This window comes from Xanthomonas dyei (assembly GCF_002939865.1).
Taxonomy (GTDB): Bacteria; Pseudomonadota; Gammaproteobacteria; order Xanthomonadales; family Xanthomonadaceae; genus Xanthomonas; species Xanthomonas dyei.
Window position 1 is genome coordinate 1 of record NZ_MDEE01000003.1, and the last position, 56884, is coordinate 56884.

Here is a 56884-nt window from a genome sequence, read left to right on the forward strand (position 1 = left end):
GATCCAGGCTCTGACGGCAGCCCACGCCGGCTCTCGACACCTAAACTGCCAGATTCCGAACAGATAAGGCTCGGTGGCGGCATCCATGCCGCGTAAGGTCCCGCGACGGTAGGCGGGCAAGGACCAGTCGAGTTGGTCGGGGTGCATGGCTTGAAAAAAGCCACCGATTCACTCTCTGCTGTGGTGTCCTTGCCGATCGCGGGACCGGGTGGCGGCATGGATGCCGCCACCGAGCCTTACACGGACGTACTCGCAGCCTGTCCCGCGAGCGGTGACGGGGCCGCGCCCTCGACCGACTCGGCGTTTGACCTGGGCTTTTGACTGCATCCAACAAGATGCGGCCAACACACGATTCTTGTCGGCCGACCGTTCAAGACGTCAGCCGCATTGATTCAACGGCACCATTGCTGTTCGCAGGGCACGCCATCGTTGTCGTCGTCCATTACGGTATTTGGGCAGTGCTGCAGTACGTAAGTGGCGTCTTCGCAGGAGTTCATCTGCGAGCAATGCGTGCGTCCTCCACAGCTGTAGTGCGGTGTGTGGACGGGCGTGGCGGACGTTCTGCTTGCAGATGCGGGTGCCGTTACCACAGGCGAGCTCTGAGCCGAGGTACGGGCTGGCAGCGTCCTGCCTGCCGGTGTTCGTGCTCGTGCAGATGTCGGTGCCGTTGACGCTGACGAAGTCTTGGGGAGCTCAGGGTCTGGCATCCGCGTTTTCCCATTGAGATACGCATAGCCTCCAGCGCCTGCCACAAGCAAGAGCAACATGACTTTGCCAAGCCGGACGGGGCTATGAGCCGATGTTGATTGCGCCGCTACATGCTGCCGGCGCCGGCTGCGCTTGGCTGCCTGTGTGCCGGCACGCATGACGCGCACGGCACGTGGGCGGCCGTCCGGGCCCGGCTCGGTCTCGAAGGAAATCAACTCGCCGATGCGCGGTGCCATCGGGCTGCGTGGAAACGCAGAAATGTGGACGAACAAGTCGTCCCCGGGCTGTGTCGGGCTGATGAAGCCGAAGCCACGATCGGCAGTCCAGCGGGTCAACGTCCCCTGTGTGCGCATTGGCGGCGTCCCTGAGTGGACGCCAAGTCTAGCTGTCGTGCGGTGTCATCCGGCCGCCGAGCATAAAAAAAGCGGCGGACCCGACGAGGTAGTCCGCCGCTCAGTGGCCGCGTCCGGTTGCGGCCTGTGGCCTTACTTCGCCTTCAACACGACCTTGGTGCTGATCGCGGTTTCGTTGGGGATGGTCTTGGTGTCGGCCCAGTCGCCGCCGCCCACACCGAAGTCCAGCCGCTTGACCACCGCCTTGCCCGCCAGCACCGGCTGCGCGCCCGGTGTCCAGGTAAAGGTCAGCGTGACCGGCTTGCTGACGCCGCGCAGTTCCAGTGTGCCGTCGGCCGCGTACTGGCTGCCGCCGAGCGCACGGAACTTGTCGGCGCGATAGCGCGCGGTGGCGAACTTGGCGACGTTGAAAAAGTCCGGGCCTTGCAGGGTCGAATCGCGATCGTTGTTGCCGCTGATCGCGCTGGCCAGCGGAATGCGCACATCGAGCTTGGCTGCGGCCAGATTGGCCGGATCGAAACTCAGCGTGGTGTCGAAACCGGGGAATTTGCCGGTGAACACTTCGCCGTCGTACTTGCTGGCGAACACCAGCGAGGAGCCGGGCGCCTGGACGTAGTCGGCGGCCAGCACCGGCGCGGTGGCGAAAGTGGCGACCAGCGACGCGGCGACCAGCAGGGGAGAGGCGAACAACTTGGACGACATGGGAAATCCTTAGGGTTTGGAGGACAGCCAGCCGCGCGGCAACATCCGCGCCAGGGTGGCATCACGCTGGAAAATATGGTGGTACAGCGCAGCGCCGGCGTGCGCCAGCACCACAGCGATCAACAGCCAGAAGCCCCACTCGTGGACGACATGAGAGGCGGCGCGTAGCTGCTCGTCCGGGCCGCTGAGCTTGGGCACCGCGAACAGGCCGAACCAGCGGAACGGGCGCAAGCCACTGCTGGAGTCGTACAGCCAGCCCGACAGCGGCATGGCGAAAATCATGGCGTAGAGCAGCCAGTGGGTCAGCCCGGCGATCCGTTCCTGCCAGCGCGGGGTGCCCGCCACCGGCGGCGGCGCGCCTGCGTACAGACGCCAACCCAGGCGCGCGATCACCAGCGCCAGCACGGTCAGCCCCACCGATTTGTGCGCGGTATAGACCCAGAAGTATTTCGGTGTCTTGGGCAGTTCGCCCATGGTCAGGCCGACGATGCCCAGCACCAGAATCAGCAAGGCGATCAGCCAATGCAGGGTCTGGCTGACACCGCCCCAGCGCTCGCTGTTTTTCAGGCTCATGTTCCCGATTCCTGGGCGGCAGGCGCGTCAGTGGTGGCAGGTTCGGCTTGCGCCGGCGCTGCGTCGTCGTCGGCGCGGCCTTCGCGCACGGCTTCGGCTTCGATGCGCAACTCCACGGTGTCGCCGATCATCGACTTCCATGCATCGACCCCGAACTCCGCCCGGCTCAGCGTGGCGGTTGCCGAGAAGCCGGCAGTGCGGCGAAACGGCGGCAGCGGGTGGCGCTTGAGCGCGTTGAGGGTGACGTCCAGGGTCACCGGGCGGGTGACGCCGTGCAGGGTCAGGTTGCCGGTGACCTTGGCTTGGTTCTCGCCGCTGGCCTCCACGCGCGTGGAGACGAAATGCGCGTCGGGAAAGCGCTCGGCGTCGAGTAGGTTACGTGCCAGGGTGGCCTGGTTCCACTTGGCATCGCCCAGGTCGGCACGGTGCAGCGGCACGGTCACATCCAGCCGCGCGGCGGCCCAGTCGTCCGGGTCGAACACCAGCGTTCCGCTACTGCCCGACACGGTGCCCAATGCCTTGGAAAAGCCGGCATGGTCGACCGCGAACAGCACACGGGTGTGCACCGGGTCCAGCGCATAGCGCACCGGTGCGGCGGAGGCGGCCAGGCTGGTCAGTGCCAGGGCGGGAAGGAGCAGCAGGCGGGCGATGGGCGTCATGGGCGGATTCTAGACACATCCCGGCGCTGCGCGCGCGGCTTGCGCTTGCAACGATCCATTGCGAGCATGCCGGCTGGACGTGGAAAGGATTCCCGCATGCGCGGTCTGTTACTGGGGTTGCTCGTTGCGTTGATGGCGTTGCCGGCCCTGGCCGAGGTGCCTGCCATCCCGCGCTTTCGCATTGTGGGTGCCGCCGAAGGGCTGCCCTCGACCATGATTACCGCAATCGCACAGGATCGTGCGGGCTATCTGTGGATGACCACCACCGATGGCCTGGTTCGGTATGACGGCGCCGAGTTCAAGGTATGGCGTAACGATCCGACCGATCGCTACTCGCTGCGCAGCAATGCCCTGCAGGCGATGTATATCGACGACCAGGATCGCATCTGGCTGGCACTGGCGGGTGCCGGGCTGGCAATGCTGAGCGCCGATCGCAGCAAATTTACCGCCTATCTTCCCGACGACGTTGCTGCGCTGGCGTTGGGAGATATCTATGCCATTGCCGGCCGCGGCGATGAGATCTGGCTCGGCATGTCGACCGGGAATGTCTTGCGCCTGGATGCCAAGGGGCATTTCAGCTCACTCGATCTGTCCAAGATGGAAGATCCGCTAGACCCCAATCCGGTCTACGCCCTGGCCCTGGACGACCGTGAGCGCATGTGGATCGGGACGCTCGGCGGTTTGGCGTACTACGACGGGCTGGCCTTGCACCGCGTGCGACCGGATGGCGACGCCAGCGGCATCAATGCGCTGCAGTGGGTAGGCCAGCGGCTGTGGAGCTCCTCGGACACCGGGTTGCGCTATATGGATTCCTCCGGTGGGTGGCATACGCCCACCTGGGCCTCGATGTTTGCGGCAGGCAATCGGGTCTGGACGGTGGCCGATGCCGGAGATGGCGAATTCTGGCTCGGCACCGAGCAGGGGCTATGGCACACCCGTGCCGATCATCCACCGACGCCGGTCAACAACGGGGATGAACCGTTGGTTTCCAATCGTCATGTCACCACCATCTGGCGAAGTCCGCATGGGGGGATCTGGGTACCCCTGCATGGCCGCGGGCTTGCCTACCTGCGCGAGGACTGGCGTCGGACGGCAGCCTTCAAGCAGGTCAACGATCAGGGCAAAGGCATCTCTTGCAGCCTTGCACCGGCCAATCGCTCTGGCGGCCTGTGGCAGTTCGATAGCAGTGGCAGGTTGCTGCGCTACGACACATCGTCTGGCGCCTTGGTGCAGACCGTAATCCAGCATCCGGATCTGCGTGAGATGGAAGTCACCTCCGCGCTGGAAGACGGTCGCGGGCAGCTCTGGCTCGGTAACGCGCGGCATGCACTGTCGCGTCTGGACCTGACCACTGGAGAGCTGACCCATTTCACCGGGGATGGGCCCGCCGAGGCGGTGCTCTGGATCGGGGAGCCCGGCGATGGCACCGTGTGGACAGCGTTCGAGCAAGTGATCCAGCGACGCGACCTCGTCAGCGGGCGCATCCTGGAGACGATCTCCCCAAACGATCTGCATGGCCTGAAGGAGTTGCCGTACTACCAGATCAGCATGGGGCCGGATGGGCGCGTGTGGATCAGCGGTACTGGCGGAGTGTATGCCTGGCATGCCGACACGCATCGATTCATGCTGGTGCCGGGGCTGGATGTCGACTTTATCCAGCGCTTTGTCGTCAAGGATCGCAATCGCATATGGCTTTACATCGCCGGTAGCATCGAGCGCTGGGAGCAAGGCAATGGCGTCTGGAAACGGGTAAGCCGCATTCGCGCTGCCGAAGGATTTCCCGCCATGGATGCCTACGGTCTTGAGCTGGATGCGCTTGGGCGCGTGTGGATGTCCGGCCCGCGTGGCCTATGGCGTATCGACCCCCGCACAACGCCTGCCAAAATCCGCAGTTTCAGTGCGCGTGACGGGTTGACCAGCCAGGAGTTCAGTCGCCGCTGCCTGCTGATGTCCAACAACGGTGTGTTGGTGGGCGGGACCGCCGACGGATTCACGCTGCTGATCGATACCAACGCGCCGGACGTTCCCTCGTTTACCCCGCAGATGCGACTGGAAGCGGTGAGCGTCCAGCAGGGCGATCGACGTCGCGCATTGCCGATCGGTGGTGGTTTTTCGCTGGTGCCGAGCGATCGACAGTTGCGCATCAATATGCGGCTGCTATCTTTCATCGATCCGATGGCGAACCATTACCGCACGCGATTGAACGGTTTCGACACCGATTGGGTCGAGCATGGGGCTGCGGGCATGCGCGAGTTTTCATCGTTGCCGCCGGGCAATTATGTGCTTGAGATGCAGGGTGTGGATCCGCTTGGCAATGCATCGCAGGTGCAATCGCTGCAGTTCTCGGTGCTGCCGCCCTGGTGGCGCAGCGACGTCGGCATTGCGTTGATCTGCATGGTCGGCCTGCTGCTCAGTGCACTGCTTGCCGCGGCCTACCGGCATCGTGTGCGCATGCGGGCGCAGTGGCAGCTGGCCCAGCACAAGCGCGAGCTGGCCGAGCAGGCGTCGTTGGCCAAGACCCGCTTTCTGGCGACCTTGGGGCATGAGGTGCGCACGCCGATGACCGGTGTGCTGGGGATGAGCGAGCTGTTGTTGCAGACACCGCTGGATGCGCGCCAGCAGGGCTACGCCGGCGCGATCCAGTCGGCCGGCAAGCACTTGCTGCGACTGGTCAACGATGCCCTGGATCTGGCGCGGATCGAAGCCGGCAAGCTGCCGCTGGACAATCGCGATTTCGATCTACGTCTGCTGATCGGGCAAGTGGTCGAACTGGTTCGTCCCAGTGCCGAGCAGAAGCAGCTGGCGTTCGCGTGCGAACTGGATGACGCGCTGCCGCCGGCACTGCATGGCGATGCCAGCCGCGTGCAGCAGATTCTGCTCAATCTGCTGTTCAATGCGGTCAAGTTCACCGAGCGCGGCGGCGTGCAATTGCGCGTCTCGGCGTTGCCGCAGAGCCCGACACAAGGCATCCGGGTGGAGGTGCGCGACACCGGGCCCGGCATGAGCGTCGAGCAGCGTGGGCGCCTGTTCCAGCGCTTTGAACAGGCCGAAGGCGCACTGACCCTGGCCCGGCATGGCGGCAGTGGGCTGGGCCTGGCGATCTGCCGTGAGCTTGCTGCGGCGATGGGCGGCGTGGTGAGCGTGGACAGCGAATTGGGCCAGGGCGCGTGCTTCGTGGTGGAGCTGCCGCTGCGTTGGGTGGCGACGTTGCCTGCGGCGGCCCCGGCTCCAGCACGCGCGGTCGTTGCCAGGGATCAGGCACCGCTGCAGTTGCTGCTGGTGGAAGACGACCCGACCGTGGCGCAGGTGATCGTGGGGTTGCTGCAGACGCGCGGGCACCAGGTCACCCATGTCTTGCATGGGTTGGCCGCCTTGGCCGAGGTGAGTACGCGTAGCTTCGACGCCGGGTTATGCGATCTGGATCTGCCCGGCCTGGACGGTGCCGCGCTGGTGGCGCAACTGCGCGCGCGCGGGGTGCGCTTCCCGATCGTGGCGGTGACCGCGCGGGCCGACGCCGATGCCGAGCCGCAGGCGATGGCGGCTGGCTGCAATGGTTTCCTGCGCAAGCCGGTCACCGGTGAGCTGCTGGCGAACGCCCTGGCACGGGCGCTTGCCGAGGCTGCCGACTCGCCGGACGACAGCGCCGCCGACTAGGGGCAAGTGCGCCGGAGCGGGTACAGTGCAGTCCGGCCGGGGAGTGCGCGCGATCGCGCAGGTGGCTGGGACAAGGATGACGATGAAACAGGTAGTGCTGTCCGTGCTTGCTGTCGTGGCGCTGTTGATCGGCGTGGAGGCAGCGGCGGTGAACCAGATCGAGACGCCGCGGATGCGCCGGTTCGGCCCGAGCGAAGGCCTGCCTTCGCGCATGGTGCTGGCACTGGCGCAGGATCGGCAGGGCTATGTCTGGGCGGCCACCAGCGACGGCCTGGCGCGTCATGACGGTATCGGCCTGCAGGTATGGCAACACGACCCGCACAATGCCCGCTCGATTCCCGGCAACGAGGTGGAAACGCTCCTGGTCGACGATCGCGACCGGGTGTGGTTGGGCGTCAACGACTCGCCACTGAGCATGCTGGATGCGGACCGTGCGGCATTCACGACCTTTCCGGACGTTGCGCAAGCCTGTGGCGGGCAGGTCTGGGCGCTGGCGCAGGCGCAGGGTGCGCTGTGGATCGGAAGCAGCAGCGGTGGCTTGTGCCGCCGCGAGGAAAATGGCCGCATCACGGTCTTCCGTGCCACCCCCGACGCAGCGGACGGGCTGCCCAGCGACACCATCATGAGCATGCTCACCGATGCGCGCGGCCGGTTGTGGATCGGGACCGCTGGCGGGCTGGTGATGCGCGACGGCGAGCGCTTCGTGCGCGTCGCGCCGGACCGCCTGAGCGCGATGGTGTTAAAGCTCAGCAAGGATCCCGATGGCACGCTGTGGGTGGGAAGCGGCAAAGGCCTGTATCGGGTGACCCCGGCCGGCGTGCTTGAACCTGCGCCCTGGAAAGGAGCTTCCAGCGTGCGTGCCGGCAGCGTGGTGCACGACGTGCATGGCGGTTACTGGGTGGGTGCGGCCGATGGGTTTTTCCGCGTTGCGCCGGGCGAAACCAAACTACGCGTCATGGAGGGCGATCGGGGCAGCGGCTTTCTCACCGCGCACAGTGGCGTGCTCGATGTGATGCAGGACCGTCAGGGCGGTGTGTGGCTGGGGCTGATTTCGCAGGGCCTGGCCTATCTGCCGCCGGATTGGCGGCGCTTCTCCACGATCCTGCAGGCGCAAGGAAAGCCGCTGGAAAGCCTGTACCTGATGAACGCAGCCGCCGACGGCGACAGCTTCCTGGTGACGACCGGCGAAGGGGTGTATCGCGTCGGCGATCAAGGCGAGATCGTCCCCGTGCTGCACAGCGATGTGCTGGGAGGCGGCAGCGTGCAGTCGGTGCTACCGGCCGGCGATGGCAGCCTGTGGGTGGCGCTGCAGAAGGGGGTGACGCGCTATCAGCCCAAGACCGGAGAAAAACATGCGCTGGCGATGCAGATCGACACCTCCGATGCGCGTCGCGTGGAACTGATGACGCCGGGCATCGATGGCGAGTTCTGGTTGTCGATCGTCGAAGGCGGCGTGCAGCGGCGTGCGGCGGATGGCCGCCTGCTGGCCACCTTTCGCTTCGGTACCGACCTCAGCGAAGTGGGCGGCATGGTGCAGCAACTGCTCGTGCGCCCGGATGGCTCGGCATGGGTGGCCGCCGGCGACGGGCTGTGGGTCTGGCAGGGCGAGCGCTTTCGCAAGGTGATCGGCGGCGCCGACGCTGCGCCTGAAGTCTATGCGTTGGCGTTCGTGTCGCCGCGCGAGTTCTGGGCCGGGCGGCCTGGGGCGATCGAGCGCTACCGCTGGGATGGTACCAATGCGCAGTTGCTTGAGCGGGTGGGCCACGCGCAGGGTATGCCCTCCACCGAGATTCGCGGACTGGCGCTTGGCGGCACGGACACTGTCTGGGCGACCACCTCGCGCGGCCTGTACGCCTACCGGCGCGGGCAACCGCAGGTGCGCATGTTCGGGCAGCGCGACGGCCTGCCGGACAGCGAATTTTCGATGCGCCCACCGGTGGTCGGCCCCAGCGGGCAGGTGCTGGCACTGACCACCAGCGGCATCGTGTTGTTCGATCCCGCGCAGCCCTTTGCACCGGCACCGGTGGCGCGGTTGGTGATCGAATCGGTGCAGGTCCGCCGCAACGATGCCGAGCGTCTGCAGCTACTGCCGCACAAAGAGACGATCGTGCTGCAGGCACGCGATCGCGATCTACGCATCAGCGCGCGGTTGCTGTCGTTCGTCGATCCTGCCTCGGCACGCTATCGCTACCGTGTGGAGGGTTACGACGCGGGGTGGGTGGAGCAGGGCGCCACCGGCGAACGTGTGATGTCGCGGCTGCCGCCGGGCGACTACCGCATCGACGTGCAGGCGCGTGCCGGCGACGGCAACTGGATCGCCGCACCCTCGCTGCACCTGCAGGTGCGTCCGCCGTGGTGGCTGAGTACGCCGGCGCAGTTGGTTGCGGTGCTGTTGGGCGTGCTGCTGCTTTGCCTGGGCGTGTGGGGCTGGCGGCGACGCGTGCGTCGTCAGCAGGAGTGGGTGCTGGCGCAGCAGCGCCAGCAACTTGCCGAGCAGGCTTCGATCGCCAAGTCGCACTTTCTGGCCACCCTGGGGCATGAGGTGCGCACGCCGATGACCGGTGTGCTGGGCATGAGCGAGCTGCTGCTGGCTACGCCGCTGGATGCGAAACAGCGCAGCCACGTCGATGCGATCCGCAAGGCCGGTGCGCATCTGCTGCGGCTGGTCAACGATGCGCTGGATCTGGCACGGATCGAAGCGGGCAAGCTGGAATTGGTGCAGCAGCCGTTCGATCCATCGCAGCTGACCCAGGAACTGGCCGACTTCATGCACCCCATCGTCGAGGCGCGTGGGCTGCGGTTTCATTACCGCAATCAGTTGCCCGCCGATCTGTCGGTGATGGGCGACGCCACGCGGGTGCGGCAGATTCTGATCAACCTGCTTGGCAATGCGATCAAGTTCGCCGAACGCGGTGAAGTAGGGCTTTCCGTCAGCCTGCACGGCGACTGCCTGCGCTTCAAGGTGCGCGACTCCGGTCCCGGCATCGGGCCCGAGCAGCAGAAGCGTCTGTTTCAACGCTTCGAACAGGGCGAAGGCGCGCGTACCAGCGCGCGCTATGGCGGCAGCGGCTTGGGGCTGGCGATCTGCCAGGAACTGACGGTGGCGATGAAGGGCCAGATCCGTGTCCGCAGCCGACTCGGCGTTGGCACCCAGTTCACCGTGGATCTGCCGTTGCCGATCGATCGGTCGGCCCCGCGCAGTGCTGCGGGCGAACCACGCACGCTGGCCGGCGCGCCGCTGCGCATCTTGCTGGTGGAAGACGATCCGACCGTGGCCGACGTGATCAGCGGGCTGTTGATCGGGCGCGGCCATCGCGTGGTGCATGCCGCACACGGTCTGGCGGCATTGTCCGAAGCGGTCGATGGCGGCTTCGATGTCGCGTTGCTGGATCTGGATCTGCCGGGCCTGGACGGCTTCGCGCTGGCCTCGCAACTGCGCCGGCTCGGTCACGGCTTCCCGTTGCTGGCCGTCACCGCACGTGCCGATGGCGATGCCGAACGCCAGGCGCAGATCGCCGGTTTCGACGGATTCCTGCGCAAACCGGTGACGGCCGACATGTTGATCGATGCGATTGCGGCGGCATGCGCAACGGCGCGCGCGCGCGACCAGTCCATGCCTATGCCAGGCTGAGCTGGCGCACAGCGCACAGCGCACAGCGCACAGCGCACAGCGCTCACCGCGCACGGCCTGCTTCAGTGCCATGACGTAGATGGCAACGATGCACTGGAGGTGGCCCGCATCGGGATGGGCATGCGGGCAGTGGGCCGCACATCGACGCTGCCTGGCAGCGCGCGCCACGGGTATGCCAACCCGGCCACGCAAGCCTTGTGATCTGCCGGGCAACGGCAATTCGCCGAAGCTTGAGCCCATGGCCTTGCGGTGCGGGTGCCGCTGGCGATGCTGCATTCTGGCCAAATGACCATGGTGCCCATCCTGCGTGGGCTAGACACCCTGGTGCCGGTAGCCGGTAGCCACGGCGTTGCGATCGATTTGCTGGCGCTGCCGGAGCGATCGCTTGAGGTCGCTTGGGCTTGCCCGCGCAGCGCGCGGCCCGCACTATGCGGCGACTTGTCGTGAAACGTGTCCAGTGCGCCTTTTTTTATCTGTTCTCCATTGGTTGATGGTCTTGCTGTCGCTTGGCTTATGCACGACAGTGTCACCCGCACTGGCAGCACGTGCACCGGTCACTCCGGTGCCCACCCAGATCACGCTTGCGGATGGGCTACCGTCGGAGACCATCAGCGAACTCGCCGAAGACAAGCAGGGCTATCTCTGGCTTGCCAGCGATGATGGTCTGGCCCGATTCGACGGGCGCAACTTCCGCATCTGGCGCATGGAAGAAGGGCTGCCCAGCAATGCGGTCTGGACGGTCTGTGTCAGCGACGACAATCGGGTATGGATGGGCTTCGAGAACGGCGGTGCCGGTTTCCTGGAGAACAAGACGCGCATCTTCACGCCGTTGGAGAGCCCGCAGTTTCCGGAATTGCGCGAAATCACGGTGTGGGCGTTGGCGCAGACCCCGAACGGCGACATCTGGCTGGGTACCGCAACCCATGGTCTGTATCGGCGGCGCCCCGATGGCAGCGTGCAGCGATTCACCTCTGTGCCGGGCGACGACACGAGCCTGCCGGCTGACAGCGTCACGGGGTTCGAGGTGGCACCGGACGGGACGTTTTGGATGGGCACTCCCGGCGGGCTCGCACGCTGGAACGGCACGCGTCTAGAACGTGTGGCGCTTCCCGGCAGCTCCCAGGCCGTCAATCGGCTGTACCTGGAGCGTAGCGGCGACACACTGTGGGTGTCGGATCTTACCGGCGACTTTTTCGGGATGAAGGCCGATGGTCAGGCCCGTCCCCAGCCATGGCGCGACATCTCGCACAAGCAACGCATCCTGGGCGTGCTGCTGCACGATCGTGGTGGGCGGTACTGGCTGGACGCCAACGGTGGCATCGGCTTGGCGTTTTCAGGGAAAGACATTCGTAACGTGCCGATCTACAGCTTTTCGGCACACGGCCTGGTCAAGCGGAACTGGATCGCCGCATACGAAGACCGCGAAGGTGGATTGTGGTTTGCCGCGCTTGAAGGAGGCTTGTGGCACCTGCCTCCCCACTGGGACATGTTTGCCGTGCTGTCGCACCATAGCAACGCGCTGCAGTCGCCGGCCAATCCCTCCATCACGGCAACGACGCCGGCGGCTTCTGGCGGCATCTGGTTGACGGGCACAAAAGGCGTGCTGGAATACCTCGACCCGGCGACCGGGAACTTGCGGCAAGAGCGGCCCAAGATCGGCAAATACGTTGCCGCGGACTACATGCTCGAAAGCCGGGCCGGCTACGTCTGGATTGGGGTCCACGCCGAATTGGTGCGCTATGACCCGCGCTCGCGCCAGGTCAAACGCTGGCAGTTGGGCAGCAATGTCGATGCCGATGCATCCCTGGAGCGGGCAGGTCGCATGGCCGAGGATGCGCAGGGGCGACTGTGGGTCACCGTTGTGCAGCAGGGGCTGCAGATCAGAAGCGAGGAAGGGCAATTGCTTCGGACCATCGTCGAAGGCAGTCATGGGCTGGAAGCGTTGACCATTCTCGACATCCGCGCGGGTCCGGATGGACAGATCTGGCTTGCCAACAATGCCGGGTTGCGGCGCTGGGATCCGGCGGCCGACCGGTTTGTGCCGGTGCGCGGCGCGCCAACGCTGCCAACGCAGGTCTTTCGTCTTGCTGAAGGCAACATCGTCTGGATCGGCTTGACGGGGCAGATACGGCGCTACCTCTGGGATGGTCGGCAGCTCAAGCATCTGGACACGGTGGGGAAAGATCAGGAATTCCCGATGGTGGCGCCGAACGGGTTGGTGGTCGATGCCAAGGGCGTGGCCTGGGTGTCGAGCCAGCGCGGCTTGATCCGTATCGATCCCGGCAGCAAGCTGGTGCGGGTGTATGGGGTGCACGACGGGCTTCCCAGCCCGCAATTGCAGCCCAATACCCTGGTGCAGGCAACGGGCGGGCAGATCGTTGCAGGGTCGCCCGACGGCGTTGTGGTGTTCGATCCCACTGCCATGCGCCCCAACACCCGCAGGCCGCCCTTGCTGATCGAACGCGTCGGCTTGCGGCGAGGCGAACGTGGGCTGGATATCACCGGCCAAGAGCCGTTGAGGATGCAGGACGACGACCGCGACCTGCACATCGTGGCGCGCATGCCCACCTTTACCCACCCGGAGTCGTCCAGCTACCGCTTCCGGCTGAGCGGCTACGACCCGGACTGGATCGATGTCGGCCCCAGCGGTGAGCGTCTGTTCTCGCGGCTGCCGCCGGGGGACTACACGCTGGAAGTGCAGGGGCGTACCGCCGACGGCATCTGGTCGGCGAGCCAGACACTCAAATTTCAGGTCCTGCCGCCGTGGTGGCGTAGTCCGTGGGGGCTGGTGTTGCTGGTCACCTTGGCGGTGTGCGTGGTTGTGGCGGTGGTGTTGTTGTATCGCCGACGATTGCGCCGCTTGAATGCCTGGCAGTTGGCGGTGCACAAGCAGGAGTTGGCCGAGCAGGCGTCGCTGGCAAAGACCCGCTTTCTGGCCACGCTGGGGCATGAAGTCCGCACACCGATGACCGGCGTGATGGGCATGAGCGAGCTGCTGCTCAAGACCCAGCTCGATCACACGCAACGCAGCTATACCGAATCGATCCGGCGCGCGGGTGCGCATCTGCTGCGATTGGTCAACGATGCGCTGGATCTGGCGCGCATCGAATCCGGGCGCCTTGAGCTGGATCTGCAGCCGTTCTCGGTGCGTCAGTTGGTGGCCGAGGTGGAGGCGCTGATGGCGCCGCTGGCGCAGGAACGCGGCCTGCGTTTCAGCCTGGACGTCGGCCTGTTGGGCGATATCACCGCCAGCGGCGATCCCACCCGCATCCGCCAGATTCTGCTCAATCTGCTCAGCAACGCGATCAAGTTCACCGAGCGCGGTGTGGTCGGTTTGAAGCTGACCACGCTGGGGTCTTATCAGGGCCTGCGCTTTGAAGTCGCCGATACCGGCCCGGGCATCAATGCCGATCAGAAGGCACGGCTGTTCCAGCGGTTCGAGCAGGGCGATGGCGCCAAGACCACCTCGCGCTACGGCGGCAGCGGTCTGGGTCTTGCGATCTGCCAGGAACTGGCGCTGGCGATGGGCGGGCATATCGAAGTGATCAGCCGTCTCGGCGCCGGGACGCGATTTGTCGTGGACCTGCCGCTGCGCTGGGTGACCTCCAACGCTGCGCTGAGTGGTGAAGTGACGCGTGCCAGCGCGACCATTGCGCCGCAGCGCGTCCTGCTGGTGGAGGACGACCCGACCATCGCCGAGGTCATCGTCGGCCTGCTGCGCTCGCAGGGCCACTCGGTGGTGCATGCGCCGCACGGTCTGGCCGCATTGACCGAAGCTGCCGACAATACGTTCGACCTGGCACTGCTGGACCTGGATCTGCCCGGGCTGGACGGGTTCGCGCTGGCGCGGCAATTGCGCGTGTTCGGCTACGAGATGCCGCTGATTGCGGTGACCGCGCGCTCCGATGAAGCCGCCGAACCCACCGCCAAGGAGGCCGGCTTCGACAGCTTCCTGCGCAAGCCGCTGACCGGTGACATGTTGGCCGACACCATTGCCGATGCATTGCGACGGGGCCGCACGCGCCAGGACATCTAGAGCAGCTAAAAAACCTAGCTAGCAGTCGCCAGCTGGGTGCGACGGCGCGCAGGAACCGGAACGCACGCATGGTCCATGCCGCACCGAGCACCGGCCGCGCCCGCCTGGCGGGAAGCACAGTCGTCTTGGTGGCTGCCCTTGGCGCTGCCGACCACTGAGGGCGCCGGTGCCACGCACGGCTCGCACGCCAGGCGCGGCATAGCGCCTGATCGAAGCGTGCGACGCGTTACTCAGCCACCGCTTCCACGTCCCTGGGATGCGGACGTGTGTCGGCCAGCTGCCAGAAGATCAACGTCGACGTCAGCGTGATGCCACCCACGCACAGGAAGGTGGCATGCAGTGCCGCAGTGGCGCCGTGCGTATCGCCCAGATGGGTGTTGAAGGCGGCCAGCAGGCTGCCCGCCGCCGCCGCGCCAAAACCGGTCGCCAACATCATCACCATCGACAACAGACTATTGCCCGGGCTGGCCTGATCGCGATCCAGGTCGCGCAGGGTGACGGTATTCATGACGGTAAATTGCAGCGAATTGACGCCGCCGAAGCAGGCCAGCTGCAGCAGCCGCAGCCACAGCAGCTGACCCACATCGATCAGTGCGAAGCTTGCCATCGCCAGCCCCACCAGCACGGTATTGATCATCAAGGTGGTGCGGTAGCCGAAGCGCCCGACCAGCTTTACCGCCGCGCGTTTTGCGGCCATGCCGGCCAGCGCCACCGGCACCATCATCAGCCCGGCATTCATCGGGCTCATCTCCAGGCCCACCTGCAGCAACAACGGAATCAAGAACGGCATCGAGCCACTGCCGACGCGCGCGAACAGGTTGCCCAGGATGCCGATGCGATAACTGGCCACCTTGAACAGCGCCAACGGAAACAGCGCGTTGCCGGTATTGCCGGCATGCAACCAGTAACCGGCCAGCGCAGCCAGCCCGCCGATCGCCAGCAACATCACAAACGCATGCTGCAGGCCGAGTTCGGAAATGCCATCCAGCGCCAGCGACAACGCCACCATGCCGACCGCGAGCATCAGATAGCCGACCAGATCGAAGCGCCTGCGCGCATCGCCGTAGTGGTCCGGCATGATCTTCAACGCAGCGATGAAGCCGATGATGCCGATCGGCAGGTTGATCAAGAACACCCAGTGCCAGGACGCCACTTCCACCAGCCAACCGCCCAGCGTCGGGCCGATCAGCGGGCCGATCAGCGCGGGGATCGCGATAAAACTCATGGCGCGCAGGAAGTCCTCGCGCGCCACCGTCTTGAGCACCGCCAGCCGGCCCACTGGCAACAACATCGCACCACCGATGCCTTGCACGATGCGCGCGCCCACCAGCTGCGGCAGCTGTTGCGCTGCTGCGCACAGCAACGAGCCCAGCGTGAACACGACGATCGCGGCCAGAAAGGTACGCCGTGTCCCGACGCGATCTGCGATCCAGCCCGATGCCGGGATGAACATCGCCACCGCCAGCGCGTAGCTGAAAACCACCGACTGCATCTGTAGCGGACTCTCGTGCAGGCTGCGCGCCATCGACGGCAATGCCGTATTGACGATGGTCGCATCCAGCATCTGCATGAAGATCGCCAGCGACACCAGCCACAACAGCGGTTTGATGCTGGCGTAGGCGCGCGGGACGGGGACCGGAGGGGGCATTGGAATCGCCATCGGGATGTCCATCGGAAAGACAGCGAATTGTCTCAGCGTCGCTGTGCAGAAACGCGCAACGGCGTGCGCATGTGATCCGAATGTGGACGGCTGGTTGATCAAACGTGTTCGGCGCGCCGACCATCGAAAGATCGGCAGAAGCGTTACCGCGGTGCTGACACGGCCGCGCCAGACGCATGTCCCTGCACGGTGCCGGGGCGGACGCCTTGCGGTACGGCGCTGCATCGCTGCGTCTGAAAGAGTGCATGAGGTCACGCTCCGACGCCTGGGCCGGCATCGTCCGGTCGCCGGGGAGAGCCTGCTCGCTTGCAAGGATGTCTGCTTGAGCCCGTCGCCGCAGGCCATCCGTGGTCGCTGCAGCGGTAATGAATGAGACCCACCTCACCCAATGGACGACGGAGTCGGCCACCAATCACCAATCGCCGGGACAGCCGTCAGGCGGCGTGTTAATGCCGCAGGTGGCTTGCAACAAACGTCTGATTCGCCGGCGACTGCTCGGTGCCTCCAACGGGTCTGGTAAGCGCAAGCGAGGTTCATCCCACTGTGCGATGGATCGATCGAGCGGGAAGCCAGGGACGTGTTGGATTTCCCCGAAGAGCGGAATCATTGCTTGGAGTATTGCCGACGGTCTGGTCAGGGATGGCGCGACTTGGGTATGGCCGCCTTCTGAGCGCGCCAGTCATCAGGTCGGACTATCAATGCAAAAGCAGGTCTTCGATGTAGTACAGAACGCCTATCTTCCGGGCGATTCCATCGCAACGATGCTCGAAAAGATTGCCGCGGAACTGGCCCAGAGCGGGCTCTTGAACGGTGCGGCATGCGCGTTTGTCGGCGCGCAGGACAGCGATGCGCATTCGCCAGATCTGGCAAGCGAGCAGATGGCGATCGCGCGCTGCTTTCCGGTCCAGTATGCCCATCGCGTTCTCGGCACCCTGAAAGTGACGCCGGCCCAAGGCGGGATGAGCACGCAGGCGGTGACGCTGTGTCAACGGATCGCAAAGTGCTGTGCCTATCTGATGCAGCGCGATGCCGCGCGTGCCTGGGCGGAAAATCGACTCGATCGACCATCGCTTGTAGTGGGCGTGTGCGAGCAGGTGTGGATGGTCGACGCGTTCGTCGAGCGTGCTGCAGACAGTCGCTTGCCGGCGATCGTGAGGGGGGACTTCGGCACCGAGAATGATGAGGTGGCCATCTTGCTGCATGCAAACGGGCCTTGGCAGAACGGGCCGTTCGTTGTGGTGGATTGCGACGATCCTGATGGCGACCCGTTGGCATGGTTCGAGCGCGCGGCCGGCGGAACGCTGTTCCTGCAAGGGGTGGACGCGCTCGATGCAGCGCTGCAGCGTCAGTTGGCTCGGTGTCTTCGGGACCGGCACGGCCACTGGCGCGCCTCGGGTGCCGATGTCTTCACCCGGGTGATCGCCTCCACCACTGCCGATCTGTCAGAGTGCGTGCGCGCGGGGCGTTTCTCGCGTGCGCTGTTGTCGCAACTCGATGTGCTGTCGATCGAGCTTGCCGCGTTGTGCGAGCGGTTGCCGGACATCGCGTTTCATCTCGAACGCATGCTGGCACGGCACGGCCTCGATTCCCGGCGCTGGGTGACTGACACGCTGATGGATGCCCTGACGAATTATTCGTGGCCCGAAAACCTGCAGGAGCTGGAGCGGGTGGTGCTGCGCCTGGCGGTCATGACCGCAGGCAGGCCGGTCCAGATCGTCGATCTTCAGCGGCATGCGCCTGTCCTTGCCGCAAGCCTGCTGCAAGCACAGCAGCGTGTCGCGAGCTCAGTGCCATCGCAGCCGGACGATCGCCCGGATGCGTCCACGCTACCGGCATCCCCTGTCGATTGGATTGACGGCCTTCCGCATCGCCCAGGCCAACGCCTTGCCACCTTGCACGACGCGCTGCGGCGCGCCCTGGTGCATCTTGGCGAACACTATGCAGAGCCGCTGACCCTGGGCGATCTGGCCCGGCAGGCGCACGTCAGTCAGTCGCATCTGGGCTTTCTGTTCCGCGAGGAGCTGGGCACCACGTTCAAGCCGCTGCTGCAGCAGCTCCGTATCGAGAAGGCCAAGGATCTGCTGCAGCGCGAGCAAAAACTGCGTGTGACCGAAGTGGCGCTGAAGGTCGGCTTCGGGGACTTGAGTCATTTCGAAAAGAGCTTTCGACGGTTGGTGGGGGTGAGTCCGCGCGCGTTTCGCAACGCGCGCGGACAAGGAGATGTGTCTCCGGTTTAAGCCTGAGGCAACAGGGTTTTGATGGCATCGTGCTGTTTGGACAGCCGTTCACGCAGCACGAACTCTTCGACCAGCGCCGCAGCCGCCTTGCGCTGGCCGTCGATATCCAGCAGCGCTGCGTAAGCGCTGCCTTGACCGGCCGGGCCGGAGTGGAACGGCGCCTGCGCGTCCGTGGCAGTGGTGAGGGTCAAAAACGCCAGGGCGGTTTTTTCGAACGGTGGCTGTTTGGCATTGACGAACACCACCAGTGTGCATTCGTAGCTGATGCCTCCCACGCGCGGCGTGTTGTGCGGTTGGGCCAGAACCTGGACGTCCTCGCCAAGCCAACCTCCCACAGAGTGCGCGAATGCGGCAATGTCCAGTGCCTGCAGCTGTTTGTAGCTGACCCGTGCAACCGCTGCCATGTCCACGCCGGAAAAGTGCAGCTGATCGACGGCCAGAGACGGGCTTTGTGCGAGGGTGTTCATCAACAGCAGGTCGTCGCTGAAGGCGGCCGAGAGCAGCACCGGCGCGGTGAACGCACCGGACAGCAACGTGAGCAGGGTGCCGGTGCCGTGGCGTGCGGCAAGAATGCGCGCGCGCGTGGCGTCGGTCGGCTGTCCATTGGCATAGTCCGGCGCCGCCTGCGTGGTGCGTGTGCGCACCGACGCCATCAACGCGTTGACCAGCGTGGCGGCATCGTCGCCCAACGCGCCTACGTGTCTGCCGGCCATCCCGGCGAGCACGCTCTGAAAATGCGCCAGCTGAGCGGTGGATGCGTACCAGGCGTAAATTGCAGCGACGCGCTCGCGGCGCTTTGCTTCCTTGTGCGCACCGAGTGCCAACGGATCGCTGGCGATCTCGCACAACATCATCAGATTCTCGCGCAGATGGTAGTCCAGATCCGGCAGCGGCAATTGCCAGCGTTCCTGCTGGCCGGCGGCGGTGGCGATGGTCAGGTGCCCGTTGCCTATTTCCGACCAGATCGCGATTGCCTCGATCGTATCGCGGCGTGGCACGCTGACATCGATCAGTTCCATCAGGATGCCGCGTGGACTGGCCGGCTGCGAAACGATGTGGTCGGGGTAGCCTTCGATCAGGGTGGCGTGCCAGGTGTAGCCCAGTCGATAGAGAATAAAGGGCTTGATCCCATCGTTCAGCACGATACCCGGTGGGGAGGGCATACCGCGCTCGCCGGGTTTGGCGATTTCCACACCGCTGTAGGCAGACAAGCCGGTGCGGTCGCGGTCGAAGACACGGCGAAAGGTTTGCGGTTCGTCGCACTTGAGCAAACACCCCACGTCGGTGGTGTGCGGGGGCCATTGGGCACGTGGAATGGGGTAGACCTGCTGTGCCAACGGCGACGCGTTAGGCGCAAGCAGGCTGAGCTCGAACGCGATGAGCACGCCGGCCTTTCTCATTTCATCGACGACGATGTCTTCGATCTCTGCATGCAGCGCATCCTGCACGGCGCCGGGAAGCCAGGGGTCGATCGCCACCTGCGTGTCCCAGTCCGAGCTTCCCGAGTCGAACAGATGCTGGTCGTGTCCCTGCAGCAGATCCATGCAGGCGGTGAACGCATTGCCACCCTTGATGTAGAAACGGGCCAGCGGTTGGTCGGCGCGCAGCATGAAACGTTCGCGTAACTCGATGCACAGAAGCGCGATCCGATCCTGGATGCTGCCCAACGCCTGGATCACTGCCGAGCGCACGTTGGGATAGCGCGCAGCGTCGTTGATCCGCTTGGTCAGCTCGCCGCTGATTGCACGGCGCAGGTCTTCTTGTTCGGGAGATTCCTTCATGGCTTGGCCTTGTCTGCAAACCTGTGGAAAAAATCTGTGCTCACGGCGCGCTCGGATCCGCGACGGCCGCATGATTCAGGTCGACTTCCAGACCATCGCAGGGCGTTCCGGGCAGCGACAGCACTGCGTCCTGCTCGAACTGCCAGAGTGCCGCGTGCGCATCGCCGCAGCCGGCCGGATCTGATGCCGTCAGCGTGCGAATGTCGCCGGTATAGGGGTGCCTGCCGACGGTCGCGACACGCCAGGCCCAGATCTGCGGACTCGGCCCAGGCATCAGATCGGCCACCAGATCCGCTGCCAGCGCATGCGAGCAATACAGCCCTGGGGAATAACCGGCGTCAGCCAGTGCGGCGATCCAGGCGCGGATGTAGGCGATCGCAGCGGCGCCGGGGCGGCTGCCGTCCTCCCAGTCCAGGTAGACGGTGGCGCCAGTTGGAAATCCTTCGCTGCCGGCCAACGCGGCGGCCTGCGCGCCGTCGATGCCGCCCTGCTCGGCGGTGACGACGTGCGCGCCTGGGCCCGTGGTCTGCTGGCCCAGATAGACCGGTGCCAATCCCCAGCCATTGGCGACCAGCGTCGGTCGCCACCCCATCCAGCCGGTGTCGGCATGGCTGGGCGCGGGTGCGAGGTAATAGCCGCACCAGGCAAGGCTGGTATTTGTCTTCAGCCAGGCCAGTGCGGGCAGGCCCGGAAAGCGGTCGGTGTCGAAGCCGGTGTGGAAGGTCATGGTGAAACTCCGCGTCGAGGGGGAGGAAGCATCGAGATCGGAATCAGGGAGATGTCTGCAGATGCGTGGCCATTTGTGCGTACCAACCAATTGCCTGGCTTTCTCTTCGCGGCCAAGTGTCGTCACGAGTGGTTGGATAAGGCGGGCCTGGCTTGGGTGGATAAGCGAGTTTTGCGCTGACGTAGGCGCCTTCCTCGATGGTCTGCGGTGCCAACGGCTGGTGGACGCCGAGGTAGTGGGTCAGTTGCGATCGATCGATGCGCTGCACCGACGCGATCTCCCAATCGCACACCGCACTTGCGTTCGGTCGATTGGCGCCGACTCGCGACCTGATCGCCCGATTGATGACATCCACGATGCCGTCGAGCGCCGCCGTGCTCTTGAAACGCACCAGTTGGAACGCGTTCCCGCCGGGATCTTTCAGTTCGATGTCGAGATCCCGCGAAAAGTCGGCGGGATTTTCAAGAGCGAAGCCGGTTTCCTCGCTAAATTCGCGCCGTGCCGCCTGCTCGGCAGATTCCCCGGGATTGATACGGCCGCCAGGCAGTGACCACTGGCCAGCCTGGTTCACGATTGCCAACGGTTTTTGCCGGGCCCATTCCCGCATGTCGCGTGCCAGCGTGTCGGCATCCACACATGCAGCGTTCCATTGCAGAGGATCGCTGCCGGCGCCTTTGATTTTCGATTCCAGCGATTCGCCTACCCTTGCACGAGATGAGCTCGGCCCGAATTTCACCCTGAGCAGGTGGCCGGCGCCCTCCATGGCCTTGTCGGTGACCACATCGCAACTTGGACTGTCGGTGCAGGCATTCTGGTATGCGAGACCGAGTGCCTGCGCTGCGCCGATGTAGGCTGGATCTTTCTCCCGTAGGCCGTTGGCGGCTAGCCACGCCCCTCGCAGGCAGTTTCGAGCACTGTCCCAGTCGGCCTCTGCAAAGGGTGGGCTGGCACCGGCTGCATTCGCAGTGATCTTGCACAACAGGGCAACCACTTCCGCCGCCAACACCGGTGCGGAGTGATCCCCCCACCAGTTGTTGAAACAGCGTTTGCGTGCGATCAGATAGGTGCCCGCTTCATCCCATAACGCGGCATAGACCTGCATGGCCTCAGCCTCCGTTCGATGGCGATCCTGCGGCCGTCTGCGTTGCCGCCACTGTCGCCGCCATCGCCTGCTCGGCCTGTTGCTGCGCGGCGGCAACGGCAGCGGTTGCGGCTTCATCGGCCTGCTGCAATGCCTGACGGGATGCATAAGCCGCCTGCTCGTTGTCGGCGACGGCGGCGTTTGCGGCCTGCATCGCGGCCTGTACGGCCTTGTCGCTGGCGGCTATTGCCTGTTCGACCTGAGCTTGCGCTGCCTGCAGCGCGGCCTCGATTGCCGACGGCGCGGACGGTTGCGCAGTGCTTGTGGTCGGCGCTGCAGCGGTCGTGGCTGATGGGGTCGGAAGGGTGTCGTCGGACATGTCGGTGTCTCCTGAAGTGGAAGCGCAGTGGAGCGGGGCAACGTCATTGATTCGCTGCTGCCGTATCGGTGCCGGCAGCGATGCGGTATCGGGCGGGCGCTGCGCTGCAAGCGCGCGCAGCATCTCGCCCAGTGCGTGTTCGGCCTGCGTCCTGCCCTGGCGTGCGGCCGCCAGGGCCGCTGCGCGACCTGCGTGTACCGCATCGCGGGCCGCGTCGGCGGCGCTGGTCGTCGGCGCGGCCTCGTCAGTTGCATCGAGGCGCGGGGCCGTTGTGCTCACTGATTAGCCTCCGCATCCGCCTCGTACGACCCATTGCTGGACGCGGGTGCGGTACCGAAATCGCGGAGCGAAATAACGCCGTTGTTGACCTGCAGCAACGCAGCCAGGCTGTCGTTGTGGATGGCGAACACGCAGCTGTTGCCATCCTGGCCCAGCACGCCATGGCTGGGCCGGTTGGCCGCCAGGAATGCCTGTGCAGACTGCAGGTAGAGGCGGATTGCATCGCTCGCTGCCTGGTTGTCGCCGTCGCCCTGGTAGCGGGTGTGTTGGACGATCTGTTGGGCGGCCAGCGATAACCGCGCGAAACCGATCTGGCGACCGCGCGCCAGCCATTCGGCAACGCTCATTGCGACCTCGTTGGGCGAGGGCAGCCCCTGCACTTGTGGGCAATCCAGGGCAGTGAACAGCAGCGGCAGCAGTGTCTGCAGTGCCGAGGACGCGGCAAGCGCGCGCTCGTCCTCAGTGGCGAGCGTGGCGGTGCAGGCCAGATAGAAGCGGTAGTAATCGCAAAATTCCAGCGGTGTGCGCGCCTGCTCGATGGCGAATGCGGCGGCTTCCTGCTGCAGCGCAGGCGTCACGTTGGCTGGCGGCGCTTCGGCGGCCAGTTGGCGCAGCGCCAGGCTTTCCTCCAGGTCCAGCGACTGGAACACCCCGGCGCCATCGACCTTCAACTGCGTCAGAAGACTACGGCCTGCGGCCAGGTCGCTTGCAGTAAACAAGGCGTTGTCGTGAAAAATGCGCTGCAGCTGCGCTTTGGCCACCGACCCGGTATCGCCGGATTCTGCCTGCGCGAGCGTGCCCAGGTCGGCCGGGCTCAAGGTCATCAGCTTGACCGGGCTGACCTTCAGCGCCAGCTGCGGGAGCAAGGTCAGGCGCGAGCCATGCAGACCTTGCTGCACCTCGTCGAGCAAGCTGGTCTCGTCGGGGAAGTCATAGCGCGCGCCGGGCGACTGGATCGCCCAGTCCAGCCATTGCGTGCCTCCATCAATAAACGCCATGGCCTGCCTGCCCAGTGACGACAACATCCTTGGCATCGAGATCAGGCGGCCTGCGATCGAAACGGACATTGCATGACTCCTTGTGGATTCAACCAGCGGGGAAATTCTTCAGCACCAGCCCTGCCGCCGAACCGATCCTGGCGAAGTCGTCGGTGGCGCCCTGCATCAGTGCCTGCGCCTGGACGAGCGCGACAACATATTTTTCGTCGCCGGTGGCCAGGTATTGCGCCATCGCCACGCCGACCGCGGTGGTCGCGATGGTCGAGACATTGCGCAGTGCGTCGGTGGCGTCCTGTACTGCGATGGCAGTCGATTGCGCCACCGATTGATAGGCCTTACCGGCCCCGCTGGTCAGTACGACCTGCGGGCTCATGGTCGCAAGCTGCACCTGGTTGATGACGTCGATGACCTGCGCATTGACCTTTGTCGGTTCCATCTTGGTTCCCATGGAAGGATCTGCGGCCTTTCAATCAGGCCTGGTGATAGAGGAGAAGCACGCCATCTGCGCAGACGGTCTATGACTGCACAGATGGCGTAGATGTAGATGGAGATGCAGCGCTAGATGGAGATGCATCAGAAGCAGCAGGTGCAGATGCAGGAGCACCAGAGGCTGCGCCAGTGGCTGGAGTTGCTGGTGCAGCTGTGGGTGCAGAAGCAGAAGCATCAGAAGTGGCAGCATGATCTGGGCCGGCGCCGGGGGCGGGAGGACTGATGGGCAGAGGGGGCGGCACGCTCAGCGCATGCACTTGCATCAGGTCGGCGGTTGCGGTCGCCGCGTTTGCCGACGCGCCCTGCGCCTGCGTTTTCAGCACATCGACGGCCACCTTGGCTTCCGCAGCGGCGGCCGCGATCAGCGCTGCCGGCGCAGGCGGTGAGGGAGGCGGGCCTGGCAATGGCGCAACCGTCGGCGCAGGACCAGGTGGTGCCGGTGGCAGCGGCGCCGGAACCGGGAACGGTGCGGAAATCATCTTGGCGCAAGCCGCGGTGATCGCTGCGGCATTGATCATGCCGGCGCCCTGCTGCCGGTTGACCGCGTTGTGCATCGCCATGCCCAGCGTCTCCAGCATCACGGCATCGAGCATGCCGAGCGCCTGCGCAGGTGCCTGACCGGTGGTCAGCGTCACGATGCTGCTGACGGCGTCGACGATCTGGCTGTTCACGGTACTGTCGTCGATCATGACGAAGTCGCTCCCTTCTGGATGATTAAGGCAAGAATCTGGGTGAGGGCGGCATCGGCAAGCACCTGTCCGCGTTGCTGGTTGGCGACGGCGTTTTCCATCGCCAGTGCGATCGAATCCGCTAGCGCCAGATACGTCGCGCCCATTGCAAAAGCCGGGGCCTGCCCGATGGTCAGCGCCGCGCCCGTGGCGGCAGTGCCGACCAGGCTGGCCACGCTTGCGGCACCTGCACTGGGCTGCATGACCGTGCGCTGGCGTTTGCGTGCTAGGCCAACAACGGCCTGCGCTGGGCAACGCTGACCGATGCCGCGAACAGGACGCTGGTCTGTGGCTCGTGTTTGCACGCGTACTGCAAGGCCACGCCGTTGTGTACGCGTTCGAGGAGTGCGACATTGCCGTACGGCACGTCGATCACGCTGTCCGACTGCTGGCGGTAGACCAAGGGCTCAACGCCGGGAATCACCGGCAGGATGCCGTCGAACTCGATGTTCATCACCGCTTTCTGGTGCGGCGCGAACGTCGCCACGATGGTGCGGCCTCTGATCAGTCTCACAACCACATCCAGTGTGTTGGACGTGGGGACATGATGTAGTTGCAACATGATGCGTCCTTTCTCGATGCGTCCAAGGGTTAGGTCAGAGCGGCAATGGCAGTGCAGACCGGGCGCCGCTCTTGTGGCGGCAGCGGCGCCCGGTTGCCGCTTACCGAAGCCCGGCGCTCAGGATTTCCCGGGTGGCGACGCCATCGGACGCGGTGTCGATCGCATACAAGGTGGACACACCCTGGGTCGTCGACGCCTGCATCGTCACGTAGGACTGCTGCTGGTTGTTGGTGGCGTTGTGGGCGGCGTTGGACAGCGCCTGGCTTGTGGCAACGAACAGGTTGCCCATTGCGATCGCCGGCGCATCGCCGAGGACCTTGGTGTTGACCTGGGAAACCGAATCGGTGATCTGGCTGTTGACGGCAGTCGGAAAGGCCATGGTGATAGCTCCTTGAGGTAGTGAAAGAAGGAAGACGCTGCGGCGTTAGCGGTTAGCCGAGCATCTTCTTGGTGGCGGCGCCCGTGGCGCCGGTATCGAGCGAATACAGCAGCGAAACACCCATCGTGGTCGCCGCTTGTGCGGTGATGTACATCTGCTGTTGCGCGAGCGTTGCGTTGTGGGCTGCGTTTGCCAACGCCTGCGCGGTGGCCTGGTACAGATTGCCCATGGCTGCGGCAGGGGAGCTTCCCAGTACCTGCAGGTTGGCCTGGGTGACCGAGTCGGTAATCTGGTCGTTGACGGCGGTGGGAAATGCCATGCGCGAATGTCCTTGGCGTCAGCCTGGCGATTAAACGCTCAGGATCTGCTTGGTGGTCACACCGGTGGTGGCGGTGTCGATGGAGTACAGCATCGCCACGCCCATGGTGGTGGCCGACTGCGCGGTGACATAGCTCTGCTGCTGCGCGTTGGTCGCGTTGTGGGCAGCGTTTGCGAGCGCTTGCGCGGTTGCCTGATACAAATTGCCCATGGCGATCGCGGGCGCGTCGCCCAGCACCTTGGTATTGACCTGGGTAACGGAATCGGTGATTTGGCTATTGACTGCGGTCGGGAATGCCATTTCTTGCTCCTTATGGTTCAGGGGTCGATGCGATTAACTCAGCCCAGGCCTTTGACGCCGGTGCTCAGGATCTCCTTGGTCGCCACTCCGGTAGTGGCGGTATCGATGGAGTAGAGCGTGGCGACCCCCATCGTGGTGGCTGACTGTGCGGTGACGTAACTTTGCTGCTGCGCATTGGTCGCGTTGTGCGCGGCATTCGCCAACGCTTGTGCGGTGGCCTGGTACAGATTGCCCATGGCAATGGCCGGTGCATCGCCCAATACCTTGGTATTGGCTTGTGTGACGGAGTCGGTGATCTGGTCGTTGACGGCGGTGGGAAATGCCATGTTTTTCTCCTTGGAATTGAATGACGGTTGGAGTGCTTGAAAAACGCGACGGTGTCGAGGTTTGGCAGATCGTTGGCCTGTCGAGAGAATGCTGCGGTGCCACCGCATCACCGTGTCGCCACAATAGAGCGCCATCGGTTTGGGGAATTGGGGTTAACGATGGCAATCACGGGGTTAACGACGTGAATGCCGCGCTGCTTTAGCGCTGCACCCGACTTAATACCGGTTTTATCGAATCTTGCCGCGCGTTCAGCGGTAAATCGCGATGCGGTTTGCATTAAATCCATGCAGAAACGATGAGGGCGCGGTAGTTGGCAGTCGCGATGATCTTCGAACGTTTTTCGCTTGATGGCTCTGGCTGCGCCAAGCGCTGCATGTTGTGCGCGCGATCGCGTTTCCGATGTGTGCCGGACGATCAGATGCGTGTCGATGGCTGGCTGCGGCTGAGTCTGCTAATACGCGCGTGTTGGCTTGCCATCGACGCAGGATTCGGCTTTATGCGTGAGACGCATCCATGGTTGGTGGTGTGCTGCCAGTGACGTGCAGGGTTTGAACCCGTGGCTTTGCCAGTGCGAGCGCTGCGAGCCTGTGATTGACCAATACCTCATTGGGTGCGAGTGCAGATGCCGGGTCGTGTCTGCGCGCTCTGGCCCGGTATGCGCAGTCATGCGCGATGCGCTGGGTTTACGTCAATCCACACGGTATGTGTGGGCACAGAGTGGTGCCTCAAATCGACGATGGAAGAGATGGATGACAGTGGGGTGTGCACGCAGCAGCTGCGACGTTCCACCCGCTTGTCTCACCGCTGGCTCAGCGCGCGGATACCACGCTTGCGCCAGCATCTTGCTGGGTGCCAAACCTGTGTTTTTCGCTTCCCCGACCAGCTATTTGCTCGCGCGGGCAAGACACATCAAGCGCTACGCGAACCAACCGCGTGCGCGCACCGTCAAGCGGTGATCGACAGCAGATGACGGCGCTGTCGATCACCCCTAGCATCAGCGCTTGCTCAGGCTCTGCACCGCTTCCACCAGCACGCCGACATGGTCCGGATTCATATCCGGCGACATGCCGTGGCCGAGGTTGAACACGTGGCCCTCGCGCGAGCCGCCGTTGCCCTGCGCGTAGCTGTCCAGGGTCTTGCCGACTTCGCTGCGGATCGCTTCGGGCGAGCCGTACAGGGTGGCCGGGTCCAGGTTGCCCTGCAGGGCAACGCGGCCGCCGGCGCGCTGGGCGGCGTCGGCCAGCGAGATGGTCCAGTCCACACCCACCGCTTCGGCACCGCTGGCGGCCAGGTCGGCCACGTAGGCGCCGTTGCCCTTGCCGAACAACACCAGCGGAGTGCGCTCGGCACCGTCGCCGCGTTCGAGTTCGCGCGCGATGCGGGTGAGGTAGGGCAGCGAAAATTCGCGGTACATCGCCGGCGACAACACGCCGCCCCAGGTGTCGAACACCTGCAGCGCCTGCGCACCGGCCGCACGTTGTGCGGACAGGTAGGCAATCACCGCATCGGTCACCGTGCTGAGCAGGTGGTGCAGCACGTCCGGAGCATTGAAGGCCATCGCCTTGATGCGCGCGTATTCCTTACTGCCGCCGCCTTCGATCATGTAGCAGGCCAGCGTCCATGGGCTGCCGGAGAAGCCGATCAGCGGCACCGCGCCGTCCAGCTCACGGCGGATCAGGCGCACCGCGTCCATCACGTAGCGCAGCTCGGTTTCCATGTCCGGCACGCCCAGGCGATGGATGGCGGCGGCATCGCGCACCGGGTGACGGAACTTGGGCCCTTCGCCTTCGACGAAGTAAAGCTCCAGGCCCATCGCATCGGGGATGGTGAGGATGTCGGAGAACAGGATCGCCGCGTCCAGCGGAAACCGCGCCAGCGGCTGCAAGGTCACTTCGCAGGCGATATCCGGGTTCTTGGCCATGCCCAGGAAGCTGCCGGCGCGCGCGCGGGTGGCGCGGTATTCCGGTAAGTAGCGGCCCGCCTGGCGCATCAACCACACGGGCGTGCGGTCCACGGGCTGACGGTTGAGGGCGCGCAGCAGACGATCGTTCTTGAGCATGGGAGATGTGTCCTCAGCGCGGCGCGTCGGCGCCGCCGGTGATGAGTTGGAAGCCGCGTTTGAGTTGGGTGTCGCGGGCCTTTTCGAACGCCCTGTCGGCCTCGTCCTGCAGCAGGTACTGGTCGCGTCGCAGTTGCGTGCGCCCACCGATCTGGCCGCTTTCGCGCAGCAGTTCCCAGCCACCGAACAGGTCCGGTTGCAGGGTCAGCTGGACGTAGCGGAGCGGCTCGTTGCCGCCGGAATCGTGTTGCAGGAGGATGCGCATGCGCCCGATTGTAGCCGGGCAGTGCTGAAGGCTGGGGGCAGTGGGCGCGCCGCGCTGCTCCGGTTACGAAGCTTCATCAGGTCCAGTGTGGCTGTCGGGAAAGCCCGCGCGCGCTGATCCGCTCCTACGCAACCGACGCTTCGCGTTGCACGCGCCGCAGTGTGCACACGCTCCGTAGGAGCGCACCCGGGCGCGAACGGGGTTGACCGGTGAGGCCCGTCGCGCCCAGGTGCGCTCCTACGGACGCAGGGTGCTTTCAGATCAGTAGGCGGTGTGGCCGCTGGCGATTTGCGCTGTCGAGAAAGGCGGCAGGCCGGGTGGCGCGCGGTCGATCAACGCGCAGGCGTCATGTAGGAGCGCACCTGGGCGCGATGGGGCTTTGCTGATGAAGCCCGTCGCGCCCAGGTGCGCTCCCATGGGCGCAGGGGGCTGTCAGACCAGTGAGTGCCGGGGTCCTGGGCGGCGATCGACGGTGGTGTTGCGTAGCTGTCTCGCAATCCGTGCCCGCCCTGTCTGGCTGACCTCACTCTCAGCCGGCCAGGTTCAATCTCAATCGGCCAAGGTCATCGAAGCCCGGCAGGTCGCAACCCACCGTCGACCGGCGAAGGTCAACCTCGACCGGCTAAGGTCCGTCTCAACCGATAAGCGCTCACCTCAACCCACCATCACGGCCTCACCCCGCCAGGATCTGCAGCACCACCGCCTCGTCCACATCGGGCACCACTTCGGCCTTGCCGATGCCGCGCCACAGCACCAGGCGCAGGCGGCCGGCGACGTTCTTCTTGTCCAGGCGCATGCGCCCCAGCAGGGACTCGGGCGACAGGCCGGGCGGGATCTCGGTGGGCAGGTCGAACTCCTGCAGCAGGGTGCGCAGTGCGTCGGTGTCCTGTGCCTCGCTCATACCCAGCGCGGCCGACAGGCGCGCGGCCAGCACCATGCCTACCGCCACCGCTTCGCCATGGTTGAGGTTGTCGTTGCCGGGCGCGCCATAGCCTTGCTCGGTTTCGATGGCGTGGCCGAAGGTGTGGCCCAGGTTGAGCAGGGCGCGCTCGCCCTTTTCCAGCGGGTCGCGCGCCACGATCTCGGCCTTGTGTTCGCAGCTGCGGGCGATGGCCTGTGCCAGCGCCGCCGCATCGCTGTCGAGCAAGGCGCGGCGTTCGGCGTGCAGCCACTGGAAGAACAGCGGGTCGCGGATGGCGCCGTACTTGATCACTTCGGCCAGGCCGGCGCGCAGTTCGCGGGCGGGCAGGGTGAGCAGGGTGTCGGTATCGGCGATCACCGCGCGTGGTGGATGGAAGGCGCCGACCAGGTTCTTGCCCTGCGGGATATCCACCGCGGTCTTGCCGCCGACCGACGAATCCACCATCGCCAGCAGGCTGGTGGGCAGCTGCACGCAGTCCACGCCACGCATCCAGCAGGCGGCGGCGAAGCCGGCCAGGTCGCCGACTACGCCGCCGCCGAGCGCGAACACGCAGGCATCGCGGGTGGCGCCCAGTTCGGCCAGCGCAGTGATGGCGGCGCCGAAGTTGTCCAGCGTCTTTGAGGCTTCGCCGGCGGCGATCACCAGCTCGCCCAGTTGCAGGTCCGGGCGCGCCTGCAGCAGCGCGCTGCGCACGCCGGCCGCATAGTGCGGCGCCACCTGCGTGTCGCTGAGCAGCAGCACGTGACGGCCGCGCACATGGCTGGCCAGGCGCGCGCCATCGGCCAGCAGGCCGGGAGCAATGGTGATGGTGTACGGCTGCGCACCGTCGACATCGACGCTGCGCGAGGAACGGGGAAGTGTCATGCGGGGGTACTCGACATGCGCCATTGCGCAGCCAGGCGCAGCACCAGCTGCGCGGTGGCCTCGGCGGGGGAGAAATGATCGGTTTCCAGGGTGAGGTCGGCGACCTCCTGATACAGCGGGGTGCGATGCGCGGCCATCGCGTGCAGCACCTGCTCGCGGTCGGCGCGCTGCAGCAGCGGGCGATTGCGGTCGCGCGCCAGCCGGGTGAGTTGCGCCGGCACGCTCACGTGCAGATAGACCACAAACCCGCGCTCACGAATCCGCGCGCGGTTGAGCGGATCCAGCACTGCGCCGCCACCGGTGGAAATGAGTTTGTTGTCCTGTTGCAGCAGCGTCTGCAAGGTCTGGGCTTCCTGCTGCCGAAAGTGCGCTTCGCCATGTTGTTCGAAGATCGCCGGGATGCTGCTGCCCACGTGTTCGACAATGGCCTGATCCACATCCACGAACTCCAGCCCGAAGCGCTCGGCCAGGCGGCGGCCGATGCAGCTTTTTCCGGCGCCCATCGGGCCGATCATCACGAGATTGGGTGCGGGGTTCATGCGCAGGGATCGTAGCATTCGCCTTCGCACTCGCGTACCGGGCGGCTCGACGCGGCTCATCGGTGCGGCCCACGCAGAGCCGGTGATTGCCACAACACGTAGGCGCCGATGGCAATGCCAATTGCACAGGCGGCGACAGCCGTGCCATGCGACAAGCGCGTGCCATGCGACAAGCGCGTGCAATGCGCCCACAATGGGCGCTTCTCCTGCTGCCACCTACCGTCATGCCCGATCTGTACGCAGAAGCGCTTGCCACCTTTACCGCGTTGTATGCCGAGGCGCAGAACAGCGCCGAACTGGAAGCCAGCGCAATGACCGTGGCCACCGCCAACGTGGACGGGCGGCCGAGCGCGCGCACCGTGTTGCTCAAGGCCTTCGACACGCGCGGATTCGTGTTTTACACGCATCTGGACAGCGCAAAGGGCCGCGATCTGCAGACCCATCCGCAGGCGGCGCTGCTGTTCTTGTGGCGCAGCCTGCGCGAAGCCGGCATCCAGGTGCGTATCGAAGGCGGTGTACAGCTGGTCAGCGCGGACGAATCGGACGCGTATTTCGCCTCGCGCCCGCGCATGAGCCAGATCGGCGCGTGGGCGTCGCTGCAATCGCAGACGCTGGGCTCGCGCGAGGAGTTCGATGCGGCGATCGCCAAGGTCGAAGCGACTTTCGAAGGCCGCGAGGTGCCGCGTCCGGACGGCTGGGGCGGCTTCCGGGTGGTGCCGCAGGCGTTCGAGTTCTGGTACGGCGCCAAGTTCCGGCTACACGAGCGCTGGCGCTACGAGGCCGATGCGGCCAGCCGGTGGACCAAACGCATGCTGTATCCGTGAGTGCGCAGGCCGGGTGGCGGGTGCGCGCGGCGGTCGGTGCCGATGCGCGGGCCTTGCGCCTGGCCTTGTGGCCGGATGCCGACGATGACGCGGACCAACTGCAGGCGGCGCTCGTGCGCTCGGACGCCAGTCATCTGCTGGCAGTAGACGACGCGGATGCGGCACCGGGGTTTGCCGAGCTATCGGTGCGCCACGACTACGTCAATGGCACCGAAAGCACCCCGGTTGGCTTTCTGGAACGGGGGGTAGGTGGTTCCGGCCTGGCGCGGCCGCGGGCTCGGTCGTGCGCTGGTGGCAGCGGCGGCCCAGTGGACCCGGGAGCGGGGCTGCGCGGAGCTGGCCTCCGATGCGCGGCTGGAAGACAGCGACGCGCAGGCGGCGCATGCGGCGTGCGGTTTCGAGCCAACTGAACGGGGGGCTGCTTCCGCCTGCAGCTTGCCTGACCAGCGGACTTGCGGCCCTTTCTGCCGGTCGCAGACAGTCTGTAGTATGTCCGCCCATTGCACGCTCTTGCTGCATCACATCGCCCCATGACCGAAGGACAGGACATCCTATGACGCAGTACACCACTGTCGAATTGCACGGCCTGCTGGCCGAGCGCTACCGCGGCGAGCCGATCGAGGTCGAACTGATCGACGGGCTGGAGCCGGCCATCAACCTCACCCTGGCCGACCACGGCGACATGCAGATCCAGGTTGCCGCCTCCGGCTCGCAGGTGTTCGTTTCCACGCTGCTGGCCAACGCCGACCAGGTCAACGACCGCGCAGCGTTCAACGATGCCTGCCTGCGGCTCAATCCGCTCAACCCGTTGTCCAACCTGGGCCTGGTCCAGGTCGATGGCAAGGATAGCTATGTGGTCTTCGGCGAGCTGTCGGCGTCGTCCACGCTCGACCAGATCGACGAGGAAATCCAGACCCTGGCGGCCAATACGCTGGATGCCGCCGAATCTCTCAAGCCGTTCTTTTCCTAAAGGCGTGTTGTCATGAGTATTTTTTCCAAACTGATCACGCTGCTGCGTGGTACTGCACACGAAACCGGCCAGAAAGCGGTCGACGCCAATGCGTTGCGCATCCTGGACCAGGAAATGCGCGATGCCGGCGCCCAGCTGACGCGCTCGCGCGAAGAGCTGACCAAACTGATGGCGCAGAGCAAGCTGGCCCAGCAGAAGATCGACGCGCGTGCCGGCAAGATGGCCGAATACACCCGCTACATCGAAGGCGCATTGGCGAAGAACGACGAGGCACTGGCGCACGACGTGGCGGTCAAACTGGCTGCGCTGGAAAGCGAAGACGCCGGCGACAAGGCCTCCAAGACAGCGCTGGACCAATCGGTGGTGACGCTCAAGGCCACCATCCAGAAGACCGAAAACCAGCTGCGCGGCATGCGCCAGCAGATCGATACCGTCAAGGCGACCGATGCGGTGCAGAAGGCGCAGGCCGCCATTGCCGCTCGGCATTCCGGTGCCAGCAGCAAGATGGGCTCGGCACTGGAATCGCTGGAGCGCATCAAGGCGCGCCAGGCCGAAACCTCCGCCCGCATCGAATCGGCCGAAGAGCTCGAATCGTCCACGGGCGATGGCGATCTGAATCGACGTCTGGCCGCAGCCGGCCTGATGGAAGGCGAATCCAATGCGGCCGCGGTGCTGGCACGCTTCAAGAAGCCGGCCGCCCAACTCGGCCACGACACCGCCAGCGGGACCGCGCCGTTGATCGGCCAGGTGCGCGACGTGCAGCAGGTTCCGCGCAGCGACAGCTGACCCGTAACGCCACGGCACAGGACGCGCCATGATCATTGTTGGAAAGCTGTTCCGGGTCTTGCGGCGCCACGTGCGCCGCGTCAGTTGGGGCATGGTGGCGCTGGCGCTGCTGGCCCACATGGGCCTGAGCTGGGCGTTGCTGTGGCTGGCCGGCGAGCACAAGCTCGTCGGTCTGGACGCGTTTCCGTATTACTACATGACTACCGCCACCACCATCGGCTATGGCGACCTGTCGCCGGGCTCGGTGCCCGGGCGCTATATCGCCGCGTTCGTGTTGATGCCGGGCGCAGTGGCCTTGTTCGCCACGGTGCTGGCCAAGACCAGCGGCGTCCTCATCACGTTTTGGAGGCGCCATTCCATGGGCAAGATGGCCTACGCCGATTTGACCGGGCACACCATTCTGATCGGCTGGCAGGGCACTGCCTCCACGCGCTTGCTGGAGCTGCTGCTATCGGACACCGCCACCGACGACGAAGGCGTGGTGCTGATCGCCGAAGGCGTCGCTGAAAACCCGATGCCCGACCAAATGCGCTTTGTCGCCGCCGAGTCGTACACGCATACCGAGGTGTATCTGCGCGCCGGCATCGCGGGCGCGGCGCGGGTGATCGTCAACCCACCGTCCGACGACCAGACCCTGGCGGCGGTGTTCGCATTGATGGCGCATGCGCCGCGCGCGCATGTGGTGGCGCACTTCGACTCGGCCAGCGCCGCGCGCCTGGTCAATCACCATTACCCGGCCATCGAGTGCACGCGCCCGATGACCGCCGAAATCCTGGCCCGCGCCGCGCAGGACCCGGGCAGTGCCGCCATCACCGCCGAGTTGTTGTCGGTGGACGATGGCCCCACCCAGTTCAGTCTTGCCGTGCCTGCGGAGGTGGATGCGCTGGATTACAGCCGGCTCGCCGCCGATTTCAGCCAGCGCGGTGCCTTGCTGCTGGGCCTGCGTGCGCCCGATGGCGCGTTGCGCTTGAATCCGTCAGCACGCACCGCTGTCGCCGGCGGTGCCATGCTGTATTACCTGGCCGAACAGCGGGTGCCTGCGCACGCGATTGCGTGGCAGGCATTGCGTGCTTCGGCCGCCCCCATTCCTGCATCGCCGCAAGGTGTCTGACGATGAGTTTTTTCAGCAAGTTGTTCGGCCAACCGCAACCGCCACCGTTGCCCAGCTCTGGCACCGGCGCCATCGGGCACGCACTGCCGTTGGGCTTGCGCGTGGGGGGGCAGGTGGCCATCGATACCACGCTGTACCGCATGGCGCCGGATGCCATGACCGCCGAGTTGCCGGGCGGCAATCAGGGCATCCCGTGCTATGGCCACGTCAATCTGGGCGATGGCTATTCGCTGCACCGGTTCTATCTGGACGACGATGCGTTTTTGCAGGTCACCACCGTGGGCGGCGATCTGGAGGCGATGAAGGCGTTCGTGTATTGCGAGACGGTGAACCCGCCGAGCAAGCAGGCGTTTCAGGAGTTCGTGATGCAGCACCCGCACCTGGGCGCGGCGCAGATCGAGTACGCCGGCAAACGCTGGGAGCGCGCCACCCAATCCACCGATGATGCCGCGCGCATTCCGCCGATCGCCTACGACGAGGTGCTGTACCGCTATCAGCCGCCGCGCCGCGATGGCGACCTGACCCATTACGCCATGCTCTACAGCCGCGACGTGCCGGAGCTGCAGCGCGAAGAATTCTTGCTGGTGACCGGCGAGGATTCCGGCCCCAACGAATTCTGCGTGACCTACGCAGTCGGTATCGACGTCACCGTCGCCGATCTGGACATCACCTGAGCGCGCGCTCGCCCTTCACTCAACCGGCCCTGTCATGAATCCGATCAATCTGCAGAGTTTTCTCGCGTTTCTTTCCTACTTCGGTACCGGCCTGGGCGTGTTGATCGTCGCGGTGGTGCTGGTGACCCTGGTCACCCCGCACAAGGATTTCACCTTGCTGCGGCAAGGCAATGTGGCCGCCGCCACCGCACTGGCCGGCAACCTCATCGGGGTGGCGCTGCCGCTGCATTCGGCCATCACCCATTCGGTGAGTCTGATCGATGCGCTGATCTGGGGCGTGGTCGCCTGCGGCATCCAGGTGCTTGCGTATCTGCTGGCCAACCTGGTGGCCGGGCGCATCTCGCGGCAGATCACCGACAACGTCGCCGCCGCCGGTATTTTTTCTGCCGGCGTGTCGATCGCCGTTGGCCTGATCAACGCCGCGGCGATCACGCCGTAACGGAGCCTGCGCCATGAAGCGATCACGCAATCTCAAGCTCACCCTGATGGCGGCATTGCCGGCCGCGCTGGTCACCGGCTGCGGCTCGGAGCCAGAAACCGGCGTGGTGCTGCAGTCGGCTTCCGACTGCTACCAGGTCAAGCAGGAACAGAACGACATCCAGCAATGCCTCAAGGCCTACGACGAGGCGGTGGCCAAGCACCAGCAGGCCGCGCCGCGTTTCAACACCCGCTACGAGTGCGACGAACAGTTCGGTAGCTGCACTGCGGTGCAGAACCAGGGCCAGCAGAGCTGGATTCCGCCGATGGGCGGTTTTTTGCTGGGTTACGCGCTGGGCAACATGACCGGCGGTGGCGGCTATCGCTATGGCGGTTCGATTCCGTTGTATCGCGATTACCGCAGCGGCGGTTATTACAAGCCCAATGGCGATCTGGCCAGCAATCGCATCGGCACCGTACGCGGGCGTAGCGGCGCGATCGATATGCCGACGCGCGCGATCACCGTGTCGCGCTCGGGCTTTGGCTCCAGCGCGGCGGCACGCAGCTCGTTCGGCAGCGGCGGGCGCAGTTCCGGGTTCGGCGGCTGACATGCAACGTATCGCAGTTGCCGAACGCCCGGATTGGCGCGCGCAGGCCGAGTCGCTCGGCTTCCATTTCCACACCATCGACGGCGAGCCGTATTGGGACGAGCGCGCCTATTACGCGTTTTCGTTGCGGCAGATCGAAGACGACATCGAAGCACCCACCCAAGACCTGCACGACATGGCGATGCAGCTGGTGGACGAAGTGGTCGGCTCCGAGGCGCTGCTGACCAAGCTGGCCATCCCGCCGTTTTACTGGGACTGGATCGCCAGCTCCTGGAAGAACCGCGACCCGCATCTGTATGGCCGCATGGACCTGGCGTACTCCGGCAACGGCCCGGCCAAGTTGTACGAGCTCAATTACGACACGCCCACCTCGCTGTATGAGGCTGCGTATTTCCAGTGGTTGTGGCTGGAGCAGCAGATCGCCGCCGGCGTGCTGCCCGCCGGCACCGATCAATACAACCTGATCCAGGATCTGTTGTGCGAAACGCTGGGCGCGCTGGCGGTGGATGGCGCGTTGGGTGCGCAGATGCATTTTTCGGCGGTGCGCGACTCGCTGGAAGACCGCGCCACCGTGCGTTATCTGCGCGATTGCGCGCATCAGGTCGGCATTGCGACCGAAGAAGTCGCCATCGAAGACATCGGCCTGAGCGCCGAAGGCTGGTTCACCGATGACCAGGACCGCGTGATCCAGACCTTGTTCAAGCTGTATCCGCTGGAATTCATGATGGAAGAGCGCTTCGGCCCGGCGTTGATCGCCAACCGCGTGCGCCTGATCGAACCGGCATGGAAATCGGTATTGAGCAACAAGGGCATCCTGCCGCTGCTGTGGGAACGCCATGAAGGGCATCCCAATCTGCTGGCAGCGCGCTTTGCGCAGGCCGGCGAGGCACCCGCCGCCGGTTGGGTACGCAAACCGCTGCTCTCGCGCGAAGGCGCCAACATCGCGCTGGTCACCGCGCAAGGCGAGGCCGCACACACCGATGGTCCGTATGTGGACGGCCCGGCGATCCTGCAGGCGCACCACCCGCTGCCGGTCTTCGATGGCCGCCATGCGCTGGTGGGCAGTTGGGTGGTGGCCGATCGCCCTGCCGGGTTGGGCATGCGCGACGACGATGGCCCGATCACCCGCGACACCTCGCGCTTCGTGCCGCATGTGATCGTGGACTGATTTCAACGCGTCGGCGCGTTGCAGATAGGCGATGTGGTCGTACCGACGATGCGCATCACGCGTGTCCAGGCAACTGCGGCGTTTGCGTTGCATACGCCGCAGTTGCGCGCAAGCCCTGCGCGCTGTGCGACGCAGCGCAGGTTTTCCACACCCCCTGTGGATGGAACTTGCACAAGGCTGTGGACAACTGCGTGCAGGCCCCGGCCCGCAACGCTGTCAAGATGGGTGGCGAAAAAATGACCACTCGCTCGCGGTGGGCGATCAGGAGCGTTTTGCGCAGCGATCTCGGCAGGGTCGGCAAAGTCCTTGATCGGCTCTGCGTCGCGATGTCACTGCGGATGCAGTCGACCAATCAGGCATGATCGTTTGCGCAAGGCCTGCCCGATGCACGACGTATCCGCGTCGATCCGATGCGCATGCGGCATCGGCCTATCTCGGCACCACGACTCACCGCGCCAACCACGCAGCCCTCGTCATACCCGGCGCGCCACAAAAAAGCCCGCCATCGCCAGCAACCAGGCCAGCGCGAACACGCTCAAGTAGGCCGCCCATGGTGCCGACGCTAACAGCGCGGCGAAGAGCGCGCCTGCCAGTGCCAGCATGCCGGCAACGGCAATCGCTTCGCTCAGCTGCATCGCAGAGCTGTTGGCGCCTTGTTGCGCCGGTGGCGACAAGGCCAGCGTCAGCACCGACAGGCTGGGATACACCAGGCCCATGCCCAGGCCGGTCAGCGCCCAGCCGGCGACTGCCAGCGGCACCGGAATCGCCGGCCACACCGCGCCTGCGCCGATCACGATGCCCAGCGTCATCAGCAGCGCGCCGGTCTTGAGCAGGCGCGGCCGCGACCAACCTGCGCGGCTGTGGCCCTGGTACCACGAACCGCTGAACCAGCCGAGCGCGCCCACGCTCAGTGCCACGCCCGCCAGCAGTGGCGTGAGCCCGCGTTCGCGCGACAGCAGCAACGGCAAGAACGCCTCGAACCCGAAGAACGCCGCCGCGGCAATGCCGCGCAGCGCGATCACGCTGGGCAACCCGCGCGCCAGCCGCAGCGTGCCGGCCGGCAACAGCTGCCACGCGCAATACACCGTCAGCAACAGCGGCGGCAGCATTGCGCCCAGCGCAGTCATGCCGTGCAACTGACCGCCCAGATACACGCCCAGTACGCCCAATGCCGCGCCGATGGCCCAGCCCAGCGACGCAGTCGGCGCGGCCGGATCCGCATTGGTCCAGCTCCGCCCGCGCAATGCCGGCCACAGCATCAGTCCGGCCGGGATCGCCAGCAGCGGCACCGACAGAAACACCCAACGCCAGCCCACGTGCTGCACGATCAACCCGCTGATGCTCGGCCCGATCAACGACGGCACCACCCAGCCGGCGGAGAATGCCGCAAACACGCGTGGCCGCAACGCTTCCGGATACAGCCGCCCGACAATCACGTACAACGCCACCGAATACGCGCCGGCGCCCAGGCCCTGCAACAGGCGCCCGGCGATCAGCCACGGCATGCTCGGCGCCAGTCCGGCGATCAATAGCCCGATCACAAAACACAGCAGCCCGACGCCCAGCGCGCCGCTGGGGCCGCGACGGTCGCTCCAGCGCCCGGCGGCGGTCATGCCCACCACGCTGGTGGCCAGGGTGCCGCCGAAGGCCAGCGCATACAGCGGCAAGCCGTTCAACTCGCGCGCCACGGTGGGCATGGCGGCGGCCACCGCCAGCGACTCGAAGGCATTGAGCGATACCAGCGCGACCATGCCGAGCGTGGCGGCGCGATACGGCGCTGCCAGGATCGAGGTGGGGTGCGCGGCGTGGGGCGGTGTGGCGGGCAGGGCGGTATCGGTGGGCATCGAACATCCAGAGCGAGTGAGCAGGGGCGTGACCGTGGCGCTTGCGTCGGTCATGGCCGCGCAGCATCCTTCCTCAACCAAGGTTGAGGTCAAGGCAATGCAGCGTGAGTTGTCGGTGGGCGAAGTGGCCAAGCGCAGTGGCGTGGCGGTGTCGGCATTGCATTTCTATGAGCGTAAAGGCCTGATCCGCAGCCTGCGTACTGCAGGCAACCAACGGCGTTACGCGCGCGATGTGTTGCGGCGCATCGCGGTGATTCGTGTCGCGCAACGGCTCGGGGTGCCCTTGCAGCAGGTGCTGGATGCGTTCTCGGTATTGCCGGATCAGCGCACGCCCACGCGCGCGGAATGGGCGCGCATGTCCGCGCGCTGGCGCGGGCAGCTGGATGCGCGCATCAGCGAACTGCAGGCCTTGCGCGACCAGCTCACCGATTGCATCGGCTGCGGCTGCCTGTCGTTGCAGCGCTGCCGCTTGAGCAATCCGGACGACGCGCTGGGTCACGACGGTGAGGGGGCTTTGCGACTGGGTAGCTTGATTCCGGAATAAGAGCGGCTACCAAAACGTAGCGAGCGGGCGCCTGGCGGTGAGTCTGGTGTTGTCGGCCGTGTCTTGGTGGATGCGGTCAGAAGTCCAGGTCAAACGCTGAGTGGATCGAATGCGCGGTGCCCTCGTCGCTCGCGGGACACGCCGTGAACCCGTCCATGCCGCCACACGGCCCCGCAAGCGGCGAGGACACCGCACCAGAGAGTTTGCTGGCTGCTTTACTCAACGCCATGCATCCCGACCATCCCGACTGGTCCTTGCCCGCCCACCCTTGCGGGACCTTACGCGGCATGGATGCCGCGTAAGCGCTTAAACGGACGTACTTGCAGCGTGTCCCGCGATGGTAGGTGGGCAAAGGCTCTGCAACCAAGAGCAGCTAACAAAACGACTGTGCTCACCGCCAGGCGGGCGCGGCCGGTGCTCGGAATCGGCATGTACCCCTCGTACACTCCGGTTCTGAGCGCGCCGTCCACACCCACCTGACGACTGCTCGCTACGTTTTGTTAGCCACTCTAAGCCGCAGATCAGCCGCTCTGCGATAGGCAGGCGTGGGTTGGTTTTGGTAGCCGTTCTCAGCATCACCGGCATGGCCGTCGCACAGATCGTCGAGCGGAGCGCTGCTGCTGCGGAATCGTGCAGCGCCATCCGGGACCAATGGCATTCCCGCGCGCGGCGCGGCGCGCCTTAGGATGGAAGCCCCCCACGCCGCAGGATTTCGCATGACCCCCACCGTGCGCCGATCGCTTACCGTTGCATTGTCACTGGCATGCGTTGCCGCGCCCGCACTTGCCGCTCCCGCACCAGCCAGTTCCGCAACCGCAGTACCCGCACCGGCCAGCCCTTTCGATCCACTGGCCTTGTTCGCACCGTTGCACTTGCCCGATGCACCCAATGCCTACCGCAGTGGCAGTGGCGTGCCCGGCCCGTTGTTCTGGCAGAACCGTGCCGATTACCAGCTCGACGCGCGCATCGATCCGGCCAGCCACACGCTCAGCGGCACCGCCGCCATCCATTACACCAACCACAGCCCGGACACGCTGGACGTGCTGTGGCTGCAGCTGGACCAGAACATGTACCGCGCCGACGCGCGCGCGGCGGCCAGCCGTCCATCGCGGCGCACCCAGTTCACCGAGGGCATGCAGATCGCCAGCGTGGAGATTGAGCGCGATGGCCGCCGCCAGCCTGTGCACTTCGTGGTGGACGACACCCGCATGCGGGTGGATCTGCCGCAGCCGCTGGCCGGGCAGGGCAAGGCGCTGACGCTGCAGATCCGTTACCGCTACCGCATTCCCGGCACCTGGGGCGGGCGCACCGCCTACAGCGCCAGCAAGCAGGGCGAGATCTACGAAATTGCGCAGTGGTACCCGCGCATGGCCGTGTACGACGATCTGCGCGGCTGGGACACGCAACCGTATCTGGGCTCGGAGTTCTATCTGGAGTACGGCGACTTCGATTACGCGGTGACCGTGCCGGATGGATTTCTGGTGGCCGGCTCCGGTGCGTTGACCAACCCGGCCGAGGTGCTCAGCCGCGCCGAGCAGCAACGTCTGCAACAGGCGCGCGACAGCGACCGCACGGTGCTGATCCGCACGCCTGCAGAGGTCGCCGCACGCGCAGCGGCGCCGGCAGGCAATGGCACGCGCACCTGGCGCTTCCATATGGAGCACACGCGCGATGTCGCGTTTGCCGCATCGCCTGCGTTCGTCTGGGATGCCGCACGCATCAACCTGCCGGGCGGCCAGCAGTCGCTGGCGATGTCGGTCTACCCGTTGGAAGGTGTGGGCGCGGATAAATGGAACCGCTCCACCGAATACGTCAAAGGTGCGATCGAACATTTTTCCCAGTGGTATGCGTACCCGTGGCCGGCTGCGATCAACCTGGGCGGCTATGGCGCGGGTATGGAGTATCCGGGCATCGTCTTCGATGGCTTCGAAGACGGCGGCAAGGACCTGTTCTGGATCACTGCCCACGAGATCGGCCACACCTGGTTCCCGATGATCGTCGGCTCCAACGAACGCCGCCATGCCTTCATGGACGAAGGCTTCAATACCTTCATCGATGTGTACGCATCGGATGCCTTCAACAAGGGCGAATACGCGCCCAAGCGCGACTCGGAATATGCGCCCAAGGGCGGAAACCCGGTCGATGAAATCCTGCCGTTGCTGGCGGACCGCACGGCGCCCACCTTGATGGATATCGCCGATGCCACCAGCGAAACCTACCGTCATCCGCTGACCTATTTCAAAGGCGCGTTGGGGTTGGTGTTGCTGCGCGAGCAGATTCTGGGGCCGGAGCGCTTCGATCCAGCGTTTCGCAAATACATCGCCACCTGGGCTTACGAACATCCCACGCCTTCGGATTTTTTCCGGTTGATGGAAAGCGAAAGCGGTGAAGACCTGAGCTGGTGGTGGCGCGGCTGGTATTTCAATAACTGGCAGCTGGACATGGGCATCGCCCGCGCGCAGTACGTCGATCACGACCCGGCCAAGGGGCTGCAGCTCACTCTGCGTAGCCGGCAGAAGCTGGTGATGCCGGTCACCGTGCGCGTGGATCTGGCCGACGGCAGCCACCTGGACCGTCGCGTGCCGGTGGAGACCTGGCTGCAGAACACCGCCCCGACGTTGACGCTGCCCACCACGCAGAAAGTGCTGCACGTGACTCTGGACCCGGATCATGCGCTGCCGGATGCCGACCGCAGCGACGATCGCGTGGATGTGATCGGCTGACCGTCGCCAGCGCGCGCGGGCTGACGACCCCGCTGACCGATGCGCGCACTTGACGCGCGCGGCAACCGCGCTACACGGCGCAATCGATTGCGAAGATTGCGCCGTTTTTTCTTTATGCATCCGTCAACGCTGCACTGATGTCCAGCGCCACACCATCGGTCGCCATCACTGCATGGCCATCGTGTGCATCGCGCATTTGACGCAATCACGTTGTCGTCGATGCGCCGTTTGCGCAGTCGCCTTGCGCGACGCTGTTGCGGCAGTTTGATTGTGCAAGTTTCGCTGCGCCTGCTGCCGGTTTTTGCGCAATCCGATGATAACGCTTACAGCCGCACTGCCATTGAAGACTGCATGCGGGCTCAAGCGGCTGCCGTATCGGCTGTAACAGTGCGTGCCCATCACTATGCTGCAACGCACGGTGACAAGCGCTTTATCGCCTGACTAGGCTGCGTGGCGTGTTAGCGCTATCACTGGCCGGCACGCCGTGCATGGCATGCGTTGCGCAGCTGTCACCGACACCACCTGTGTCGGCGCTGTCAGCTGCAGGCATGCAACGCACAACGCAGGCCGAGGATCGAAGGGGCGATCGGTGGCATGCGCGCTAGGGGACCTTATTCACAGCAGTGCTGTTCCATCGCCTACCGGGCGGTGGTCATGACTTCGCCGTGTCGCATGCCGCGACATCGGCCGTAGGCGGTTGGACTCCACTCCCGAGGACACATCGATGCGTCGTACGTTGAACAGCTTCAAGTCGAAGGCCATGTTCACCTTCGTTGGCGGCCTGTTGGTCATCAATCCCGCGTTTGCGCAGGACGTCGCGCCGCCGACACCCGCGCCGCGGTCCAGCAGCGACGCCGCCACCACGCTCGATACCGTCAACGTCACCGGTATCCGCAGCAGCCTGGACCAATCGATGGGCATCAAGCGCGATGCCGCCGGTGTGGTGGATGCGATCAGCGCCGAAGATATCGGCAAGTTTCCGGACACCAACCTGGCCGAGTCGCTGCAACGCATCACCGGCATCTCGATCGAACGCCGCGATGGCGAAGGTGCGCAGGTCACCGCACGCGGCTTCGGTCCGCAATTCAATACGGTCACGCTCAATGGCCGCCTGATTCCCGGTGCCGACGCCTTCGGTGCGCCCGGGCAGACGCCGATCGGTGGCGTGGATGTGGGCACGCGTGCGTTCAACTTCGCCCAGCTCGCCTCCGAAGCCATCACCGGCATCGAGGTGTTCAAGACCAGCCGCGCCACCGCGCCCAGCGGCGGTATCGGCGCCACGATCAACATCCAGACCGACAAGCCGTTCAATCACGAGGGCGTGGTGGCCAATGCCGGCGCCAAGATGGTGTCCGACCGCTCGCAGCCGTTCGGCGATTCGCTGACCCCGGAAGTGTCGGGCATCTTCAGCTACACCAACCCGGACAAGACCTTGGGTATCGGCCTGAGCGCCAGCTACCAGAAGCGTCATGGCGGTTCGGTGCAGGCCACCGAAAACACCTGGAATATCCAGCCCTGGACAGGCACGGATCCGGCCTTGCGTCCGGGCGCGGTCGTGACCAACGCACCGCAGATCGGCCAGCTCTACGGCATGCCGAACGACCTGCGTTATGCCTTCGCCGACTTCCAGCGCGAGCGCATGAACGGCCAGGCGGTGGTGCAATTCGCCCCGAGCGACAGCCTCACCCTGACCCTGGATTACACCTACTCGTCCAATGAAATCCGCGAAGAACGCGGCGAACAGGGCATCTGGCTGCAACGCGCCAACAGCTTCACCGATCTGACCTTCGATACTGGCCAGGCGGTGGCAACGCCGGTGTATCTGCGCGATGTGCCCAACGGTGCCAAGGACTTCGGCATGGAGCAGCAGCGTAACGAGCAGAAGTACACGCTCGGCTCGCTCGGCTTCAATGCCGATTGGCAGGTGAGCGACCGTTTCCAATTGTCCTTCGATGCGCATAACTCGAAAACCAAGAGCATGCCCAACGACCCGACCACCGGCGGCAGTGCCACGTACTTCAGCTTCGCCGGCACCAATAACTGCGTCAACGGCCCGTCCTGTGGCGGTCAATGGGGGCAGGAGCTTTCGTTCAACAATTCGTTGCCGATCGGCGCACGCACCTGGTATCCCACCGCTGCCGATTCCCTGGCCGGCACCAACGGTGTGGTCAATCCGGACTTCACCCCCGCCGAACTCGGCTCGCAGGTGCTGCGCATCTACTACCAATCGCAGGTGACCGAGATCAAAGAGGGGCGCATGGATGGCACTTTCGACTTCGACGACGGGCGCTTCCAGTTCGGTGTGAGTACGGCCAACACCACCATGAACCGGCTGACCAGCGACACCTATTCGACACTCGGCGATTGGGGCGTGGCCAATGCCGGCAACGAGCCCGGCATGCAGGCGTTGTTGCGCCCGGTGAGCATCACCGGCATGTTCAAGGACTTCAACGCCAACGGTGCGGCGCCCAATGCCTGGCGTGGCGATGCCGACCAGCTGGCCCTGTGGGGCGGTAGCCAGTATGGCGCCACCACCCGCTACAACCCGCAGTACAGCGCCGACAACCAGGTGGAAGAGAAGACCCGCGCCGCCTATGTGCAGTTGGAACTGAAGGGAGACATCTCCGGCATGACCACCAATACGCGACTGGGCTTGCGCTACGAGCGGACCGATGTGGAATCCACCTCGCAGGTGGCCACGCCCACTGCGTTGCTCTGGCAGGCCAACAACGACTTCCAGCTGCTGCGCTCCACCGAGCAGCAGCCCTTCAGCGAAAAGACCAGCTACAACTACATCCTGCCCAATCTCGATTTCAGCATCGACATCACCGATCAGCTGAAAGGCCGCGCGTCGTTCGGCCAGACGATCGCGCGTGCGCCTTATAACAACCTGATCGCCGGGCCGACGCCGAATACACCGAGCGGCTCGATCCTGATCAACCCTTCCACCCGTGCCTCCGGCAGCTCGCAGAACCCGACGCTGGATCCGCTGGAATCGGACAATCTCGATCTGGCGCTAGAGTGGTACTTCGCCGATGCCAGCTATGTCTCGGCCACGTTCTGGAACAAGCGCGTCAGCAATTTCATCGGCAACACGGTGTCGCGCGAATCGCTGTACGGGCTGCGAGATCCCACCTCGGGACCGGACGCGCAGTCCGCGCTGGCGTTCCTGCAAAGCGGTGCCTGCGCAGCGCAGGTTGGCGCGGCCGGCAATGACGCAGCGGCCGCCTGCTCGGCCAACGATACCTCGCTGTTCGCAGCGATGGCGCTGTTGCGCAACGCTGCGGCGACCGGTGGATTGGCCGCCTATAACGGCAGCTCTGCGCAGAGTCTTGCTCTGGAGAATGCGTACGACATCGTCGGCAATGCTTCCGACCCGCTGTATCAATTCGATGTGTCGCGGCCGGTCAATCAGGACAAGGCCAACATCCATGGCTGGGAACTGGGCGGGCAGTATTTCTTCGACAGCACTGGCTTCGGTATCTATGCCAACTACACCATCGTCGAGGGCGATGTGGGCTTCGACAACACGGTGATCGACCGCGACCAGTTCGCACTGCTCGGTTTGAGCGATACCGCCAACGTGATGCTGATGTACGAAAAGTACGGTTGGAGCGCGCGTCTGGCCTGGAACTGGCGTGACGAGTATCTGATCGCCGCCAACCAGGACGGCGCCAACCGCAATCCGTACTACGTGGAGGCCTACCAGCAATGGGACCTGAGCTTGAGCTACAGCTTCAGCAAGCAGCTGTCGGTGGGCTTTGAGGCGATCAACCTGACCGGCGAAGACGTGCGGTGGCATGGACGCTCGGACAAGCAGATGATCCGCCTGATCGACCAGCAGCCGCGCTACACGCTGGGCGTGCGTTACGCGTTCTGAGTGAAGCGCACGGGTTGACGTTCTGACGTCAGGACGTTGCAGACGCGCAGCCGGTGTGTGCCTTGGTGCACGCCGGCTGCCGCGCAGATTGCCTTTGCGCGGTCGGCGCTTGCGACTGTGTCAGTGGGATGTGCGTGCGAGACGCTGCGGCGCCAGCCACACAGGCTGCATGCGTCATCCGGCAGCGATATCCCAGGCGAGCGCAACAGGCGGCACAGGTGCGCTGCGTCATCGAAGTGAAACCGGCGGACGGATGACGTGTCCGCCAATCGACACATCTTCGTCTGCCTTCCGCCAGCGCATGCTGCTCTGCCGCTTGCCGGCTTCGCACTTTTTGGCAATGCTCGCGGGCAGCAGGCGCGGCATGCCGTCGCGTGATCGATTCCCCGACCAGTGCAGTGCCCATCGCCGGCCACTGCTGGAGCCTTAGATGTCGCGATATGCAGTGCTCAACAATGTGGCGCACCACGATCTGCGCGTGATTCTGCGCTTTGGTGCCGAATTTGGCGATGCGGTGGGCTTTGTGCCGGCGTTCGTCACCGAGTACGCCGAGCTGCAACGCGAATACCCGCTGTTCTTTCGCAAGGATGCGGCCACCGGCGCCTATCAGTCGGTGGCATTGCTGGGCTTTGCGCCCGACGAAAACCTGTTTCTGCAAGACGGCCGCTGGAATGCCGGTTACCTGCCGGGCATCGTCGCCAAGGGGCCATTTTTGATCGGGTTTCAGGAGCAGCGTATCGATGGCGCGCTGGTGCAGGAGCCGGTGATTCATGTCGACCTGGAGCACCCGCGCATCAGTCGCGCCGACGGCGAACCGGTGTTTCTGCCGCAGGGCGGGCACAGCGCGTATCTGGAGCACATCATCAGCGTGTTGCGCGGCATCCGTGACGGCATGGATGCGGTGCAGGCGATGTGCGCGGCATTCGATGCGCTGGGCCTGATTCAACCTGTGAAGCTGGATATGGTGCTCGACGATAGCCATGGCGTGCACCTGGAAGGGTTGCACAGCATCGACCGCGAGCGATTGGCTGCGCTGGATGGTGCCGCCCTGCAGCAGTTGCATCACGCCGGGTATCTGGAGGGTGCCTTCCTGATGCTGGCCTCGCAGTACAACCTGCGCCGGCTGATGGGCGAAAAACAGCGCCGGCTCCAGCACGCGCAGACCGCTGCGGCAGCCGCAGCACACGCCTGATCGCATGCGCGCACTGTCATCGATCGCCCCGCTGCCCGAGCGCAGCGACTGCCAGCCGGATGCGGCATTGCTGGCACAGTTGTGCGCGGCTGCGCAGCCGCTGGTGCTGCGCGGGGTGGCGCGCGACTGGGCGCTGGTGCAGGCAGCGCAGCGTGGTACGTCGCAGGCCATGGCGCAGTTGCGCGGCATGGATACCGGCCTGGCACTGCAGTATTCGTATGGCGCTCCGGACATCGGCGGTAGGCCGTTCTATCGCGACGATTGCAGCGATCTCAACTTCGAGGTGCAGCGCGGCAGCTTGAGCGCGCTGCTGGATGCAATCGACGCGCATCTGGACGATCCGCAGCCGCCCACGTATTACCTGGCCTCGTTGCCGATCGATGCGCACCTGTCGGGTTTTGCGGCAGGCAATGCGCTGGATGTCAGCGCAGACGGCAACGCCGTGCCGCCCAGCATCTGGATCGGCAACCGGGTCATCGCCTCCTGCCATTTCGATGCGCCCAATAACGTTGCGGTGTGCGCGGTAGGCCAGCGGCGCTTCACGCTGTTTGCGCCCGAGCAGGTGGCCAATCTGTATCCGGGCCCGCTGGAGCCCACGCCGGGCGGGCAGGTGGTGAGCATGGTGGATGTGGCCAATCCGGATCTTGCGCGCTATCCGCGCATGGCCGATGCGTTGTCGCAGGCACGCACGGCGGTGCTGGAGCCGGGCGATGCGATTTTCATCCCCAGCATGTGGTGGCACCACGTGCAGTCGCTGCAACCGTTCAATGTCCTGGTCAATTATTGGTGGAGCACGGCGCCTGCGCAGCTGCCTGCACCGATGCAGGCGCTGTATCACGCGCTGTGGGCCATCCGCGACCGCCCGGCGTCGGAAAAGGCCGCCTGGCGTGCGTTGTTCGATTACTACGTGTTCGGCCCTGCCGAGCGTGCCGGCGAACATCTGCCCGAGCACGCGCGCCAGGTGCTGGGCCCGATCGACCCCACACTCGCGCGCCAGCTGCGCGCCATGCTGATCGGCAAGCTCAATCGCTGATCGCCTCCATCGTGTTGTGCTCCCACTGACAGGAAAACGCCGTGCACCAGGCCAGGATTCGCAAGGTTGTCATCGCCGGGGGCGGCACCGCCGGCTGGATCGCGGCCTGTGCGTTGTCGCATCAATTTCGCGACTTGCTGGACATCACCCTGGTCGAGTCCGATCAGATCGCCACCGTGGGGGTGGGCGAATCCACGGTGCCGCCCATCCGCACCTTCCATCGGTTTTTGCAGATCGAGGAACAGGAGTTTCTGCGTGCGGTCGCCGGCACCTTCAAGCTGTCGATCTCGTTCGAGCATTGGCGCCGGCAGGGCGAGCGCTATATCCACCCCTTCGGCATTACCGGCCAGAGCACGCTGGTGTGCGCCTTCCATCATCTATGGCTGGAAAGTCAGCGCCGCGGCATGCCTGGTGCGTTCGGTGATTACTGCCTGGAAACCGTGGCCTCGCGGGTGAACCGCTTCGCGTTGCCACGCGAGCCGGCCGTCAACTATGCCTACCACCTGGACGCGGCGTTGTACGCGCGGTTTCTGCGCACGCGCAGCGAAGCGCACGGGGTCACGCGTGTCGAGGGCAAGATCCAGCAGGTGACGTTGCAGCCGGATAGCGGCGATGTGGCCGCGCTGGTGCTGGAGGACGGGCAGGTGATCGAAGGCGACCTGTTCATCGATTGCACGGGCTTCCGCGGCCTGTTGATCGAGCAGACGCTGCACACCGGCTACGAAGACTGGAGCCACTGGCTGCCGTGCGACCGCGCGGTGGCGGTGCAGACCGAAGCAGTAGGGCCACCGGTGCCGTATACGCGCGCCATCGCACATGAGGCGGGCTGGCGCTGGCATATTCCGTTGCAGCATCGCGTTGGCAACGGGCTGGTGTTTTCCAGCCAGCACATGTCCGATGACGAGGCGCAGGCCAAGCTGCTGCGCGACACGGCCGCAACCCCGGTCAAGGAGCCGTGGCTGGTGCCGTTCCGCACCGGGCGACGGCTCAAGGCCTGGAACAAGAATGTGGTCTCGCTCGGCCTGGCCAGCGGCTTTATCGAGCCGTTGGAATCCACCAGCATCCATCTCACCATTGCCGCGGTGGTGCGGTTGATTACGCTGTTTCCGGCCGATGGCATCGCGCCGTCGCAGGTCGATGTGTTCAACGACATCAGCCGCGCCGAGATGAAGCACGTGCGCGATTTCGTCACCTTGCACTACCACGCTACCCAGCGCGACGAGCCGCTGTGGCAGCAGTGTCGCGACATGGAACTGCCCGACTCGCTGCGCCTGCGTCTGCGTGCCTGGCGCGAGCGCGCGCATGCCTGGCAAGGCACCGACGAACTGTTTCGCGTGGACTCCTGGACGCATGTACTGCTGGGACAGGGCATCGTGCCGCTGCAGCATCATCCGCTGGCAGCGGCGTTGTCCGACAACGATCTGCGCCGCCTGCTGGATGGCATTGCGCAGCCGATCCAACGCGTGGTGGAAAAGATGCCGTCGCAGCAGGAGTTTATCGAGCGCTATTGCAAGGCTGACGAGCAGCTGTGGGGTGGGCGCAGGCGGGTGGCTATGTAAGGATATTTAGTTGCTTGTTCCCCACACCTTGAGATGCCTGCGTGCTCCAGCCAAAGATCACGACATGAAGGCGATTAGGTGCACTGCGTTTCAGGAGTAACGGGAAACGTGCTGATTGATCTGGAAGCCACAATGCCTGCAAGGTGCTGGCTGCTCCGCCGAGCGTAGCAGTGCTGCTGGACCATGATAGGAACGCTTGCATTCTGGGCAGGGGCTGCGCAGAAATGGTAGCGCCGTTAGTACGATAATGATGCCGCTCACCGTCGACAGAAGTACGCCAATCAGCAGTAACGCGTTGTCTTTGAATAAGAGCCGCTAACAAAACTACTGTGCAGCCGCCAGGCGGGCGCGGCCGGTGCTCGGAATCGGCATGTACCACCCGTACACTCCGGTTCCTCCGCGCCGTCCACACCCACCTGACGACTGCTCGCTACGTTTTGTTAGCCGCTCTAAATGTCGGACTTGAAAAAACGCTATGCCGGCGAACATTGCGATCAGTACACCGCTGCGAGCAAGCCGCTGGTTAGAGCGCATGCGCTCCATCGACGCGCGCAGACGGCGATTTTCCTGCATTGGATCAACGGGTGGTTCCATATCTTGCGACATTATTTTGGCCTGCGAAATGCCCTGCAACGCGTAGCTAAAATGATGAAATTTGACTTGTTCGATCTTTCAAATTTTGGATTTATTCTAAAGTCTGCGCAACATTGTTTTGACGCATAGTGTAGTTCCGCCGGCTACAGCCGCATCAGATCGGCGCCGACCACGATCGGCCCGGCGTAGTGCTTGCGCGCGCCTTCGCTCCACATCGCATCGGTGATGCTGGGGTCGCCGCCAGGCACGAAGTGATTGAGCACCAGCATCTTGGCATTGGCCGCGGCGGCGATCCGTCCGACCTCTTCGCTGGTGGAATGGCTCTTGAGCAGATGGTCCAACAAGGTGGGGGCGTTGTCGTTGGTCTTGAGCATCTTTTCCAGCGCAGGCAGATACATCACCTCATGCACCAGGATGTCGGTGTCTCGAGCGAATGCAGCCAGCGCCGGTAGGTAGCGCGTGTCTCCGGAGAACACCACTGTGCGGTCGCGTGCCTGGAAGCGATAGGCGAACGCCGGTTTGAGCGTGTAGTGGTCCACCAGCGTGGCCGTCACCGTGACCTGATCGTTCTGCAACACGGTGCCGGCATGGTCGAACTCGTGCACGTGGATGAGCTGCTTGAACGGCGGGCGACCTTCCTCGCGGATACGCGCCTCGATGTCGATGGCATGCATTTCGACGAACGCATCCACCATCTTGCCGATGCCCGGTGGCCCATACAGATGCACTGGCGTCTGCAAGCCACTGGCCCAGGCCAGCCACACCACAGTGAGCAGGTCGGCGTTGTGATCGGAATGATGGTGGGTCAGGAAGATATCGCGCAGCGCGGGGAGGCGGATGCCGGCCTTGGCCAGCTGTTGGGCGACACCGTTGCCGCAATCGATCAGGTACGGCTGCCCGTCGATCACCAGTGCATTGGCTGCCGCCGTACGCAGCGGCGAGGGCGTTGGCCCGCCCTTGGTGCCGAGCAGCACCAGCACGCTGCCCTTGGCCGGAAAGGGTGCAGGTGCCGCACCGTCGGTCGCATGCGCCTTGCGGGCACCGGCGGCGAGTTGGCCTGTTACCAGCAATGCGCCGGCACCGAGTGCGATCTTGAGCGCACCGCGGCGGCTGCGGAGATTGGTGAAACTGGTCATCGCGGTTCCGGGATCATCGGGGGGCAGGATGTCGGCAGCGATCGAAACACGTCGCTCCGGTAAGACTCAGCGTTGTTTCGCTACAAAGTCGCGTAGCGCGGGTGAGTGATAGAACGCCATGCATTGCGCAAAGATGGTGGTGAACGGACCGCGCCGTGCTTCGTCCTTCATCGGCACCTCGCCACGGTGATAGTTCGCCGTCTGTTGCGCGACAAAGGCCTGCAATCGCCCGGTGGCGCCAGGGCTGGCATTGTCCAGCGCGTAGGTGGTGAGCAGATACGAGCGGTCGCGCAGTTGGTCGGGTTCCAGCCGGCCGCTGCGTTGGTAGTTCTGCTCCAGGCACAGCTGCAGTGCGTAGGCCTTGACGTCTTCCGCGGCGGCCGGCGTCGCCGCCATCGCGGCAGTGGAGACAGTGGACACTGCGACAAGCAGCGCAGCGGTGACAGCATGGCGACAGCGATGGGGAAACGGCATGCCAGTCCTGGCGATCGAAGTGTTGGCAGTCTGCAGGATTGCCATGCGCTTTGCTCGCTTGACGTACGCTGCGCTTGGCGTGGCACCAGTGTGCGCCGCATCGCCGCAGAGATGGCTGCGCAGGCACCGCAGCATACGATCACATGGACTGCCGGGGATTGTGCGTGGTGGCATCTCCGCGAGGCCAGTCGGTCTCCGAAGCAGGTGGGTCCAACGTCCTGTTATGCAGCGCAATCCAGCCTGGCACCCGCACTGCCTTGGCAGCGCCGCACACGCTTGCCGCCATGCAGGCGAGTCCGCATAGTGCGGCATCATCGGAACAAGAGCGTCGCCGCCATGGATGTGCGCAACAACACGAGACGGCGCGAGCGCGGTCGCTACGCATGCCGTCTCGCAGTGCTGACGTTGCTGTTGTCGGCGCAGGCGCAGGCCTGGCATCCGCAGTATCCGCCCTGGTCGCGGCCGCCCGTTGGCTCCGAGTGCAAAGTGGACTCACTACCCGCCGTAGAAGGCAAAGTGCAGTGGGAGGGCGTGACCCATTTTCGCGATGCAAACACCGTGCTCGCCGTGGACAACCGCGGCACAGCGCCGATGTTGCAGGTGCAGGACGCAGCCGGACGCCTGCTGCTGCCACCGGTCGAATTGGGTGGCGGGCTGCTTGGTTTTCATGGCGTGGAGCGCGTGGATCTCAATGGCGACCGTCGTCCGGATTACGTGGTGACCCTGGGCAGTGGCGGCGTTGGTCTGGCCGGCGGCAATGCGTGGCGCACCGTGGTGGTGTCGCAGGGCGATCGCTACCGCGCCTTGCGTGTGCCCACGCACGAACCCACACCCGATGATTACCGGCGCGTGCCACGCCGTCGCGGTTGTGCGTTGCTGCAGCTGTCGGTAATCACCGCCAACCCGGCTGCGACCCGCGACCGTCGCTGGCATACGTTCTGGGTGTATCGGTTGATGCGTTTTCAGGGCGCTCGCGCGATCGAAGCGAGCCGCGCGTTCCCGGGTCTGCCGAACTGGATTCTGTACACCCATCGCACCGGCAACAGCAGCGCGACCACGCTGTTGAACGATCTCAGCAAGCAACAGTTGTGGAACGACCCATCGCGTGAGCGCATCACCGCGTTGCCGTAACTGCGCCAGACAAAACGCCTCATACATCGATCATGCAGGCGGCTGTGCGGAGCACTGCTTCGCGTCCAGCAGCGGCTCACAAAGCGTGGCGATCAGTCGTCCGGCGCGTGTGGACGGCGCTCAGGAAACGGAGTCTACAAGTGGTCCATGAGAATGTTGGGAACCGGCCATGCCCGCCCGACGGGTGCGCAGTAGACCAATCGGTCGCTCAAGGTCGAAACGCGCCAACCCGTGTCCTGCAAACGCGTGGCAGGCGATCTAACGCCTGCCACGCCTTGCTCGATAACGCCTGGACGCTTACTGCCCGAAGAACGTCGAGATCGACGAATACACGTCGGAGAAGCGCGAGTAGTAATCCGGATCGGTCTGCGCCGTGCAATACGAATAGCCGCCATACAGGCCGCCGCGCAGTTGATACGCACCGCCACTGGCGATGGTGAACAACCCCGAGCCGGACGAACCGCCTTCGGTGACGCCATCGTTCCAGACCACGCGGTACAGCGGCGTCTTGCCGTCGATGGAGGTGTTAAGGCCATTGACCGTGCCCAGCGAGTATTTCTTGACGTCACCTGCGGGGTGATGGATGCCAACGATCGAAGTGCTGGTGGCACCGATCGCCGCGCTGTTCCAGGCGGCATAGAACGCGCCGCTCGGCGGTGCGGTCTTCAGTTCCAGCAGCGCGGTGTCGCGCGTGGTATTGGCATGGCGCAGGAATGCGCCGCCGCTGAGCGTGGTCGCCTGCGCGCTGGCCGTGTTGCCATTGCAGCTAGCCGCGTCGTAGAACCAGTACGTCTGCAAGGTATTGGCCACCGTCTGCGTGCTGATGCAGTGCGCCGCAGTCCAGAACAGATTGCGCTTGGGCGTGTTGGTGTTGTTGAGCAGGGTGCCCGTGCACAGGAACGAGCCCTGGCTGGTGGTGAACACCATGCGTGCCACCGCCTTCGCGGCGCTGGTGAAGCCGGCGGTGGGATTGGCGCGGCAGACGATGTCGTTCTGGCAGGAATCGCTCTCGCCGATGGCAATGGTCATCATGTCGCGCGGGCTGGCGGTGGGGCTGATATCCAGATGCGACAGCTGCGGAACGCTGAGGCTGAAGTTCTCCGGGTACAGGCCTGCCGGCAGCGACAGCTCGACCAGCAGGTTTTCGCCGCTCACTGTCGGTGACCAGCCGATGGCATCGCCGGTGCCGACGAAGCTGGCGCCGGATTGTTCGAACACGCGGCCGTCGTCGCCGGCAAAACGCAGCGTCACCCTGGACGGGTCGCCCGGTTTTGCGCCGGCGCCACGCAGCACCAACGCCGCACGCAACGATGCCGCCTGCGCGGAGCCCAGCTTCAAGGTCGCAACACGTGAGCCGTCGCCGGCCATCTGCCAATCGAGCTTGGCCAGGTTGACCAACGGCTGCGCCACCGCGCGCGAAAAGCCGATCTGCAGCGGCTGCCCATGCTTGACCTGCGCAATGCGGCGCTCACGCACGGCGCTGAGTTCCTTGCTGCTCGGTGCAGCCAGTTGCGCCACGCGCGTGGGCATGATGCCGCCGCGCAGGCTAGCCGACTGCAAGGTCGCCGCGCCGAGCTTGGCCGCCTGCGGCGCGCTGCTCACCGGTGCGGCATCCATCTCGGTGGGTGGCGCAGCCAGCGCAACGCCGGACACAGCAGAGAGCAGCGCGAGGTACAACGCATTCTTGCGATTCATGGGTAGTCCTTCTCGTCAGGGAACGGCAGGCTGTGGCGGGGGCCACACCCTGCGGCGCCATCGTTGGCGCGGAACGAGACTAGCGAATGTTTACAACTGAATATGTGCTGAAAATCTCGTTCAGAGATGGGCGATCAATAAAAATACAATAGCTTTTGCGCACATCGATGCGTTGCGTCGCATGTGCGATGAACATGGCAGCGTCGGCGCGCATGTACTTACGCGCACGTGCACGCGTGCGTGCACAGCGCTGTTGGGGCAGCACGTTAGGGAGACTGGCTACGGGACTCCGCAGGTCGACGCAAGATACGCGCCCGACGAATGCAGCACGGCCTGTGGCGTTCGAGCGGGCGGTGATGGCTGCAGCAGACGCGCGCACTGTAGCGCGCACGCAGTGCACGGTGGCAATCGCACAGTGCATGCGCTCAACGCCATGCGCGAAGCGCTATTTCAGTGCGTCGCTGGCGCGGAACTCGGTGGAGCGGCCACTGAGTTTCAGGAACGCCAACACGCCCAGCCCCACCACCATCCATGCGCTGCCGCCCAGCTGCGCATGCCGGTCGGCGTTGATCAACACATAGGCCAGGATCACGATGCCGATCAGCGGCACTACGCCATGCAACACGATCCGGCCCTGGTTGCGGAAGCGCCAGAGCACGGCGAGATGCAGCAGTACGAATGCAGTCAGCGCGCCGACGTTGCACAGCGAGGACAGCAGCGCAATTTGGCCGACGAATACCTCGCCCAGCACCATGCTCAACGCCGCCACCAGCAGGATGGCGCGCTGCGGCACGCCGGTGCGTGGATGGATGTAGCGCAGAAACGCCGGCAACTGGCGGTCGCGCGCCATGGCGAACAACAGCCGCGAGGTTGCCGCTTGCGCCACCAATGAATTGGCGATTGCCGCACTGATGGCTACCGTCAGTGCAATGACGATCTGCAACCACGGCCCGGCAATCAGCCGGCCGATCTCGAAGAACGCATCGTTGGATGCCTGCGCGCTTGGGTAACGCTGCAGCGTCGGTTGCAGCAACGCGGCCAGCCAGGTCTGCAGCACAAACAGGCCCGCCACCAGCACCAAGGCCAGCAAGGTGGCGCGGCCTACCACGCGGTTACCGCCACGCGCTTCTTCCGACAGCGTGGAGATCGCATCGAAGCCCAGAAACGACACCACCGCCACCGACAGTGCGCTGAAGATCAGCTGCGGCGAAAACGCCTGCGGGTTGTAGAACGGGCGCAGGTTCCAGTGCGCACCGTTGACGCCGCGCTGGATCGCCAGCGTTGCCAGCACCACGAACACCGCCAGCACC

Annotated in this window: 47 protein-coding genes, 4 other RNA genes and 2 pseudogenes (1 of these 53 cut by a window edge); 24 read left to right on the forward strand and 29 right to left on the reverse strand. The window is 64.9% G+C overall.

Annotation, left to right across the window (positions count from 1 at the left end; genetic code table 11):
* Positions 1-392 precede the first annotated feature (392 nt).
* The 4 genes from XdyCFBP7245_RS03725 to XdyCFBP7245_RS03740 all read right to left on the reverse strand — a co-directional run bounded on the left by XdyCFBP7245_RS03725 (position 393) and on the right by XdyCFBP7245_RS03740 (position 2995).
* On the reverse strand, positions 393-1061 hold the full coding sequence (locus tag XdyCFBP7245_RS03725) for an excalibur calcium-binding domain-containing protein (RefSeq protein WP_104614459.1): 669 nt from the start codon (positions 1059-1061) through the stop codon (positions 393-395).
* Between the two features lie 132 nt (positions 1062-1193).
* Positions 1194-1763 (reverse strand): YceI family protein, encoded by a 570-nt coding sequence (locus XdyCFBP7245_RS03730; RefSeq protein ID WP_104614460.1) that lies wholly within the window; start codon positions 1761-1763, stop codon positions 1194-1196.
* Positions 1764-1772: 9 nt separating this feature from the next.
* Positions 1773-2336 carry a cytochrome b gene (locus tag XdyCFBP7245_RS03735; RefSeq protein WP_104614461.1) on the reverse strand — a complete coding sequence of 188 codons (564 nt, stop codon included), beginning with the start codon at positions 2334-2336 and terminating at the stop codon, positions 1773-1775.
* Positions 2333-2995 (reverse strand): YceI family protein, encoded by a 663-nt coding sequence (locus XdyCFBP7245_RS03740; RefSeq protein WP_104614462.1) that lies wholly within the window; start codon positions 2993-2995, stop codon positions 2333-2335. Before XdyCFBP7245_RS03740 ends, XdyCFBP7245_RS03735 begins: the two co-directional genes overlap by 4 nt.
* 96 nt (positions 2996-3091) lie before the next feature.
* Between XdyCFBP7245_RS03740 and XdyCFBP7245_RS03745 the strand changes: the two genes are divergently transcribed.
* The 3 genes from XdyCFBP7245_RS03745 to XdyCFBP7245_RS03760 all read left to right on the forward strand — a co-directional run bounded on the left by XdyCFBP7245_RS03745 (position 3092) and on the right by XdyCFBP7245_RS03760 (position 14316).
* Positions 3092-6649 carry a hybrid sensor histidine kinase/response regulator gene (locus XdyCFBP7245_RS03745; RefSeq protein WP_104614463.1) on the forward strand — a complete coding sequence of 1186 codons (3558 nt, stop codon included), beginning with the start codon at positions 3092-3094 and terminating at the stop codon, positions 6647-6649.
* Between the two features lie 82 nt (positions 6650-6731).
* On the forward strand, positions 6732-10280 hold the full coding sequence (locus XdyCFBP7245_RS03750) for a sensor histidine kinase (protein WP_211287636.1): 3549 nt from the start codon (positions 6732-6734) through the stop codon (positions 10278-10280).
* Positions 10281-10770: 490 nt separating this feature from the next.
* On the forward strand, positions 10771-14316 hold the full coding sequence (locus XdyCFBP7245_RS03760; RefSeq protein WP_170068497.1) for a hybrid sensor histidine kinase/response regulator: 3546 nt from the start codon (positions 10771-10773) through the stop codon (positions 14314-14316).
* Positions 14317-14319: 3 nt separating this feature from the next.
* Here XdyCFBP7245_RS03760 and XdyCFBP7245_RS03765 read toward each other — a convergent pair.
* Positions 14320-14393: non-coding RNA, sX9 sRNA (locus XdyCFBP7245_RS03765), on the reverse strand.
* A gap of 149 nt (positions 14394-14542) precedes the next feature.
* Positions 14543-15964, reverse strand: a complete 1422-nt coding sequence (mdtD, locus tag XdyCFBP7245_RS03770) for a multidrug transporter subunit MdtD (protein ID WP_104614467.1) — start codon at positions 15962-15964, stop codon at positions 14543-14545.
* A 710-nt stretch (positions 15965-16674) separates the two neighbouring features.
* On the opposite strand from mdtD, the gene XdyCFBP7245_RS03775 reads away from it, so the two are divergent.
* On the forward strand, positions 16675-18213 hold the full coding sequence (locus XdyCFBP7245_RS03775; protein ID WP_104614468.1) for an AraC family transcriptional regulator: 1539 nt from the start codon (positions 16675-16677) through the stop codon (positions 18211-18213).
* Here XdyCFBP7245_RS03775 and XdyCFBP7245_RS03780 read toward each other — a convergent pair.
* From XdyCFBP7245_RS03780 to XdyCFBP7245_RS03805, 6 genes are all read right to left on the reverse strand, one after another.
* Positions 18210-19994 carry a hypothetical protein gene (locus XdyCFBP7245_RS03780; RefSeq protein WP_104614469.1) on the reverse strand — a complete coding sequence of 595 codons (1785 nt, stop codon included), beginning with the start codon at positions 19992-19994 and terminating at the stop codon, positions 18210-18212. The genes XdyCFBP7245_RS03775 and XdyCFBP7245_RS03780 overlap by 4 nt on opposite strands.
* A gap of 40 nt (positions 19995-20034) precedes the next feature.
* The gene (locus XdyCFBP7245_RS03785; RefSeq protein WP_104614470.1) at positions 20035-20721 is read right to left on the reverse strand and encodes a glycoside hydrolase domain-containing protein; all 687 of its coding nucleotides are present in this window, start codon (positions 20719-20721) and stop codon (positions 20035-20037) included.
* 43 nt (positions 20722-20764) lie between these two features.
* Positions 20765-21823 carry an NUDIX domain-containing protein gene (locus XdyCFBP7245_RS24735; RefSeq protein ID WP_280523179.1) on the reverse strand — a complete coding sequence of 353 codons (1059 nt, stop codon included), beginning with the start codon at positions 21821-21823 and terminating at the stop codon, positions 20765-20767.
* Positions 21824-21827: 4 nt separating this feature from the next.
* The gene (locus XdyCFBP7245_RS24415) at positions 21828-22181 is read right to left on the reverse strand and encodes a hypothetical protein (RefSeq protein ID WP_244907759.1); all 354 of its coding nucleotides are present in this window, start codon (positions 22179-22181) and stop codon (positions 21828-21830) included.
* Positions 22182-22456: 275 nt separating this feature from the next.
* Positions 22457-23527, reverse strand: a complete 1071-nt coding sequence (locus XdyCFBP7245_RS03800) for a hypothetical protein (protein WP_104614472.1) — start codon at positions 23525-23527, stop codon at positions 22457-22459.
* Between the two features lie 19 nt (positions 23528-23546).
* The gene (locus XdyCFBP7245_RS03805) at positions 23547-23894 is read right to left on the reverse strand and encodes a hypothetical protein (protein ID WP_104614593.1); all 348 of its coding nucleotides are present in this window, start codon (positions 23892-23894) and stop codon (positions 23547-23549) included.
* Positions 23895-24020: 126 nt separating this feature from the next.
* Here XdyCFBP7245_RS03805 and XdyCFBP7245_RS24420 point away from each other — a divergent pair, with 126 nt between their 5' ends.
* The gene (locus tag XdyCFBP7245_RS24420) at positions 24021-24170 is read left to right on the forward strand and encodes a hypothetical protein (RefSeq protein ID WP_244907764.1); all 150 of its coding nucleotides are present in this window, start codon (positions 24021-24023) and stop codon (positions 24168-24170) included.
* A gap of 256 nt (positions 24171-24426) precedes the next feature.
* Here the strand turns inward: XdyCFBP7245_RS24420 and XdyCFBP7245_RS24425 are convergent.
* The 11 genes and pseudogenes from XdyCFBP7245_RS24425 to XdyCFBP7245_RS03860 form a co-directional block, all read right to left on the reverse strand.
* A pseudogene (locus XdyCFBP7245_RS24425) lies at positions 24427-24636 on the reverse strand (RebB family R body protein); the annotation flags it as partial.
* Positions 24633-24878 carry a RebB family R body protein gene (locus XdyCFBP7245_RS03815; RefSeq protein ID WP_104614474.1) on the reverse strand — a complete coding sequence of 82 codons (246 nt, stop codon included), beginning with the start codon at positions 24876-24878 and terminating at the stop codon, positions 24633-24635. The pseudogene XdyCFBP7245_RS24425 and the gene XdyCFBP7245_RS03815, both read right to left, overlap by 4 nt.
* Positions 24879-24901: 23 nt before the next feature.
* Positions 24902-25189, reverse strand: a complete 288-nt coding sequence (locus XdyCFBP7245_RS03820; RefSeq protein ID WP_228324249.1) for a hypothetical protein — start codon at positions 25187-25189, stop codon at positions 24902-24904.
* A gap of 148 nt (positions 25190-25337) precedes the next feature.
* Complete coding sequence (locus tag XdyCFBP7245_RS03825; RefSeq protein ID WP_104614476.1) at positions 25338-25616, reverse strand: RebB family R body protein; 279 nt, start codon at positions 25614-25616, stop codon at positions 25338-25340.
* Between the two features lie 52 nt (positions 25617-25668).
* On the reverse strand, positions 25669-25935 hold the full coding sequence (locus XdyCFBP7245_RS03830) for a RebB family R body protein (RefSeq protein ID WP_055849430.1): 267 nt from the start codon (positions 25933-25935) through the stop codon (positions 25669-25671).
* 30 nt (positions 25936-25965) lie between these two features.
* Positions 25966-26235, reverse strand: a complete 270-nt coding sequence (locus XdyCFBP7245_RS03835) for a RebB family R body protein (protein WP_104614477.1) — start codon at positions 26233-26235, stop codon at positions 25966-25968.
* A gap of 38 nt (positions 26236-26273) precedes the next feature.
* Positions 26274-26561 (reverse strand): RebB family R body protein, encoded by a 288-nt coding sequence (locus tag XdyCFBP7245_RS03840; protein WP_104614478.1) that lies wholly within the window; start codon positions 26559-26561, stop codon positions 26274-26276.
* A gap of 995 nt (positions 26562-27556) precedes the next feature.
* Positions 27557-28621 (reverse strand): uroporphyrinogen decarboxylase, encoded by a 1065-nt coding sequence (hemE, locus tag XdyCFBP7245_RS03845; RefSeq protein ID WP_104614479.1) that lies wholly within the window; start codon positions 28619-28621, stop codon positions 27557-27559.
* 13 nt (positions 28622-28634) lie between these two features.
* Entirely contained in the window at positions 28635-28886 is a 252-nt protein-coding gene (locus XdyCFBP7245_RS03850) for a WGR domain-containing protein (protein ID WP_039414382.1), read from the reverse strand.
* Positions 28887-29559: 673 nt separating this feature from the next.
* Positions 29560-30672, reverse strand: coding sequence for a 3-dehydroquinate synthase (aroB, locus tag XdyCFBP7245_RS03855; RefSeq protein WP_104614480.1), 1113 nt, complete (start codon positions 30670-30672; stop codon positions 29560-29562).
* The gene (locus tag XdyCFBP7245_RS03860; protein ID WP_104614481.1) at positions 30669-31211 is read right to left on the reverse strand and encodes a shikimate kinase; all 543 of its coding nucleotides are present in this window, start codon (positions 31209-31211) and stop codon (positions 30669-30671) included. Before XdyCFBP7245_RS03860 ends, aroB begins: the two co-directional genes overlap by 4 nt.
* 224 nt (positions 31212-31435) lie before the next feature.
* Here XdyCFBP7245_RS03860 and pdxH point away from each other — a divergent pair, with 224 nt between their 5' ends.
* The 9 genes and pseudogenes from pdxH (at position 31436) to XdyCFBP7245_RS03905 (ending at position 37769) form a co-directional block, all read left to right on the forward strand.
* Entirely contained in the window at positions 31436-32035 is a 600-nt protein-coding gene (gene pdxH / locus XdyCFBP7245_RS03865) for a pyridoxamine 5'-phosphate oxidase (RefSeq protein ID WP_055849447.1), read from the forward strand.
* Between the two features lie 20 nt (positions 32036-32055).
* Positions 32056-32449: pseudogene (locus XdyCFBP7245_RS03870) on the forward strand (GNAT family N-acetyltransferase); the annotation flags it as partial.
* A gap of 139 nt (positions 32450-32588) precedes the next feature.
* The gene (locus XdyCFBP7245_RS03875) at positions 32589-33005 is read left to right on the forward strand and encodes a YjfI family protein (protein ID WP_104614482.1); all 417 of its coding nucleotides are present in this window, start codon (positions 32589-32591) and stop codon (positions 33003-33005) included.
* Positions 33006-33017: 12 nt separating this feature from the next.
* Entirely contained in the window at positions 33018-33791 is a 774-nt protein-coding gene (locus XdyCFBP7245_RS03880; RefSeq protein ID WP_011037963.1) for a PspA/IM30 family protein, read from the forward strand.
* 28 nt (positions 33792-33819) lie between these two features.
* A complete protein-coding gene (locus XdyCFBP7245_RS03885; protein ID WP_104614483.1) occupies positions 33820-34902 on the forward strand; it encodes a potassium channel family protein in 1083 nt (360 codons plus the stop codon).
* Positions 34899-35576, forward strand: coding sequence for a YjfK family protein (locus tag XdyCFBP7245_RS03890; protein ID WP_193589327.1), 678 nt, complete (start codon positions 34899-34901; stop codon positions 35574-35576). Before XdyCFBP7245_RS03885 ends, XdyCFBP7245_RS03890 begins: the two co-directional genes overlap by 4 nt.
* A 34-nt stretch (positions 35577-35610) precedes the next feature.
* Entirely contained in the window at positions 35611-36015 is a 405-nt protein-coding gene (locus XdyCFBP7245_RS03895) for a DUF350 domain-containing protein (protein WP_104614485.1), read from the forward strand.
* Between the two features lie 13 nt (positions 36016-36028).
* A complete protein-coding gene (locus XdyCFBP7245_RS03900; RefSeq protein WP_104614486.1) occupies positions 36029-36601 on the forward strand; it encodes a DUF1190 domain-containing protein in 573 nt (190 codons plus the stop codon).
* Position 36602: 1 nt separating this feature from the next.
* A complete protein-coding gene (locus XdyCFBP7245_RS03905) occupies positions 36603-37769 on the forward strand; it encodes a glutathionylspermidine synthase family protein (RefSeq protein ID WP_104614487.1) in 1167 nt (388 codons plus the stop codon).
* A 473-nt stretch (positions 37770-38242) separates the two neighbouring features.
* Here the strand turns inward: XdyCFBP7245_RS03905 and XdyCFBP7245_RS03915 are convergent, their stop codons facing one another.
* On the reverse strand, positions 38243-39613 hold the full coding sequence (locus tag XdyCFBP7245_RS03915; protein ID WP_104614489.1) for an MFS transporter: 1371 nt from the start codon (positions 39611-39613) through the stop codon (positions 38243-38245).
* Between the two features lie 97 nt (positions 39614-39710).
* On the opposite strand from XdyCFBP7245_RS03915, the gene soxR reads away from it, so the two are divergent.
* The 9 genes from soxR (at position 39711) to XdyCFBP7245_RS23690 (ending at position 51267) form a co-directional block, all read left to right on the forward strand.
* Positions 39711-40157, forward strand: coding sequence for a redox-sensitive transcriptional activator SoxR (gene soxR / locus XdyCFBP7245_RS03920; protein ID WP_104614594.1), 447 nt, complete (start codon positions 39711-39713; stop codon positions 40155-40157).
* 429 nt (positions 40158-40586) lie between these two features.
* Positions 40587-40663: non-coding RNA, sX9 sRNA (locus XdyCFBP7245_RS03930), on the forward strand.
* 210 nt (positions 40664-40873) lie between these two features.
* On the forward strand, positions 40874-42880 hold the full coding sequence (locus XdyCFBP7245_RS03935; RefSeq protein WP_104614491.1) for a M1 family metallopeptidase: 2007 nt from the start codon (positions 40874-40876) through the stop codon (positions 42878-42880).
* A 724-nt stretch (positions 42881-43604) separates the two neighbouring features.
* Positions 43605-46760, forward strand: coding sequence for a TonB-dependent receptor (locus XdyCFBP7245_RS03940; protein ID WP_170068498.1), 3156 nt, complete (start codon positions 43605-43607; stop codon positions 46758-46760).
* A 430-nt stretch (positions 46761-47190) separates the two neighbouring features.
* Positions 47191-47952, forward strand: a complete 762-nt coding sequence (locus XdyCFBP7245_RS03945) for a SapC family protein (protein ID WP_104614493.1) — start codon at positions 47191-47193, stop codon at positions 47950-47952.
* Positions 47953-47956: 4 nt separating this feature from the next.
* A complete protein-coding gene (locus XdyCFBP7245_RS03950; RefSeq protein ID WP_104614494.1) occupies positions 47957-48985 on the forward strand; it encodes a cupin-like domain-containing protein in 1029 nt (342 codons plus the stop codon).
* 41 nt (positions 48986-49026) lie between these two features.
* Complete coding sequence (locus XdyCFBP7245_RS03955; RefSeq protein ID WP_104614495.1) at positions 49027-50544, forward strand: tryptophan halogenase family protein; 1518 nt, start codon at positions 49027-49029, stop codon at positions 50542-50544.
* A 370-nt stretch (positions 50545-50914) separates the two neighbouring features.
* A non-coding RNA gene (locus XdyCFBP7245_RS03960) (sX9 sRNA) lies at positions 50915-50990 on the forward strand.
* A gap of 7 nt (positions 50991-50997) precedes the next feature.
* Positions 50998-51267: a hypothetical protein gene (locus XdyCFBP7245_RS23690; RefSeq protein ID WP_146091642.1), complete on the forward strand. Its 270-nt coding sequence runs from the start codon at positions 50998-51000 to the stop codon at positions 51265-51267.
* 14 nt (positions 51268-51281) lie between these two features.
* Here XdyCFBP7245_RS23690 and XdyCFBP7245_RS03965 read toward each other — a convergent pair whose 3' ends face one another.
* Together XdyCFBP7245_RS03965 and XdyCFBP7245_RS03970 are read right to left on the reverse strand one after the other, a co-directional pair.
* Positions 51282-52274, reverse strand: coding sequence for an MBL fold metallo-hydrolase (locus XdyCFBP7245_RS03965; RefSeq protein WP_104614496.1), 993 nt, complete (start codon positions 52272-52274; stop codon positions 51282-51284).
* A gap of 66 nt (positions 52275-52340) precedes the next feature.
* The gene (locus XdyCFBP7245_RS03970) at positions 52341-52748 is read right to left on the reverse strand and encodes a hypothetical protein (RefSeq protein WP_104614595.1); all 408 of its coding nucleotides are present in this window, start codon (positions 52746-52748) and stop codon (positions 52341-52343) included.
* A gap of 486 nt (positions 52749-53234) precedes the next feature.
* Between XdyCFBP7245_RS03970 and XdyCFBP7245_RS03975 the strand changes: the two genes are divergently transcribed.
* Entirely contained in the window at positions 53235-53879 is a 645-nt protein-coding gene (locus XdyCFBP7245_RS03975; RefSeq protein ID WP_146091643.1) for a hypothetical protein, read from the forward strand.
* A gap of 73 nt (positions 53880-53952) precedes the next feature.
* Here the strand turns inward: XdyCFBP7245_RS03975 and XdyCFBP7245_RS03980 are convergent.
* The 3 genes from XdyCFBP7245_RS03980 to XdyCFBP7245_RS03990 all read right to left on the reverse strand — a co-directional run.
* Positions 53953-54028, reverse strand: a non-coding RNA gene (locus XdyCFBP7245_RS03980) — sX9 sRNA.
* A 148-nt stretch (positions 54029-54176) separates the two neighbouring features.
* Positions 54177-55574, reverse strand: coding sequence for a trypsin-like serine peptidase (locus XdyCFBP7245_RS03985; RefSeq protein ID WP_104614498.1), 1398 nt, complete (start codon positions 55572-55574; stop codon positions 54177-54179).
* 445 nt (positions 55575-56019) lie between these two features.
* Positions 56020-56884 carry the 3' portion of an APC family permease gene (locus tag XdyCFBP7245_RS03990; protein ID WP_104614499.1) on the reverse strand. 518 nt of this gene lie beyond the right edge of the window, so the window shows 865 of its 1383 coding nt (coding positions 519-1383); its start codon lies beyond the right edge, outside the window; the stop codon is at positions 56020-56022.

Bases quoted from the DNA above. Each gene is read 5' to 3' on its own strand.
- XdyCFBP7245_RS03785 (WP_104614470.1), bottom strand. From the start codon at position 20,721: ATGACCTTCCACACCGGCTTCGACACCGACCGCTTTCCGGGCCTGCCC.
- XdyCFBP7245_RS03885 (WP_104614483.1), top strand. From the start codon at position 33,820: ATGATCATTGTTGGAAAGCTGTTCCGGGTCTTGCGGCGCCACGTGCGC.
- XdyCFBP7245_RS03940 (WP_170068498.1), top strand. From the start codon at position 43,605: ATGCGTCGTACGTTGAACAGCTTCAAGTCGAAGGCCATGTTCACCTTC.
- XdyCFBP7245_RS03915 (WP_104614489.1), bottom strand. From the start codon at position 39,613: ATGCCCACCGATACCGCCCTGCCCGCCACACCGCCCCACGCCGCGCAC.
- XdyCFBP7245_RS03895 (WP_104614485.1), top strand. From the start codon at position 35,611: ATGAATCCGATCAATCTGCAGAGTTTTCTCGCGTTTCTTTCCTACTTC.
- XdyCFBP7245_RS24420 (WP_244907764.1), top strand. From the start codon at position 24,021: ATGGAGATGCATCAGAAGCAGCAGGTGCAGATGCAGGAGCACCAGAGG.
- soxR (WP_104614594.1), top strand. From the start codon at position 39,711: ATGCAGCGTGAGTTGTCGGTGGGCGAAGTGGCCAAGCGCAGTGGCGTG.
- XdyCFBP7245_RS03830 (WP_055849430.1), bottom strand. From the start codon at position 25,935: ATGGCATTTCCCACCGCCGTCAACGACCAGATTACCGACTCGGTCACC.
- XdyCFBP7245_RS03825 (WP_104614476.1), bottom strand. From the start codon at position 25,616: ATGGCCTTTCCGACTGCCGTCAACAGCCAGATCACCGATTCGGTTTCC.
- XdyCFBP7245_RS03735 (WP_104614461.1), bottom strand. From the start codon at position 2,336: ATGAGCCTGAAAAACAGCGAGCGCTGGGGCGGTGTCAGCCAGACCCTG.
- XdyCFBP7245_RS03880 (WP_011037963.1), top strand. From the start codon at position 33,018: ATGAGTATTTTTTCCAAACTGATCACGCTGCTGCGTGGTACTGCACAC.
- XdyCFBP7245_RS03860 (WP_104614481.1), bottom strand. From the start codon at position 31,211: ATGAACCCCGCACCCAATCTCGTGATGATCGGCCCGATGGGCGCCGGA.
- XdyCFBP7245_RS03950 (WP_104614494.1), top strand. From the start codon at position 47,957: ATGCGCGCACTGTCATCGATCGCCCCGCTGCCCGAGCGCAGCGACTGC.
- hemE (WP_104614479.1), bottom strand. From the start codon at position 28,621: ATGCTCAAGAACGATCGTCTGCTGCGCGCCCTCAACCGTCAGCCCGTG.
- XdyCFBP7245_RS03725 (WP_104614459.1), bottom strand. From the start codon at position 1,061: ATGCGCACACAGGGGACGTTGACCCGCTGGACTGCCGATCGTGGCTTC.
- XdyCFBP7245_RS03970 (WP_104614595.1), bottom strand. From the start codon at position 52,748: ATGCCGTTTCCCCATCGCTGTCGCCATGCTGTCACCGCTGCGCTGCTT.
- XdyCFBP7245_RS03815 (WP_104614474.1), bottom strand. From the start codon at position 24,878: ATGCAGCCCAGTGCAGGTGCCGCAAGCGTGGCCAGCCTGGTCGGCACT.
- XdyCFBP7245_RS03875 (WP_104614482.1), top strand. From the start codon at position 32,589: ATGACGCAGTACACCACTGTCGAATTGCACGGCCTGCTGGCCGAGCGC.
- XdyCFBP7245_RS03965 (WP_104614496.1), bottom strand. From the start codon at position 52,274: ATGACCAGTTTCACCAATCTCCGCAGCCGCCGCGGTGCGCTCAAGATC.
- XdyCFBP7245_RS03985 (WP_104614498.1), bottom strand. From the start codon at position 55,574: ATGAATCGCAAGAATGCGTTGTACCTCGCGCTGCTCTCTGCTGTGTCC.
- XdyCFBP7245_RS24735 (WP_280523179.1), bottom strand. From the start codon at position 21,823: ATGCAGGTCTATGCCGCGTTATGGGATGAAGCGGGCACCTATCTGATC.
- pdxH (WP_055849447.1), top strand. From the start codon at position 31,436: ATGCCCGATCTGTACGCAGAAGCGCTTGCCACCTTTACCGCGTTGTAT.
- mdtD (WP_104614467.1), bottom strand. From the start codon at position 15,964: ATGCCCCCTCCGGTCCCCGTCCCGCGCGCCTACGCCAGCATCAAACCG.
- aroB (WP_104614480.1), bottom strand. From the start codon at position 30,672: ATGACACTTCCCCGTTCCTCGCGCAGCGTCGATGTCGACGGTGCGCAG.
- XdyCFBP7245_RS03935 (WP_104614491.1), top strand. From the start codon at position 40,874: ATGACCCCCACCGTGCGCCGATCGCTTACCGTTGCATTGTCACTGGCA.
- XdyCFBP7245_RS03840 (WP_104614478.1), bottom strand. From the start codon at position 26,561: ATGGCATTTCCCACCGCCGTCAACGACCAGATCACCGACTCCGTCACA.
- XdyCFBP7245_RS03945 (WP_104614493.1), top strand. From the start codon at position 47,191: ATGTCGCGATATGCAGTGCTCAACAATGTGGCGCACCACGATCTGCGC.
- XdyCFBP7245_RS03745 (WP_104614463.1), top strand. From the start codon at position 3,092: ATGCGCGGTCTGTTACTGGGGTTGCTCGTTGCGTTGATGGCGTTGCCG.
- XdyCFBP7245_RS03740 (WP_104614462.1), bottom strand. From the start codon at position 2,995: ATGACGCCCATCGCCCGCCTGCTGCTCCTTCCCGCCCTGGCACTGACC.
- XdyCFBP7245_RS03905 (WP_104614487.1), top strand. From the start codon at position 36,603: ATGCAACGTATCGCAGTTGCCGAACGCCCGGATTGGCGCGCGCAGGCC.
- XdyCFBP7245_RS03805 (WP_104614593.1), bottom strand. From the start codon at position 23,894: ATGGAACCGACAAAGGTCAATGCGCAGGTCATCGACGTCATCAACCAG.
- XdyCFBP7245_RS03775 (WP_104614468.1), top strand. From the start codon at position 16,675: ATGCAAAAGCAGGTCTTCGATGTAGTACAGAACGCCTATCTTCCGGGC.
- XdyCFBP7245_RS23690 (WP_146091642.1), top strand. From the start codon at position 50,998: ATGTCGGACTTGAAAAAACGCTATGCCGGCGAACATTGCGATCAGTAC.
- XdyCFBP7245_RS24415 (WP_244907759.1), bottom strand. From the start codon at position 22,181: ATGTCCGACGACACCCTTCCGACCCCATCAGCCACGACCGCTGCAGCG.
- XdyCFBP7245_RS03750 (WP_211287636.1), top strand. From the start codon at position 6,732: ATGAAACAGGTAGTGCTGTCCGTGCTTGCTGTCGTGGCGCTGTTGATC.
- XdyCFBP7245_RS03835 (WP_104614477.1), bottom strand. From the start codon at position 26,235: ATGGCATTCCCGACCGCAGTCAATAGCCAAATCACCGATTCCGTTACC.
- XdyCFBP7245_RS03900 (WP_104614486.1), top strand. From the start codon at position 36,029: ATGAAGCGATCACGCAATCTCAAGCTCACCCTGATGGCGGCATTGCCG.
- XdyCFBP7245_RS03850 (WP_039414382.1), bottom strand. From the start codon at position 28,886: ATGCGCATCCTCCTGCAACACGATTCCGGCGGCAACGAGCCGCTCCGC.
- XdyCFBP7245_RS03800 (WP_104614472.1), bottom strand. From the start codon at position 23,527: ATGTCCGTTTCGATCGCAGGCCGCCTGATCTCGATGCCAAGGATGTTG.
- XdyCFBP7245_RS03780 (WP_104614469.1), bottom strand. From the start codon at position 19,994: ATGAAGGAATCTCCCGAACAAGAAGACCTGCGCCGTGCAATCAGCGGC.
- XdyCFBP7245_RS03730 (WP_104614460.1), bottom strand. From the start codon at position 1,763: ATGTCGTCCAAGTTGTTCGCCTCTCCCCTGCTGGTCGCCGCGTCGCTG.
- XdyCFBP7245_RS03760 (WP_170068497.1), top strand. From the start codon at position 10,771: ATGGTCTTGCTGTCGCTTGGCTTATGCACGACAGTGTCACCCGCACTG.